This window comes from Heliomicrobium gestii, from assembly GCF_009877435.1.
Classification (GTDB): domain Bacteria; phylum Bacillota; class Desulfitobacteriia; order Heliobacteriales; family Heliobacteriaceae; genus Heliomicrobium; species Heliomicrobium gestii.
Map to the genome: position 1 here is coordinate 1 of NZ_WXEX01000016.1, position 57,671 is coordinate 57,671.

47 protein-coding genes and 1 pseudogene (1 of these 48 running past the window's edge) are annotated in these 57,671 nt (G+C 59.4%); 20 read left to right on the forward strand and 28 right to left on the reverse strand.

Annotation, left to right across the window (positions count from 1 at the left end; genetic code table 11):
* The first annotated feature begins 167 nt into the window (after positions 1–167).
* The 4 genes from GTO89_RS15385 (at position 168) to GTO89_RS15400 (ending at position 3,558) form a co-directional block, all read left to right on the forward strand.
* Positions 168–449, forward strand: a complete 282-nt coding sequence (locus tag GTO89_RS15385; protein ID WP_161262987.1) for a spore coat associated protein CotJA — start codon at positions 168–170, stop codon at positions 447–449.
* 20 nt (positions 450–469) lie between these two features.
* A complete protein-coding gene (locus tag GTO89_RS15390; protein WP_161262988.1) occupies positions 470–727 on the forward strand; it encodes a spore coat protein CotJB in 258 nt (85 codons plus the stop codon).
* 29 nt (positions 728–756) lie between these two features.
* Positions 757–1,329 carry a manganese catalase family protein gene (locus GTO89_RS15395; protein ID WP_161262989.1) on the forward strand — a complete coding sequence of 191 codons (573 nt, stop codon included), beginning with the start codon at positions 757–759 and terminating at the stop codon, positions 1,327–1,329.
* A 291-nt stretch (positions 1,330–1,620) separates the two neighbouring features.
* The gene (locus GTO89_RS15400) at positions 1,621–3,558 is read left to right on the forward strand and encodes a CHASE2 domain-containing protein (RefSeq protein ID WP_161262990.1); all 1,938 of its coding nucleotides are present in this window, start codon (positions 1,621–1,623) and stop codon (positions 3,556–3,558) included.
* A gap of 73 nt (positions 3,559–3,631) precedes the next feature.
* Here GTO89_RS15400 and GTO89_RS15405 read toward each other — a convergent pair whose 3' ends face one another.
* The 21 genes from GTO89_RS15405 to uvrC all read right to left on the reverse strand — a co-directional run bounded on the left by GTO89_RS15405 (position 3,632) and on the right by uvrC (position 27,779).
* The gene (locus tag GTO89_RS15405; RefSeq protein WP_161262991.1) at positions 3,632–5,155 is read right to left on the reverse strand and encodes an HD domain-containing phosphohydrolase; all 1,524 of its coding nucleotides are present in this window, start codon (positions 5,153–5,155) and stop codon (positions 3,632–3,634) included.
* 264 nt (positions 5,156–5,419) lie between these two features.
* Entirely contained in the window at positions 5,420–5,887 is a 468-nt protein-coding gene (gene smpB / locus GTO89_RS15410) for an SsrA-binding protein SmpB (RefSeq protein ID WP_161262992.1), read from the reverse strand.
* Positions 5,888–6,081: 194 nt separating this feature from the next.
* Entirely contained in the window at positions 6,082–6,501 is a 420-nt protein-coding gene (locus tag GTO89_RS15415; protein WP_161262993.1) for a PaaI family thioesterase, read from the reverse strand.
* Positions 6,498–6,908 carry a Sec-independent protein translocase protein TatB gene (gene tatB, locus GTO89_RS17710; RefSeq protein ID WP_161262994.1) on the reverse strand — a complete coding sequence of 137 codons (411 nt, stop codon included), beginning with the start codon at positions 6,906–6,908 and terminating at the stop codon, positions 6,498–6,500. The genes GTO89_RS15415 and tatB overlap by 4 nt, the downstream gene beginning before the upstream one ends.
* A gap of 113 nt (positions 6,909–7,021) precedes the next feature.
* The gene (locus GTO89_RS15425) at positions 7,022–9,082 is read right to left on the reverse strand and encodes a sodium-translocating pyrophosphatase (RefSeq protein WP_161262995.1); all 2,061 of its coding nucleotides are present in this window, start codon (positions 9,080–9,082) and stop codon (positions 7,022–7,024) included.
* Positions 9,083–9,163: 81 nt separating this feature from the next.
* Entirely contained in the window at positions 9,164–9,388 is a 225-nt protein-coding gene (gene secG / locus GTO89_RS15430; RefSeq protein ID WP_161262996.1) for a preprotein translocase subunit SecG, read from the reverse strand.
* A 252-nt stretch (positions 9,389–9,640) separates the two neighbouring features.
* Entirely contained in the window at positions 9,641–10,930 is a 1,290-nt protein-coding gene (gene eno / locus GTO89_RS15435; protein WP_161262997.1) for a phosphopyruvate hydratase, read from the reverse strand.
* Positions 10,931–11,070: 140 nt separating this feature from the next.
* Positions 11,071–12,594: a 2,3-bisphosphoglycerate-independent phosphoglycerate mutase gene (gene gpmI, locus GTO89_RS15440; protein WP_211200752.1), complete on the reverse strand. Its 1,524-nt coding sequence runs from the start codon at positions 12,592–12,594 to the stop codon at positions 11,071–11,073.
* A 97-nt stretch (positions 12,595–12,691) separates the two neighbouring features.
* Positions 12,692–13,447 (reverse strand): triose-phosphate isomerase, encoded by a 756-nt coding sequence (gene tpiA / locus GTO89_RS15445; RefSeq protein ID WP_161262999.1) that lies wholly within the window; start codon positions 13,445–13,447, stop codon positions 12,692–12,694.
* A 95-nt stretch (positions 13,448–13,542) separates the two neighbouring features.
* Complete coding sequence (locus GTO89_RS15450; RefSeq protein ID WP_161263000.1) at positions 13,543–14,730, reverse strand: phosphoglycerate kinase; 1,188 nt, start codon at positions 14,728–14,730, stop codon at positions 13,543–13,545.
* A gap of 165 nt (positions 14,731–14,895) precedes the next feature.
* Positions 14,896–15,903: a type I glyceraldehyde-3-phosphate dehydrogenase gene (gene gap, locus GTO89_RS15455; RefSeq protein WP_161263001.1), complete on the reverse strand. Its 1,008-nt coding sequence runs from the start codon at positions 15,901–15,903 to the stop codon at positions 14,896–14,898.
* A gap of 243 nt (positions 15,904–16,146) precedes the next feature.
* Entirely contained in the window at positions 16,147–17,550 is a 1,404-nt protein-coding gene (gene rpoN, locus GTO89_RS15460) for an RNA polymerase factor sigma-54 (protein WP_161263002.1), read from the reverse strand.
* A 42-nt stretch (positions 17,551–17,592) separates the two neighbouring features.
* Entirely contained in the window at positions 17,593–18,096 is a 504-nt protein-coding gene (locus tag GTO89_RS15465) for an acyltransferase (protein WP_161263003.1), read from the reverse strand.
* Positions 18,097–18,099: 3 nt separating this feature from the next.
* Positions 18,100–19,056, reverse strand: a complete 957-nt coding sequence (whiA, locus tag GTO89_RS15470; protein WP_161263004.1) for a DNA-binding protein WhiA — start codon at positions 19,054–19,056, stop codon at positions 18,100–18,102.
* A gap of 19 nt (positions 19,057–19,075) precedes the next feature.
* Entirely contained in the window at positions 19,076–20,449 is a 1,374-nt protein-coding gene (locus GTO89_RS15475; protein WP_161263005.1) for a gluconeogenesis factor YvcK family protein, read from the reverse strand.
* On the reverse strand, positions 20,446–21,351 hold the full coding sequence (gene rapZ, locus GTO89_RS15480; RefSeq protein ID WP_161263006.1) for an RNase adapter RapZ: 906 nt from the start codon (positions 21,349–21,351) through the stop codon (positions 20,446–20,448). Before rapZ ends, GTO89_RS15475 begins: the two co-directional genes overlap by 4 nt.
* 96 nt (positions 21,352–21,447) lie before the next feature.
* Complete coding sequence (gene malQ, locus GTO89_RS15485) at positions 21,448–22,944, reverse strand: 4-alpha-glucanotransferase (protein WP_204758277.1); 1,497 nt, start codon at positions 22,942–22,944, stop codon at positions 21,448–21,450.
* On the reverse strand, positions 22,941–24,422 hold the full coding sequence (locus tag GTO89_RS15490) for an alpha-amylase family glycosyl hydrolase (RefSeq protein WP_235920525.1): 1,482 nt from the start codon (positions 24,420–24,422) through the stop codon (positions 22,941–22,943). The genes malQ and GTO89_RS15490 overlap by 4 nt, the downstream gene beginning before the upstream one ends.
* A 135-nt stretch (positions 24,423–24,557) precedes the next feature.
* Complete coding sequence (locus tag GTO89_RS15495) at positions 24,558–25,391, reverse strand: Cof-type HAD-IIB family hydrolase (RefSeq protein WP_161263008.1); 834 nt, start codon at positions 25,389–25,391, stop codon at positions 24,558–24,560.
* 112 nt (positions 25,392–25,503) lie between these two features.
* A complete protein-coding gene (locus tag GTO89_RS15500; protein WP_161263009.1) occupies positions 25,504–25,851 on the reverse strand; it encodes a phage holin family protein in 348 nt (115 codons plus the stop codon).
* Positions 25,848–27,779, reverse strand: coding sequence for an excinuclease ABC subunit UvrC (gene uvrC / locus GTO89_RS15505; protein WP_328793932.1), 1,932 nt, complete (start codon positions 27,777–27,779; stop codon positions 25,848–25,850). Before uvrC ends, GTO89_RS15500 begins: the two co-directional genes overlap by 4 nt.
* 130 nt (positions 27,780–27,909) lie before the next feature.
* On the opposite strand from uvrC, the gene GTO89_RS15510 reads away from it, so the two are divergent.
* From GTO89_RS15510 to GTO89_RS15520, 3 genes are all read left to right on the forward strand, one after another.
* Positions 27,910–29,253 (forward strand): glucose-6-phosphate isomerase, encoded by a 1,344-nt coding sequence (locus GTO89_RS15510; RefSeq protein WP_161263011.1) that lies wholly within the window; start codon positions 27,910–27,912, stop codon positions 29,251–29,253.
* A gap of 42 nt (positions 29,254–29,295) precedes the next feature.
* A complete protein-coding gene (locus tag GTO89_RS15515; protein WP_161263012.1) occupies positions 29,296–29,718 on the forward strand; it encodes a divergent PAP2 family protein in 423 nt (140 codons plus the stop codon).
* Between the two features lie 95 nt (positions 29,719–29,813).
* Complete coding sequence (locus GTO89_RS15520) at positions 29,814–30,143, forward strand: large conductance mechanosensitive channel protein MscL (RefSeq protein ID WP_161263013.1); 330 nt, start codon at positions 29,814–29,816, stop codon at positions 30,141–30,143.
* Between the two features lie 114 nt (positions 30,144–30,257).
* Here the strand turns inward: GTO89_RS15520 and uvrA are convergent, their stop codons facing one another.
* Complete coding sequence (gene uvrA, locus GTO89_RS15525) at positions 30,258–33,119, reverse strand: excinuclease ABC subunit UvrA (protein ID WP_161263014.1); 2,862 nt, start codon at positions 33,117–33,119, stop codon at positions 30,258–30,260.
* Between the two features lie 258 nt (positions 33,120–33,377).
* Here uvrA and GTO89_RS15530 point away from each other — a divergent pair, with 258 nt between their 5' ends.
* Complete coding sequence (locus tag GTO89_RS15530; protein WP_161263015.1) at positions 33,378–33,707, forward strand: YmaF family protein; 330 nt, start codon at positions 33,378–33,380, stop codon at positions 33,705–33,707.
* Between the two features lie 177 nt (positions 33,708–33,884).
* Here GTO89_RS15530 and GTO89_RS15535 read toward each other — a convergent pair whose 3' ends face one another.
* The gene (locus tag GTO89_RS15535; protein WP_161263016.1) at positions 33,885–34,217 is read right to left on the reverse strand and encodes a hypothetical protein; all 333 of its coding nucleotides are present in this window, start codon (positions 34,215–34,217) and stop codon (positions 33,885–33,887) included.
* Positions 34,218–34,626: 409 nt separating this feature from the next.
* Positions 34,627–36,861, reverse strand: a pseudogene (gene uvrB, locus GTO89_RS15540) (excinuclease ABC subunit UvrB); the annotation flags it as partial.
* On the opposite strand from uvrB, the gene GTO89_RS15545 reads away from it, so the two are divergent.
* A complete protein-coding gene (locus tag GTO89_RS15545) occupies positions 36,841–37,110 on the forward strand; it encodes a hypothetical protein (RefSeq protein ID WP_161263018.1) in 270 nt (89 codons plus the stop codon). The pseudogene uvrB and the gene GTO89_RS15545 sit on opposite strands and share 21 nt — an antisense overlap.
* An 86-nt stretch (positions 37,111–37,196) precedes the next feature.
* Entirely contained in the window at positions 37,197–37,499 is a 303-nt protein-coding gene (locus GTO89_RS15550) for a hypothetical protein (RefSeq protein ID WP_161263019.1), read from the forward strand.
* Positions 37,500–37,713: 214 nt separating this feature from the next.
* Here GTO89_RS15550 and GTO89_RS15555 read toward each other — a convergent pair whose 3' ends face one another.
* The gene (locus tag GTO89_RS15555; RefSeq protein WP_161263020.1) at positions 37,714–38,673 is read right to left on the reverse strand and encodes a DUF6612 family protein; all 960 of its coding nucleotides are present in this window, start codon (positions 38,671–38,673) and stop codon (positions 37,714–37,716) included.
* Between the two features lie 177 nt (positions 38,674–38,850).
* Between GTO89_RS15555 and GTO89_RS15560 the strand changes: the two genes are divergently transcribed.
* The 8 genes from GTO89_RS15560 (at position 38,851) to GTO89_RS15595 (ending at position 49,272) form a co-directional block, all read left to right on the forward strand.
* Positions 38,851–40,248 (forward strand): sensor histidine kinase, encoded by a 1,398-nt coding sequence (locus GTO89_RS15560; RefSeq protein ID WP_161263021.1) that lies wholly within the window; start codon positions 38,851–38,853, stop codon positions 40,246–40,248.
* Positions 40,248–41,714, forward strand: a complete 1,467-nt coding sequence (locus tag GTO89_RS15565) for a sigma-54-dependent transcriptional regulator (RefSeq protein WP_161263022.1) — start codon at positions 40,248–40,250, stop codon at positions 41,712–41,714. Before GTO89_RS15560 ends, GTO89_RS15565 begins: the two co-directional genes overlap by 1 nt.
* A 185-nt stretch (positions 41,715–41,899) precedes the next feature.
* Positions 41,900–42,748 (forward strand): 4Fe-4S binding protein, encoded by an 849-nt coding sequence (locus GTO89_RS15570; RefSeq protein ID WP_161263023.1) that lies wholly within the window; start codon positions 41,900–41,902, stop codon positions 42,746–42,748.
* Between the two features lie 42 nt (positions 42,749–42,790).
* On the forward strand, positions 42,791–43,108 hold the full coding sequence (locus GTO89_RS15575) for a hypothetical protein (protein WP_161263024.1): 318 nt from the start codon (positions 42,791–42,793) through the stop codon (positions 43,106–43,108).
* 45 nt (positions 43,109–43,153) lie between these two features.
* Entirely contained in the window at positions 43,154–43,366 is a 213-nt protein-coding gene (locus tag GTO89_RS15580; RefSeq protein WP_161263025.1) for a hypothetical protein, read from the forward strand.
* A 545-nt stretch (positions 43,367–43,911) separates the two neighbouring features.
* A complete protein-coding gene (locus tag GTO89_RS15585; protein WP_161263026.1) occupies positions 43,912–44,904 on the forward strand; it encodes an arsenic resistance protein in 993 nt (330 codons plus the stop codon).
* 245 nt (positions 44,905–45,149) lie between these two features.
* Entirely contained in the window at positions 45,150–47,783 is a 2,634-nt protein-coding gene (locus tag GTO89_RS15590) for an S-layer homology domain-containing protein (protein WP_161263027.1), read from the forward strand.
* Between the two features lie 181 nt (positions 47,784–47,964).
* Positions 47,965–49,272 (forward strand): UDP-glucose dehydrogenase family protein, encoded by a 1,308-nt coding sequence (locus tag GTO89_RS15595; protein ID WP_161263028.1) that lies wholly within the window; start codon positions 47,965–47,967, stop codon positions 49,270–49,272.
* Positions 49,273–49,374: 102 nt separating this feature from the next.
* Here GTO89_RS15595 and GTO89_RS15600 read toward each other — a convergent pair whose 3' ends face one another.
* A complete protein-coding gene (locus GTO89_RS15600) occupies positions 49,375–50,856 on the reverse strand; it encodes a radical SAM protein (RefSeq protein ID WP_161263029.1) in 1,482 nt (493 codons plus the stop codon).
* Between the two features lie 335 nt (positions 50,857–51,191).
* Between GTO89_RS15600 and GTO89_RS15605 the strand changes: the two genes are divergently transcribed.
* Both GTO89_RS15605 and GTO89_RS15610 read left to right on the forward strand, forming a co-directional pair.
* Positions 51,192–55,121, forward strand: coding sequence for a dynamin family protein (locus tag GTO89_RS15605; protein ID WP_161263030.1), 3,930 nt, complete (start codon positions 51,192–51,194; stop codon positions 55,119–55,121).
* Between the two features lie 188 nt (positions 55,122–55,309).
* Complete coding sequence (locus GTO89_RS15610) at positions 55,310–55,531, forward strand: hypothetical protein (RefSeq protein WP_161263031.1); 222 nt, start codon at positions 55,310–55,312, stop codon at positions 55,529–55,531.
* A 32-nt stretch (positions 55,532–55,563) separates the two neighbouring features.
* On the opposite strand, the gene GTO89_RS15615 is transcribed toward GTO89_RS15610, so the two are convergent.
* Positions 55,564–56,796, reverse strand: coding sequence for a methyltransferase domain-containing protein (locus GTO89_RS15615; protein ID WP_161263032.1), 1,233 nt, complete (start codon positions 56,794–56,796; stop codon positions 55,564–55,566).
* Positions 56,797–56,840: 44 nt separating this feature from the next.
* On the reverse strand, positions 56,841–57,671 hold the 3' portion of the coding sequence (locus tag GTO89_RS15620) for a globin-coupled sensor protein (RefSeq protein ID WP_161263033.1). It continues 477 nt past the right edge of the window; only the last 831 of its 1,308 coding nucleotides appear in the window; the start codon falls outside the window, past its right edge; it ends in the stop codon at positions 56,841–56,843.

Consider the following 57,671-nt stretch of genomic DNA (forward strand, 5'->3'; position numbering starts at 1 on the left):
CGCCGCCATGTCCCCCCTGTCGCCCGAAGCCTTGCCCCCCGAAGCCCGAATGCCGGATGCCTGAGCCCAGACCACGAGTCGAACCGGTTGAATACGAACCCATGCCACCCTGTGGTCCGATGCCGATGCCCATGCCGGTCGAACCTATCGCCCTAGAGCCTATGCCAATGCCCATGCCTTGTGAACCGATGCCCGTGCCTATGCCTGTGGAGCCCATTGCCCGTGAACCGATGGACCACCGGCCTGCGCCCTGCGCCCCCTGTGAGTCCTATGATCCAGCCACCACCGTCCCGCCGGAGATGATGAAACCAGGCTGGAAGCTCGCCCGCGCCTATGTGCCCTACCAGCAGTACTGCCCACCCTTCTACCCTCCGGCCGAAGCCCTCTGCAAGGGCACGATTTTCCCCGGTCTCTACCGCCCCTACTGTCACGATCGGCGTCGTCGATGAGAGGGGAGGGAGGCTGACGCATGGACCGGCACCAGTTAGAACTGCTCCGGCGCATCCAGGAGTTGGAGTTTGTCGCCGTCGACCTGAACCTATTTCTGGACACCCACCCCAACGATAAAGCCGCTTTGCGGGACTTCACTCGTGTTACCGATGAGTTGAAAAAGCTAAAGCACGCTTACGAGCATCGCTATGCGCTGTTGACAGCGGGCGGGCATAATCCCGGACGGTACCCCTGGAACTGGATCGAAGAGCCCTGGCCTTGGGAAATCGAGTACTGATGATGCAGTCGGGAGGGTAGGAACGAGCGATGTGGATTTATGAGAAAAAGCTCCAATACCCGGTCCGGGTGGAACGGTGTGACATCGGCATGGCCAGATACCTTTTCGCCCAATACGGGGGGCCCGATTCCGAACTGGCTGCGGCTCTGCGGTATTTGACGCAGCGGTATTCGATGCCTACGAAAAAGGCTACAGGTCTTCTCACCGATATCGGGACTGAGGAATTGGCACACTTGGAAGTAATCGCCACACTCATTTACAAACTGACCAAGGATGTCCCTGCGGAAAAATTGCGTGAAGTTGGTCTCGGAGGTTTTTACGCGCAGCACGACAATGCGCTCTACTATGCGGACGCCAACGGTGTCCCTTGGACTGCCGCATACATTCAGGCAACCGGTGACCCTGTGGCGGACCTCCATGAGGACCTGGCAGCCGAGGAGAAAGCCCGGGCCACCTATGAACACCTCATCAATCTGACCGACGATCCCGGCGTCAAGGACGCCCTCCGATTCCTGCGGGAGCGAGAAGTGGTTCACTTCCAGCGCTTTGGCGAGGCGCTTGTTGACGTGCAGTTCTTTATGGATCGGAAACAGTGCTACTAGAGAAAAAAGGGTCGGACAGAGTGTCATAAAGAAGTCAGGAATTCCGTTCACTTTCTCCTCAACATTTCCACATTTCTCAAGGCGCAAATAAATCGTTACACAACAAACAAAGCACCGCTTCAGATCCCATGGTCTGAAAGCGGTGCTTTGTCGTTCCTGCCGAAGCGCTTGTCGTTGCATCACCGGTGTGCCGGGTTTTTCGGCAGTGTCTTTCCGATTTTCCTATGGTATGATTATCCTGTGTGACTTGTTTTTCCTGTGATAGACGCGCAAAGAAAGGAGCACGAAGCATTGAAAGCCGCCAAAGGCGCCGGTAGCCATCTTATCGCCCTCGGTCTTACCGTGCTCATGGCCTTTACCGCTGTCATCGGTCTCTGGGAACCCCTAGAGTCAATGGCCTATGACATGTGGCTGCGGGTGCGCGGTGTGCAGGCCACCAGCGGAGAGGTGGTCATCGTCGGGATCGATGACGCCTCCATCGCCAAGATCGGACGCTGGCCCTGGAACCGGGAAGTGCATGCCCAACTGCTGGACCGGTTGCGCGAGGCGAAGGTGGTCTCCTTCGATTTTACCCTTGCCAACGAAGCCGACCCGCAGGGTGACACCCGTTTGGCAGAGGCGATCGGACACCATGGTCATGTCGTCCTGCCCGTCTTTTTTACCTTTGAAAAGGAGGGCAATGACACCTATCAGGTGATGCGCCTCCCCCTCCCCGCCTTGCGCAAGAACGCCTTCAGCATGGGCTTTGTCAACTACCCCACAGAAGCAGACAACATCGTGCGGCGGACCATGCCGGTGACCGTCGATAAAAACCGGACCATTCCATCACTGGCCTTGGCCTCTGCCATGGCCGCCCAGGGTCTCGGACCGACCAAAGCGACCCTTGCCCCTGACGGAACCGTGCAGGCCGGAGACTTCGTCATTCCAACGGAGAACAACAAGACGCCGCTCCTCAACTTCGCCGGTCCGGCCCAATCCTTCCCCACCTACTCCTACCATCAAGTGTTGGACGGAACGGCGCCACCGGAGGCCTTTGCCGGCAAGATCGTCTTTGTCGGCACCACATCGCCGCTGCTCGGCGACATCTACAACACACCCTTCACGCGCAGCAACCTGGTGCTCGGCGGCAATCTGCCCACTCCCGGTGTGGAGCTGCACGCCACCGCCGTCGAAACCTTTTTGAACCGTTCTTACTACTACCGGGCGCCGGAAGCGCTCAACCTGTTCCTGCTCGCCCTCTTCAGCGCCGCTTCCTACACCGTGGCGTTAGGCTTAAAAGGGAAGCCCTGGCACAGCCTGGCAGCCCAACTCGCCCTCACGGCCGGCTGGATCGCCCTCAACGGACTCGTCCTGATTCGCGGCCACTACTGGCTGAATCTCGTGGCGCCCTTGATCGCCGGCTCCGTTACCTACCTGGCAGCCACTGTCTACAATTTCATTCTCGAACAACAGGAGCGCCAGAAAGTGAAGGGGCTCTTCGGCCGCTATGTCTCGCCAGCGGTCGTGAACGAACTGCTGGCCCATCCGGATTCGATCCAACTGGGCGGCCAACGCATCGACACGACGATCCTCTTTTCCGATATTCGTGGATTTACCGCTTACAGTGAAGGCCGCTCGCCGGAAGAGGTCGTTTCCCGGTTGAACGAATACTTCACCCGCATGACCGGCATCATTTTCAAACATGGCGGCACCCTCGACAAGTACATGGGCGACGGGATCATGGCCGTCTTTGGCGCCCCCATCGCCGATCCGAAACATGCCCGCCACGCCCTGGAGGCCTCCAAAGAGATGTGTGACGCCCTGGTCGAGATGAATGTGGTGTGGAAAGAACGGGGCGAGCCGCTCTTTGACCTGGGCGTGGGTCTCAATAGCGGTCCCGTCCTGGCCGGCAACATCGGCAGTGAGGAGCGCATGGACTACACCGTCATCGGCGAGGACGTCAACCTGGCTTCTCGGTTGGAGAGCATGAACAAGCAGTTCAAATCTCGCATCATCGTTAGCGAACGAACCGTGCGCTATTTATTGACCGGAGATGCAACCTCGCAGGCCAGCCAGACATCGGCTCCCCCTTTGCCCCAAAATGACACTGTTTTTACGGAGCCAGCGTCTATGCGTGAGCAATTGGCCCCACTTGGTCTGGAGGAGATTGGCGAGGTGGCCGTTCGCGGTCTCGTTCATCCCGTGAAAATCTACACCCTTCCCGCTTACAACGGCGATCGAACTGTATAGGAAGAAGTTGGCCATAGGAAAACCCTCCGAGCTCCGCTTCGGAGGGTTTTTGCGTGCTTTTTCGTTTCTTATCTTATTCAATCATTTCCCATACCCTTTGGTCACAGAAAATGCGGAAGAGCCCTTCGTCCAGCTTGCCATCTTTGACCATGAAACCCAAGATGCGCAGGGCATCTTCGACGGGCATGGCTTTTTTGTAGGGCCGATCCGACGCCGTTAGGGCATCGTAGACATCGACAAGGCTCAGGATGCGCGCTTCAACGGGAATGGCGTCGCCGGACAATCGCTGGGGATAGCCTTTTCCATCCAAGTGTTCATGGTGCATGGCCGCCCAGCGGGGGACGTTGGCCATTTTCGGTGGAAAAGGGACCTTGGCCAGGAGGCGCTCGGTCACCTCCACGTGGCCCTCCATCTGCCGCCGCTCCTCCTCGGTCAAGGTGCCGCGGAACACACTGAGAGCCTCCACCTCGGCCGCTGTCAGCCAGGTTTGGCGTTTTCCTTCCGCATCCACGTAAGTCCGTTCAGACAGCGATTGCAGCACCTGCACGATTTCTGGCGTGATTCGCCCGGCAGGATCGTCAGCCGCCACAATCATCTCGCGGATCCGCTGCCATTCCGCCCAGGCATCGTTCCATTCCGCCTCCACCCGTTCCTGTTCGGCCGGGACACCCTTCTCCAAAGCGACCAGCTTCGCCTCCAGGTAATCGCGCCGGAGAGCCGAAGCAATGGAATCCAGACGCAGCAAAACGATTTCTCGCCGGTCCCCGAGACGGGTCGCTTTGTTCATCACCGCCAGGGGCGTCGTGATCTTGCCGATGTCATGAAGCCAGGCCGACATGATCAATTGCTTTAGCCGCTGCTCATCAAAGAGTTCCGTCGCCCAAGGGCCTTCCTTCGTTTCGTTGATGGCCCGAGCCAGCGCTCCCGCCAGTTGGGCCACCCGACGCGTGTGGTTGGCGTTATAGGGGGTTTGGGCGTCAATGGCGGTCGCCATGACCTCCACGAAGGAGTTGAACAGTTGCTCGATGTCCTCTAGGAGACGGCGGTTGGTCATAGAGATGGCCGCCTGGGAGGCCAGGCTGGTGACCACCTTCTCCAAGTAGGGGGCGAAAGGGATCACCTTTCCTTCGCTGTCCTTGGCGTTGATCAACTGCAGCACGCCGATGATGTCCGACTCGTGGTTCTCCAGCGGCAACACCAGCATGGAACCGGTCCGGTAGCCGGTCATCTGGTCATACCGTTTCGGCCCCGAGAAGTCAAAGCCCTCCGCCTGGTAAACATCGGCGATGTTCACCACTTCCCGTTTGAGCGCTGTATAGGCCGACACGTTTTCCGGTCGCATCGGAACCGGTGGCAGTGTCACCGGCTCCCCCTTGCCGCCGGCGAAAACGTTCATGGTTTCATTATGGATGATCTTAAAGACGAGTTGGTCCCCTTCACAGAGGTAGAGGGTCCCTGCATCGGCGGAGGTGATCCGGCGCGCTTCTGTCACAATTCGATCGAGCAGACAGTCATGATCTTTTTCCGCCGACAGCGCGATGCCGATATCCAACAACGCGCCGACTTCTTCTAACGTATGGATCAATCGGGTGCTCATGTTCGATAACCCTTTCTTTGCGTGGCTGGTTGCTCACCGGATCTCCTAGTGCCTCGGTTCGTGTTCTCCCGTGGCAGGTACGACACTACTTAGTCACTACGCACGATGTACCTATCTAAGTATCTATTTGCCATCGTCCGTCGTCTTCCTGCTGGGCTTCCTGCTGGAATATTCCATTTTTTCTTCCATTCCAGCACAGTTTGCTTCGATTTGCGATACAAAAAAAAGCGCCACCGGCCTGCGGCAACGCTTTTTCGTTTCCCCTTATTCCCCTTTTTCCCGCTGCCGCATGGCGCGGGCCATCTCTCGTTCGGCGTCGCGGCGAGCGATATCGTCGCGTTTGTCGTAGAGTTTTTTCCCGCGAGCGATGGCCAACTCCAACTTGGCGTACCCCCGTTTTAAATAGATGCGCAACGGCACAAGGGTCAGGCCTTTTTGATGGGTAGCCGCGCTGAGTTTGCGGATCTCGCTCCGATTGAGGAGCAGCTTGCGCGTGCGCGTCGGCTCGTGGTTATAAATATTGCCTTGTTCGAAGGGGCTGATGTGCATGTTGTAGAGGAGAACTTCCCCGTTCTCGACACGGGCGAAGGAATCCTTCAGATTGCCTTTCCCTTGCCGGAGCGATTTGATCTCCGTCCCTTTTAATGCCATACCCGCTTCATAGGTTTCATCGATATGGAAATCGTGGCGAGCGCGCCGGTTCTCGCAGAGGACTTTATGGCCTTCGCCCATTCCAGCCCCTCCTTTCCGCGTCTCTCATGACTGTTCGTTGCCATTGCTTCGTGTTCAATTCATGTTCGGTCGAGCAAGGCCAACGCCGCTTCGCGCGTCGGCAGTGTTGACCGAGAATTCATGATTGATCGGTTCTTTTCTCTTCACTTGGCGTCAACTCTCTGTTTTGATAAACGTTTTGATCATACAGTTCTCTATTTCGCTGCTGGCAGGGAACCTTCCACAATGAGAAAGCGTCCGGTGGCCTCTGCCGCAACGCGCCCGTCGCAAAGGGTCGCTGTGGCCGCTGCGTCAATCACCTTTCCCCGTTCGCGAACGATGCGGGCAGCGACGCGGACCCGATCGCCTAACGGTACGGAGTGGCGAAAACGGACCTCCATCCGAGCCGTCACGGCGGGTATCCCCCGCGAAGACATCTGCCTTCCCATCACTTCATCCAACACCGTGGAGACCAAACCGCCATGGGTGATGCCGGCGTAACTCTGATGCTGCGGTTGAGGCGTGAAATAGGTCACATACTCTTCTCTCTCCCAGGCAAAGGAGAGGTGTAAGCCGATCGGGTTGTTTCGGCCGCAACAAAAACACATGCCCTCATCGGTCACATTGAGCGTCATCGGTTCTCTCCGTCCTTTTGCCCCACAGGCTTATCCACATGGGCCGGTGCGTCGGCTGGTGCAGTTACTGGAGCAGTAGCCTTTACAGGGGCATGTTGTTCGGCCCTTTTATCCGCTGGTTCACCCAACAGGGTTTCTTTCGCCTTTTCTGCGACGTACCCTTGGGGGTCGGTCATCACTGAGCGGGCTTCCCGGACAGGAGCAGACGCTTCCTGGATCGTGTTTTTTACGTCTTTGACCGGTTCCATGGCTTCATTCATTTGTGATTTCAGCCCTTCGGTGGCGCGGCGAAATTCGCCGAGCGCCTTGCCCACGCTCCGTCCGACCTCCGGCAATTTGCTGGGACCGAGGACGATGAGGGCGACGATGAAGATCAGCACAAGTTCGGGAAAGCCGATGTTAAACACGGCAAGGGCTCCTTTCGAGAATAGGATAGGCCCATTATACCACACTTTGTCCGAGGAATTGAAAGACACCGGAACCGTCGCCGGTCCCGGTGTCGATAGGGGTCATCAATACCTTACAGGTTCAAGAAGGGGGCGATGATCAGGGAGATGGTGCCGGTCACCTTGATTAACGCGTTCAATGACGGGCCGGCCGTATCCTTGAAGGGGTCGCCAACGGTGTCGCCGATGACGGCGGCGGCGTGGGCTTCTGTCCGTTTGCCGCCGTGTTTGCCGCTCTCGATGTACTTCTTGGCGTTGTCCCAGGCGCCGCCAGCGTTGGCCATGAAAATGGCCAGGAGGACGCCTGCCACGGTCACGCCGGCCAGCATGCCGCCCAACGCCTGGGCGCCGAAGCCGAAGCCGACGATGAGCGGGGTGATGACAGCCAGCAGACCGGGGGCGATCATCTGGCGGATGGCCGCCTGGGTGGAGATGTCAACGCATCGGGCGTAGTCGGGTTTGGCTTTGCCTTCCATCAGGCCGGGGATCTCCCGGAACTGGCGGCGAACCTCACCGATCATCTCAAAGGCAGCCTTGCCGACGGCTTCCATGGCAAAGGCGCAGAAGAGGAAAGGCACTGTGCCGCCGATGAAGAGGCCGATGATGATCTTCGGTTCCAGCAGGTTGAGGATGAAGTGGCTGCCGGCGAGCGCCTTCGATACGCCGGGCGACTTGATCACTTCTTCGGCAAAAGCGGTGAACAGCGCCAGCGCGGTCAACGCCGCCGATCCGATAGCGAAACCTTTGGCCACGGCAGCCGTTGTGTTGCCGACTGCGTCCAGCTTATCCGTCTTTTTGCGAACTTCCGGTCCCAGTTCGGCCATCTCGGCGATGCCGCCAGCGTTGTCAGCGACCGGTCCGAAAGAGTCGATGGCGACGACCATGCCGGCGGTGCAGAGCATGCCCATGGCAGCCATGGCGATGCCGTAGATGCCGGCGAAATGGTAGGAGACAGCAATCGCAATGACAATCACAATGATGGGTAACGCAGTCGACTTGAGACCGACGCCGATGCCAGCGATGATGTTGGTTGCCGGTCCAGTCAGGGACGACGACGCGATATGTTGGGCCGGCTTATAATTGTAGGAGGTGTAGTATTCGGTGACCCAACCGACGGCCACGTTCACGAGCAGGCCGCTGACGACAGAGATCGTCAGGCCCAGGGGCACACCAGAGGGAAAGGCGCTCGGATTGGCGACGCCCACACCCTCGAAGAGAGAAGCGGCGATGAAGTAGGTGGCGACGGCCGTGAGGAGGTTGGTGCCCCAGAGGCCTTTGTTCAACGCCATCTGCGGATCGCCGTCCTCGGTGGTGCGGACGAAAAAGGAGGCGATGATGGCGGCGACGATCCCGGCCGCGCCGATCAGCAGCGGGTAAAAGAGCCCCTCCAACCGGTTCGGGAAGACGGTGACGCCGATCAGCATGGCGGCGATGGTCGTGGCCGCATAGGATTCGTAAAGGTCGGCGCCCATACCAGCCGTGTCACCCACGTTGTCACCGACGTTGTCAGCGATGACGGCGGGGTTGCGCGGATCATCTTCAGGGATGCCGGCCTCGACCTTGCCCACCAGGTCGGCGCCCACATCAGCCGCCTTGGTGTAGATGCCGCCGCCGACACGGGCGAAGAGGGCGATGACAGAGGCGCCGAAGGCGAAGGAGTTGATGATCACGGCATCCTGGAAGACGATGTAAAGCACAGAGACGCCGAGCAGACCGAGACCGGCGACTGACATGCCCATGACGGCGCCGCCCCGAAAGGCGACCGAGAGGGCTTCATTGAGGCCGCGCATGGCCGCAGCCGTCGTCCGGGCGTTGGACTTGGTGGCGATGGTCATGCCGACATAGCCGGCGACGGCGGAAAAGCCGGCGCCGACCAGGAAGGAGATGGCCTGCCCCCAGGCGAGCTTCTGGTTGCCCCAGTTGCCGACCAGCAGGGCGCCGAAAATGATCAGGGCAAAGGGGATGAGGGTCTTGTACTGGCGGTTCAGAAAGGCCATGGCCCCTTCAAAAATGGCCTGAGAGATCTCTTTCATGCGCTGAGTCCCTTGGTCCTCTTTTAACACGCTCATGGCCAGATAGGCGGCAAACAGCAGGCTGACGACGCCGGTGGCCGCCGCAATCAACGGGTAATTCACGGAGTGTTCACGCTCCTTATGTTATTCCCGTATTCTTTGACACTCTACCAAGTAACCCCAGAATATGCTAACCCCAGATGATTACCCCACCATGGACAGCCCCAAGGCGCTAAGCAAGAAAAGAGCGGCAAATACCATCGTCATCTTGCTGAGTAGGTCATCGAGCCCTTTCTTCTTGCCAAAAAAGCTTTCAGCACCGCCTGCGATCGCGCCGGACAGTCCCGCGCTTTTTCCGGACTGCATGACAACAGAGGCCATTAAGCCGAGGCTGGCGATGACATGAATAATAATGATAAATGTCTGCAAAATTACACCTCCCCTACTTTACTCCTGGCATTTTTAACATAAGAATTTTAGCACGTCCACCAGATAAAGACAAGGCAGCGGGCTTGATCGTGAGATTGTTTGCAATGCAGCAACCTCACCTTCATGAATCGTCTTGTAAGAAAGAGAAGGGGATCCGGGTCGGTAACCCGGATCCCGTAGCCCTATTTTACCCCAGTCAAATGCAATACATACCATGGACGGATGTTGATGGCAACCGTTCCGCGTCGATTCTTACCGGCGCTCCAGGTTGAAAAAGGTCTTCTTGCCGCGATAGAGAGCGCGTTCGTCCAGTTCCTCTTCGATCCGCAGCAGTTGGTTGTACTTGGCGACCCGGTCCGTGCGGGAAGGAGCGCCCGTCTTGATCTGGCCGGCGTTGACGGCGACAGCCAGATCGGCGATGGTGGCGTCTTCCGTCTCACCGGAGCGGTGGGAGATGACCGTCGTGTAGCCGGCCCGGCGCGCCATTTCGATCGCCGCCAGCGTTTCCGTGATCGAGCCGATTTGGTTGACCTTGATCAGAATGGAGTTGCCGACGCCGGTTTCAATGCCCTTTTCCAGCTTCTCCGTATTGGTGACAAAGAGGTCGTCGCCGACCAGTTGCACCCGCTTGCCGAGGCGATCGGTGAGCAGCTTCCAGCCTTCCCAATCATCCTCGTTCAGGCCGTCCTCAATCGAAACGATGGGGTAGCGGTTAACCAAGTCTTCCCAGTAGTCGACCATCTCGGCGGAAGACTTAACCTTGCCCTCCCCTTCCAGGTGGTACTTGCCGTCCTTGAACATCTCGGAAGCGGCAGCGTCAACGGCCAGCAGGATCTCTGTCCCCGGGTTGTAACCGGCCGCTTTGATCGCCTCGATGATCACCTGCAGCGCTTCTTCATTGGAGGACAGGTTGGGGGCAAAACCGCCTTCATCACCAACAGCCGTGTTCATCCCCTTGCCCTTGAGCACTTTTTTGAGGGCATGGAAGACTTCGACGCCCATGCGCAGGCCCTCGGAGAAACTCGCCGCGCCGATGGGCATGACCATGAATTCCTGGATATCCACGTTGTTGTCGGCATGTTTGCCGCCGTTGAGGATGTTCATCATCGGAACAGGCAGTTCCCGGGCGAAGACACCGCCGAGGTACTGGTAGAGGGGGAGGCCGACATACTGCGCAGCCGCTTTGGCGCAAGCCATGGAGACGCCCAGGATGGCGTTCGCCCCGAGGCGGCCCTTATTCGGCGTGCCGTCCAGTTCGATCATCCGCTGGTCGATGTCCATCTGCCGGGTCACGTCCCAGCCGATCAGTTCCGGCGCGATCTCCAGGTTCACATTGTCGACAGCGTTCTGTACGCCCTTGCCCAAGTACCGCCCTTTGTCGTCGTCGCGCAGTTCCACCGCTTCATAAGCGCCTGTGGACGCGCCCGACGGCACGGCTGCCCGACCCAGCGTCCCGTCTTCCAAGACCACATCAACCTCAACGGTCGGGTTCCCACGGGAATCCAGAATCTCACGAGCATAAATTTCAGCGATAACAGACATGAATCGATTCCTCCAATACGTATTGATTCTTTGGTTATTGTGTACATTTTTGTCTTGCAATTATAGACTCGTTTCCGGTTGGGCAAGCCATCAAGCGAGCAGCTGCGAAGCTCGTAGCGAACAGGCCAATGGACCCAACCCTACGAGATCAGGGACTTCCCTGTCATCTCCGGCGGCGGCTGCACGCCAAGCAGGCCCAGCAGCGTCGGCGCGATATCCTCAAGGGCGCCTGCAGCGCGCAGTCGCCGGTCTTTATGGCGGTCACTGACGAGCATGACCGGCACCAGATCGGTCGTATGGGCCGTATGGGGCCCGCCGTCGTTGGGGTCGATCATCATCTCCACATTGCCGTGATCCGCCGTGATCACTAACGCGCCGCCTTTGGCCAGCACCGCCGGCACAACGCGGCCCAGGCACTGATCGACCGCCTCGACCGCTTGGATCGCCGCCGGCATCATCCCGGTGTGCCCCACCATATCGGGATTGGCGAAGTTGAGGATGATCACGTCGTATTTCTCCGCCTCGATCTCGGCCAGCACCTTTTCGGTCACCTGCCCGGCGCTCATCTCCGGCTGGAGGTTGTACGTCGCCACTTTCGGCGACGGCACAAGGATGCGCTCCTCGCCTGGATTCGGCTCCTCTACGCCGCCGTTGAAGAAGAAGGTCACATGGGCGTACTTCTCTGTCTCGGCGATGCGCAACTGCCGCAGCCCGGCTTTGGCGATCACCTGGCCGAAGGTGTTCTCCAGGTTTTGGGGCAAAAAAGCGACCGGCGCGTCAATGGTAACGTCATACTGGGTCAGGCAACAGAAGTGCACCTGCGGCGCCTGGGGACCGCGGTCAAAACCGGCGAAATCGGCATCCACAAAGGCCCGTGTCAACTGACGGGCCCGGTCGGCCCGGAAGTTGAAAAACAGCACCGAGTCGCCGTCGCCGACGGTGCCCCTGGGCTCGCCCTGGCCGTCGACGATCACCGTCGGCGGCACGAACTCATCGGTCACGCGGGCATGGTAGGCAGCCTCCACAGCGGCGGCGCCCAAGGTCGCCTTCTCTCCGCAACCATGAACCATAGCGTCCCAAGCCTTTTGCAGGCGATCCCACCGTTGATCCCGATCCATCGCGTAGTACCGGCCGCTCACGGTGGCCAACTGCCCGCGGCCGAGCTGTTCCAGTTTCTTTTCCAGGGCGTCGATATACTCTTTGGCGTTGGCCGGCGGCACATCACGGCCATCCAAAAAGGCGTGAACAAAGATCCGCTCGACGCCTCGCGCCACAGCCATATCTAAAAGAGCAAAGAGGTGGTCGATGTGGCTGTGCACGCCGCCGTCGGAGAGGAGCCCCATCAGGTGCAGGGCCTTGTCCGTCCCCTTCAGTCGATCCATCGTATCCCCAATGACCCGGTTCTTGGCCAAATCGCCCGTCTCCACCGCCTTGGAGATGCGCGTCAATTCCTGGTAGACGACGCGACCAGCGCCGATATTCAGGTGCCCCACTTCGGAATTGCCGATCTGCCCTTTCGGCAGGCCCACATACTCGCCGGAGGCTTGGATGGCCGTATGGGGATAGGTCTCCCATAGGCGTTGATAGTTGGGCAGGTTGGCGACCTTCAGGGTGTTCCCTTCCACCTCTTCCCGCAGGCCCCATCCGTCAAGGACGATGAGCATGACTGGCTTCTGTTGCGTCGATGCTGGCAATGGTGTCACTTCCTTATCCTTGAATGCCGTCGCTTGCGCGTTTTCTTCGTTTACGGTTCTTCTTCGCTTACTGTTCCTCGAAGCGGGCGATGCGGGCGAAGGATTCGGCTTTGAGGCTGGCGCCGCCAACGAGGGCGCCGTCAATGTCCGGCCGGTTCATCAATTCCTTGATGTTCTCCGGCTTCACACTGCCCCCGTAGAGAATGCGCGTCTCCTGCGCCTTGTCGCCAGCCAGTCCGGCCAGCACGGAACGGATGAAGGCGCAGACCTGCTGCGCATCATCGGGCGATGCAGTGCGTCCCGTCCCGATCGCCCAGATCGGTTCATAGGCGATGATGACGCCGGCCAGTTCCTCCGGCGACAGGCCGGCCAATCCCTGGCGGACCTGAATCTCCACGACGGGATCGGTGACTCCCTTTTCCCGCTGCTCCAGCGTTTCGCCGACACAGACGATGGGAATCAGCCCCTCAGCCAAAGCCGACCGGACCTTTTCGGCCACCGTCGCGTCCGTCTCGCCGAAATACTGGCGCCGTTCCGAATGGCCGATGATGACATAACGGCAACCGAGGGCTATTAACATGGGCGGCGCGATTTCGCCGGTAAAGGCGCCTTCCCGCGCCGGGTGCATGTTCTGGCCGCCGACGAAAACATTCGTTCCCTCAAGCGCTTCCGACACCGCCGAGAGGGCGGTGTAGGGCGGGCAAAGGACAATCTCCCTACCCGCGCATTCTGCGACCAGGGAACGCAAGGTTTCTGCCATCTTCCGGCCCTCAGCCGGTGTCAGGTACATCTTCCAGTTGCCTGCCAACACAGGTGTCCGCATACGTTCACACCCTTATCTGGATTCAGTCTCCGCTCGGTTCTCTTTCTCGTGTGCGTTGAAGGCGTCTTACTCGACCGCCTTAACGGCGTCTCTTGTCACGCTCGATCGGCCAGCGCCGCCACACCGGGAAGTTCGCGTCCTTCCAAAAACTCCAGGGAGGCGCCGCCGCCGGTGGACACATGGGTCATCTTATCGGCCAGGCCGGCTTTTTCCACTGCCGCCACGGAATCGCCGCCACCGATGATGGACACGCCTTTCACCTTGGCCATGGCTTCCGCCACACCGAGGGTGCCTTGATCAAAAGGCGCCGTCTCAAAAGCGCCCATCGGCCCGTTCCAGACGACTGTCCGCGCTTCCGCCAGGGCCTGTTCGAAGAGGGTGACGCTCTCGGGACCGATGTCCAGAGCGGCCTTGTCCGCCGGAATGGCGTCAACTGGAACGACAGCGGTCGGAACGCCGGCGGCCAGGGTTTCAGCGACGACCACATCGACAGGCAGGAGGAAGCGGACACCCGATGTCTTGGCCTTGTCGAGCAATTGCCGGGCCGTATCGGCCTTGTCTTTTTCGCAGAGGGACTTGCCCACTTCCCGCCCGAGGGCATAGAAGAAGGTGTTGGCCATCCCGCCGCCGATGATCAGCGTGTCGACCTTGTCCAGAAGATTATCGATCACAGCAATCTTATCGGCCACCTTGGCGCCGCCCATGACGGCCACGAAGGGCCGTTCCGGCGCAGCCAGCGCCTTGCCCATGATCGAGATCTCCTTGTCCATCAGGAACCCGGCGACAGCAGGCAGGTAAGCGGCGACGCCGGCCGTCGAGGCGTGGGCGCGGTGGGCCGTGCCAAAGGCGTCGTTTACATAGACGTCCGCCAGCACAGCCAGCTTGCGGGCAAAGTCAGGATCGTTCTTCTCCTCTTCCGGGTAGAAGCGGACATTCTCCAGCAGCGCCACATCGCCGGCCTGCATCGCCCCCACGACAGCCTCCACCTCGGGGCCGATGCAGTCATCCAGTTTTTTCACTGGATGGCCGAGCAGTTCCGCCAACCGTTCCCCCACCGTTGTCAGGCGGTACTTGTCGTTGACCTTGCCCTTGGGACGGCCAAAATGGGAGGCCAAGATCACCTTGGCCCCTTCTTGAATCAGATATTGAATGGTCGGAAGGGCGGCGCGAATGCGGGTGTCATCGGTGATCACACCGGCCTCGTTGACAGGAACATTAAAATCGACGCGCACAAGGACGCCTTTTCCCCGGACATCAATATCGCGTACAGTCTGTTTGTTCAACGCCCAAACCTCCAACGTCAATTTCCCGGCGGGGCGAGGCCCCGCCGGTTCAATGGTCAATCCATGGAGTTTGTCCTCTTTCGAAAAACACCGGAGCACGCCGTTGGGGACGTTGCTTGCGCCACACTTCCCGCCGGCCCACGCTGACAAGACCCTCGGCAGCGATTAGAGCCCTTTGGCGGCCACATAGGCGGCCAGGTCGATCAGGCGGCAGGAGTAGCCGTATTCGTTGTCATACCAGGACACGATCTTGACCATATCGCCGTCGATGACCATCGTGGAAAGGGCGTCGACGATGGAGGAGAAGGTGGTGCCGTTGAAATCGCGGGAGACCAGCGGCAATTCGGAAAAGCCCAGGAAGCCTTTCATCGCGCTTTCAGAAGCCGTTTTCAGGGCCGCGTTGACCTCCTCGGCCGTTGTCTTCTTCCGCACATCAAGAACCAGGTCGACGACAGAGACGTTCGGCGTCGGCACGCGCATGGCAAAACCGTTCAGCTTGCCCGCCAGTTCAGGGATTACTTTGCCGATCGCCTTGGCGGCGCCCGTCGAGGTGGGCACGATGGACATGGCCGCCGCGCGGGCCCGGCGCAGATCCTTGTGGGTCTGGTCAAGGATCTTCTGGTCGTTCGTATAGGCATGGACGGTCGTCATCAAACCTTTGACGATCCCGAACTGGTCGTTGATCACTTTGGCCACCGGGGCCAGGCAGTTGGTTGTGCAGGAAGCGTTCGACAGGATCCGGTGGGCCGCCGGATCATAGGTGTCCTCGTTGACGCCCATGACGACGGTGACATCCTCGTTCTTGGCGGGAGCGGAGATGATCACCTTTTTCGCGCCGCCGCGCAAGTGGGCCGAAGCCTTTTCGCCGTCAACAAAGAAGCCTGTCGACTCGATGACGATATCGACTCCGGCGTCACCCCAGGGAATAAGAGCCGGATCCTTTTGCGCAAAGACCTTGATCGCTTTTCCGTCAATCTCTATGCTGTCACTGCTCACTGCGACCTGTCCCTGGAAGGTGCCGTGAACGGAATCATACTTGAAGAGGTGGGCATTTGTCTTCGCATCCGTCAAATCGTTGATGGCGACAATCTCCACTTCCGGGTTAGCAATGGCCACGCGCGCCGCCAGCCGGCCGATGCGGCCAAAACCGTTGATACCGATACGGACTGCCATTCAAAAAATCCTCCTTATCCCAAACCAATGTTCTCACTGTACTACGTTTTAGTCTATTCCACATTCGCTACTTAATTCCTTCCAGCACAAACCGACAACTGTCAACTTTAACCTTCGCGCAATATCCTTTTTTCGGTTGCCGCTCGGTCGAAGGAACTGTTTTTGGTGCATTTGCTTTGACCGTCCCTCCTTCAGGCAGCCCCTTCTGTTCAGCTCGCCTTCGCGATGAAGCTCAGAACCTGTTCAGTTGTAGCGCCGGCGCTGGGTCGTCGCCGGGATGCCCAACTCGTCACGGTATTTGGCCACCGTCCGCCGCGACAAGGAAATCCCTCGTTCACACAGGGCTTCGGCGATTTTTTGATCGCTTAAGGGATGACGTTTGTCTTCAGCTTCGACGAGTTGGCGAATCAGGGGCTTGATCGCCCCGGACGCCGGATTTTCCTGACCAACCGCCGTCCGGACGCCGTGGTCGAAGAAAAACTTGAGTTCGAAAAGACCCCGCGGCGTCTGGGCGTATTTCCTGGCCACGGAACGACTTACCGTCGATTCATGGACGCCTGCCTGCTGAGCCACATCGCGCAGGGTCAATGGCTTCAACGCCGTCAAGCCCTGCTCAAAAAAAGGCCGTTGCCATTCGAGAATAACGCTGACCACTTTATACAAGGTCAGCCGGCGCTGTTCGATGGCCCGGATCAGCGACAGGGCCGAGTTTAACCGGTCTTCCACATACTGCTTGGCCTCCCTGGCTGACCCCTCTTCCTGGAGAATCCGGCGGTAGGTCCGGTTGACTGTCAACCGGGGGAGGGCGCCGTCATTGACCAGGATCACATAGTCCCCGTCCACCTTCTCGATGATCACATCCGGCAGAAGGGGCCGGTTTTCCCGCTCGCCGCCGAAGCCAACGCCCGGTTTCGGGTCCAGTTCGCGGATCCGGTCGACCATCGCCTGGACCTCCCCGACGGTTAGCTTCAAGCGTTGGGCGATCCGGTGGAGGCGTCCGGCGGCCACATCGGGCAGATGCTCCGCCAGGATCCGCTCCAGATGAGGCGTCAACCGCCCCTGCTGGCTCAGTTGAATGCGCAGGCACTCGGCGAGATCGCCAGCGCCCACCCCCGGCGGGTCAAAAGATTGAATCGTCTCGATCATCTCCCGGACGATTTTCTCTCCGACCGATGCGGCGGCGGCAATCTCGGTCGCCGTGATGCGCAGGTAGCCCTTCTCGTCGATGTTCCCGATGATATACTCGCCAACGCGGCGCCGCAGCCCATCGGAAATCGCCAAGCGCAGCTGCAATTCCAGGTGTTCCTGCAAGCTCGGTCCCAGGGCCGGCGTCTCCCGCTCGAAGCGCGAAGGCTCAACATCGTCCCGCCGGCGTGATTCTCCGCCGTCATAGGACCGGTCTGCCAGCTCCGCACGCTCGGGAACAGGGTCCCGCAACAGCGCCGGATCGAAACTCTCCCGGGTTTCCGTCTCCCCTTCTGAAGGCACTTCAAGGGTCTCCAACAGGGGATTCTGCGCCAGTTCCCCCTCAACAAAAATCGACAGTTCCAGGGTATTCATCTGCAAAATGGCGATGGCCTGGCGCAATTCGGGGGTCATGACCAGCCTTTGCGCCTGCTCGATCTGTTGTCCCAACCCGACTCGCACCAGCCATCCCCCCTTGTGCCGTCTCTTGATGATGTCTTACCCTCACTCCGGAATCGCGGGATAGGCAGGTTGGCGGATCACCCGGGCGGGAACACCCGCCACGAAGGTGTTCGGCGGCACATCGGCTGTCACGACAGCGCCGGCGGCCACGATGGCGTAGTCACCGATGGAGACGCCGGCCAGGATGGTGCTGTTCGCGCCGATGACCACGCCGTCGCCGATGCGCACCTCGCCCAAGCGGTACTCCCGCAACAGGTACTCATGGGCCAGGATGGTCGTGTTGTAGCCGATCACACAATCCTTGCCGATGGTGATCAGTTCAGGATGCAGGATATCCATCATCACCATAAAAGCGATGGAGGCGTCCTGGCCGACGCCCATGCCCAGCAGGCGGTAGAGCTTGTTTTTCAGTTCCAAAAAGGGGACGAAGCGGGCCAGCAGGATGATCAGCACATTGCGAAAGACGCGCCAAAACGGGACATGGCCGTAGACATGGCGGAGAGAATTCTTCCCTGCCACCGGATAGGCGACGGTGCGGCGGGCCATGGGTCACTCCTCCGCTAGGCCGCCCTGCCGGGAAAACTCCTCGGCCAGGCTTTCGAGCCTGCGCAGGCGGTGGTTGACGCCCGATTTGCCCACCGGCGGGTTGAGCATCTGTCCCAGTTCCTTGAGACTGGCGTCGGGAAACTGCAATCGCAGTTCGGCGATCTCCCGCAGTTGGGGCGGCAGATTCCCGAGACCGACGCGACTTTGCACGAACTGGATCATCTCCGTTTGCCGCAGGGCGGCGTCGACGGTTTTGTTCAGGTTGGCCGTCTCACAGTTGACCAGCCGGTTGACCTGGTTGCGCATCCCCTTGACGATGCGCACATTCTCGAAGTTCAGCAGCGCCGTATGGGCGCCGATGATGCTCAACATCTCCACAATCTGTTCGCTTTCCTTTAAGTAGACGATAAACCATCCCTTGCGCTGGCTCACCTTCGCCGAGAGGCCGAAGCGATGCAGCAGATCGGAGAGGGTCTTGGCGTGGGTCTCATCATTGGTGATGATCTCCAGATGATAGGTTCCCTCCGGGCTGTTGACAGACCCGCCGCCAAGGAAGGCGCCCCGCAGGTAGGCCCGCCGGCAGCACTGCCGTTTCAGCAGTTCGGAGGGAGGTTCAAAGGAGAAGACCCCCTGGCTGTCGGTGATCCCCAGTTCCTGCAGGACATCCCTGCCGCCGACGCGGGCCGGCAGGGAGATGACATAGACGTTGCTCTTTTTCAGCCGCCGTTTCCGGCGAACGAGGATCTGCGTCTGCAAGCCGAAGACGGCTTTGATCAGACGGAAGATCTTGCGCGCCGAGCTGGCGCTCTCCGTGGAGACGGTCAGGGAGACGCCCTGTTCGCCGCTGATCTGCAGGGATCCATCCATACGAAAAAGCGCCGCCAGTTCCGCCAGTTGGCAGCAGCGGCGGCGAGGTTGAATGCGAGCCAGTTCTTCCTTCGTTTCTACGGAAAAAGACAATTTATTTCACTCCTGCGCCCTAGCCTTCCACACGGTTCTGCCAGGGGTGGTGTTGGGGCGACCGGGCCAGTTTGCGCCGGTACAGCAATCGATCAACCAGCCCCACCCGGCTCTGCCGCTCCTTTTCCCCGATCACCGCGGCCATGATCGCCTGAGCCAGACGGGCCGGGTCATGGCGGACGAAGTTCTCCTTGTTGATCAGGCGGGCGCGAACGACCTTGCAGCCCTGCTTTTCCAGGTATTTGCTATCGATGACAACAGGCTTTTGGCCTTTTTCTTCGTATTTGCGCAGCAGCGCCTTCGACGCCGGCTCGGTGTTGACGATGATGGCGTCGACCAGATTGGCGCCGCAGTGGCGGTGAATGGCCGCCACATGGCGGGACGCCGTGTAACCGTCCGTCTCCCCCGGCTGGGTCATCACGTTGCAGACATAGATCTTCGGCGCCGTCGTCTTGCGCAGCGCTTGGACGATGCCGTCCACCAGCAGGTTCGGGATGACGCTGGTGAAAAGGCTCCCCGGACCGAGGATGATGGCGTCGGCCTCCTCGATGGCCTGCATGGCCTGGGGCAGGGGCTCACAATCGGGGGGATCCAGGTAGACCCGGCGGATCCCTTGCCCGTCAGCGGTGATGGCCGTCTCCCCGCGCACATGGGCGCCGTCCAACCGTTCGGCGCAAAGGGTCACATTGTGCAGCGTCGACGGCAGCACCCGGCCGCGGACAGCCAGGATGCGGCTCATCAGGTCGACAGCCTTCTCAAAGCCGCCCGCCGTCTGGGTCGCCCCGGCGAGCAGCAGGTTACCCAGGTTGTGACCGGTCAGCCCATCTCCCTGGACGAAACGGTAATTGAGCACCCGGTCCATATCTGATTCCGTGTCCGCCAGGGCAACCAGGCAGTTGCGGATGTCGCCGGGGGCGACCATCCCCAATTCATCGCGCAAGCGTCCCGAACTGCCGCCGTCATCGGAAACAGTGACGATGGCCGTCAAGTTGGAAGTATACTCCTTCAAGCCGCGCAACAACACCGACAGCCCTGTTCCGCCGCCGATGACGACGATCTTGGGGCCCCGCTCCAGCGAACGCCGCCGGTAGAGCACCTCCACCAGCCGGGCGTCCATCTCCGGCGCCAACACCTGGAAGATGGAACGAACCATGGCCATAAAGCCGTAAATATGCAAAAAGAGCCCGATCGCGAAAATGAAGGCCCCCAGACTGGTCATCGCCCCGTGATCATAGGCGCGCGACAACTGACGCAGGCTGTTTTCCAGGTATCCGAAAAACTCACCGTCAAAAAACAGCGAGATGCTCGTCCCTGTCAGGATCAACCCGAGAAAGGAAAGGGCCATCCAGCGCTTCACCTTTAACCCGGGATAAAACCACATGAGCCATTTCACGTACCCTCGCCGCCTCCCCGATCTTTATCGATATCCCGATGCTTGACGGTGATGGCGTAGTCCTCATCGGCCAGCGCCGCCGCCAAACGGTTGGCCAGGGTGACGGACCGGTGTTTTCCACCGGTGCAGCCGATACCGACAACCAGGTGGCTTTTGCCTTCTTTCGTATAGTGGGGAAGCAAAAAACGCAACAACGAGTAGTACTTCCGCATGAACACCTTCGTCGTCGGCGACGAGAGCACATACTCCTGAACCGGTTCGTCATTGCCGGTCAGGTTGCGGAGCGCCGGCTCATAGAAGGGGTTGGGCAAAAAGCGGACATCCATCAACAGATCGGCGTCGCGGGGCGTGCCGTACTTGTAGCCGAAAGAGATGATGGTGATCCGGAGTTGGGAATTGCGGGCGTCCTTGCCGAAGAGTTCAAAGATCTGCGTCTTCAACTGCTGGGCCGATAGGTCCGATGTGTCGACGACCTTGTCGGCCCGTCCCCGCAGGTCGGCCAGCATCTGCCGCTCGAGCTTGATGCTGTCATAGATGCGGGCGTCGCCGGAAAGGGGATGGCGGCGTCGCGACTCCTTGTACCGGCGGATGAGCGCCTCGTCGGAAGCCTCCAAAAAGAGGATTTCGCACTGGATCCCCTGGGCGCCCAGTTGGTGGAGTCCGTCGCTCAGGGAGTCAAAAAACTCGCCGCCCCGGATGTCGATGACGAGGGCGATTTTGGTGATCTTGCCCTTCGAGTGAACGATCAACTCGCCGAATTTGGGCAGCAGATTCGGCGGCAGGTTATCGACGCAAAAAAAGCCGAGATCCTCCAGAGCGCGGATCGCCTGCGACTTGCCGGCGCCGGAGAGGCCGGTGATGATCACCATCTGAATAGCGGCTTTGTCGGATCCTTTCTCCATGGCGTCCCCCTACATTTCGCGCGGAACTGGCCGAGCCGTCCGTGATTGCTTACAGGATATTGTACCATATGTTGTCCTGCAAGGATCAGCGCCCTTTTATCTCCCGTACAACTTAGTCAGACAAGCGAGTCTGGACACGGTGGATTCGGGCAACCGGTCCCACTGAAAGCGCCAGAGCCAGTTTCCTTCCAGACTTCCGGGATAGTTCATGCGGTCCGCTGTCCCCAACCCCAGCAGATCCTGCATCGGGACGATGAAGGCGTCCGCCACCGAGGCCAGGCCGAGGCGGATGAAATCCCAGACGATGTCGCTGCCGTCGGAATTCATATACTCCAGCGCCTTTTTTCGGTCCTCCGGCGAGGCCTGCTGAAACCACCCGAGGGTCGTGTCATTGTCATGAGTGCCCGTAAAGACGACGCAGTTCTGGGTATAGCGAAAGGGGATGAAGGCGTTGCCATTCGCGTCGCCCGAATCAAAGGCAAACTGCAACAGCTTGATCCCCGGAAATCCGAACTGTTCGCGCAATTCGATCACCTCCGGGGTGATCACGCCCAGATCCTCGACGATGATGGGCAGATCGCCAAGAGCCCCCTCCAGCGCCGAAAAGAGGGCGGCGCCGGGCCCTTTGCGCCAGCGGCCATTTCGGGCCGTCTCTTCCCCATAGGGGATCGCGTAGTAGGCCTCAAAACCGCGGAAATGATCGATGCGGACGATATCGACCAGGCGAAAAGCATGGCGCAGGCGGCGAATCCACCAGGCGTAGCCCGTCTGATCGAGCCGCTCCCAATCATAGACGGGGTTGCCCCAGAGTTGGCCGTTCTCATTGAAATAATCGGGCGGCACACCGCCCACCTCCCGGGGTTGGGAACGCTCATCCAACTCGAAGATGTCCCGCTTTCCCCACGTGTCGGCGCTGTCCATGGCCACATAGATGGGCAGGTCGCCGATGATGCGGATGCCCCGGCTGTTGGCGTACTGGCGGATCTCTTGCCACTGGCGGAAAAAGAGGTACTGGACGAAACGGTGATAATCGATCTCCTTCGCCTGCTCCCGGCCGAATCGCTCCAGCTCCTGCCCGTCGGGACGAGCGTATTCAGCGGGCCAATCGAGCCAGGAGCGCTCCCCGAAATGCCGCTTCAGCGCCCGGTAACAGGCATACTCGTCAAGCCAATCGGCCTGTTCGTCACAGAACTGACGAAACGCCTCTTGATCACCGGAGCGTTGGAGAAAGCGCTCAAAGGCGTTGCGAAGAAACCCTTCACTTTCCCGTTCGGCTCGCTCAAAATCCGCCTTCTGGGGCGGCGATTGCGGTTCCGGCGGCAATTCTTCCTCCTTCAGCAGCCCTTCTTCAAACAACTGTTCCGGGCTGATCAGGAGGGGGTTGCCGGCGAAGGCGGAAAGGGCGGAATAGGGGGAATGACCGAAACCGGTCGGTCCCAGGGGCAACACCTGCCAGAGGGTCTGGCCCGAGGCCTGCAAGAAGTCGACAAATCGCCTCGCTTCCAGGCCGACTGTGCCCGAGCCATGGCGGCCCGGCAGAGAGGTGGGATGCAAGAGCACCCCGCTGGATCGTCGGGGAAACAGCGTGCTCATCTCTCTTCCCTCACTTCCAAGATCGACGATTGGAGCGGTTGCAGAAAGATCGCGATTCTCCGGCTTTGCTTCGGATAAGCTTCGATGGTGATCGGCGAACCGTCCGTCAAGAGGTCGACCAGCTGTCCGCCGGCGGCGGCGCAGGCGGCCAGCGCCTCCGGCGGCAGCTCAACCTCCAGCCGCTCTCCCGGCGATTCGCTGTTGAAGTTGATGATCACGACAGCCATCGACTCGCCGTTGCGCCGGAGGAAAGCCGTCGCTTTCCGGCTGTTGATGGGGAGAAAACGGATCTCGTCGCCCTGCAAATAGGGTTTCGCGCTTCGGATGGCCAGGACATGGCGATACCAGGACGCCAAGGGGCTGTTGGCCCCGAAGTCAATGGGGAGAAAGGTCGCCTCATAGTTGCCTTCAAAGAGGGGCGGCCGGACGGCGGCGCCGTTTTCCTGCCCGGCATACAGCATGGGCACGCCCGGCAGTGTCAGCGCCAGGAGCACCGGCGGCTTGGAGCGCTCGATCCCGCCGTAGGTCACGACGGTGCGCGGCTCGTCATGGTTTTCCGTATAGCGGACCATCCGGTGGCCCGGCAGGTACAGGCTGCGCTCCCACTCGATTTTGTTGCGAATATATTGCACCTCATAGTAGGGATCGTCGCGCCGGATCTCCTCATGGAGGCTCTTCAACTGGTTGTAGAGTTCAAAGGCGTAGATGCCGTCAAAGCCGGCGGAAAGCAGGTCGGCCATCCGATCATAAGCCTCGGCGATAAACACCGTGTCCGTCTTGATCGCTTTGACCTGGGCGATGGCCTCCCGCCAGAAATCGAGGGGGACCCAATGGGCAAAATCACAGCGATAGCCGTCGATGTCGAACTCGCGGACCCAGTATTGGAGGACGCCTGTCATGAACGACCACATGGCCCGCCGATCCGCTTCACGGTCATAGACAAGCCGGTGGGCATTCGGTTTGCCCTCCACAGGGATCCCATAATTCAGATCGGCCGTGTCCCACCAGTCGGCCGACGGCGCGATGGGGCGGGACTCGTCATCCCACAAAAACCATTCCCGGTGATAACCGCCCTTTTCCGGCGGGTTGGCGGGATCGAGAAGCACATTGTCGGGGGCGCAGTGGTTGCCCACGAAATCGAGGAGCACCCGCAACCCATGGGCATGGGCTTCCTGCACCAGCTCCCGGAACTGCGCGGCGGCGGCTTCCGTCGACGCAGCCTCTTCCCCCTCCGCTTCCGCCAGTTCCGGCGCGACGGCCAGATAATCGCGGATCGCGTAGGGAGAACCGGAGAGGCCCTTGCGGTACTTCTGGGTGATCGGGTGGATGGGGAGCAGGTACAGGGTGTTGACGCCGAGCGATTTGATCCGGGGCAAGTCGCGCTGGATGTCGCGCAGCGTCCCGAATCGCTGAGCGGTCATGCCATACACCCTGGGGTAGATCTGATAGATGATGGCGGATGTGAACCACTTGGGCATTCCCACGGAATCACACTCCTTGTCTGTTCTCTTCGACCCGATTCCAATAATATCCTTCTCCATCCGGTGAATCGGGCCGGCGAGAGAAAAAGAAAACGGGGCGTCTCCCGCAAGGATAACCCCATTTTCCGGCAATCATGTGTCTGTTTTTGCCGTAAGGACCCAACGGCGCAACGCGGCGGCCACACCATCGGCGTCATTCGAAGGCGCCACCCAGTCGGCATGGGCCTTCACCTCGTCCGGCGCGTTGCCCATGGCCACGCCGACGCCGGCATAGGCGAGCATATCCAGATCATTGTATGAATCGCCGATGGCGACGACAGACTCTCGGGAAATCCCCAGTCGCTCGGCCAAAAAGGCCAGAGCCGTTCCCTTGCCGCTCTGGCGATTCATGAACTCCAAGTAGTAGGGCTTCGAACGGGTCACATAGAGCCGGTCGCCCCAGCGCCGCCGGCACGGTTCCACCAGCGCCGCCATCCGCTCGGGATCGCCGATGGCGAGGATCTTCGTCGGGCACGCCTGCTCCAGGAGGCGCCGCTGGTCCCGGACGAGTGTCGCCGGCACCCGGGCCATGTCCATGTAATCGAGGACCTCCGGACCGATCCGCTCCACGTGCAGGTGATCATCCATGTAAAGGTTCACATGGAGACCTTCACCTCGCAAAAAATCCAGGACCTCCAGGGCCAGTTCTTGATCTACGGGCCGGTGCAGAAGGATTTCCCCGGTCGCGCCGTCCTTGATCATGGCGCCCTGGTAGACGATCAGCGGCAGGTCCAGGTCCAACAGGCGGGCAAAGGGATGGGCGGCGCGAAACATCCGTCCCGTCGACAGCGTCACCGCCACGCCCTGTCGCCGCGCCTGCGCGATGGCCTGCTGCACCGGCAGAGAGACATGCAGCTCCGGCGTCAACAGGGTGTCATCGACATCGATGGCGACGAGTTGAATCGTTGGTTCCGTCGATTCCGGCAAAAAGGCTCCTCCTTCCGCGCGTGGCTTTTACCGGCCAAGGCGCGACGAATTTTTAAATCCAACAACACCTGACGCAAACAACGCGATTCCTCTATCCGGCTGCGGCGCAGCGTCATCCTTCGTCGCGAACGAACCAGCTGAAGAGGGTGCTGAACAGCGAAAGCAACAAAGCGCCAAGAAAGGCAGCGCCAAAACCAGACACCTCAAAACCGCGAACCAATCCGCTGACCATCCAGAGCATGAGCCCGTTGATGACCAAGGTGAAGAGTCCCAGGGTCAGCAGGTTGATCGGCAGCGTCAACACAAAGATGATCGGGCGAATGACGGCGTTGATGATGCCAAGGACGAGGGCGGCTAAGAGCGCCGGAACGATGCCGGCGATCGTGATCCCCGGGATAAACAGCGCCGCCAGCGCCAAGGCCAGTGTGTTGAGGAGCCACCGCAGGATCAGCGAATTCATCTCTTACCTCCCGTTCTTCCCATGGACGGAGCGGCGTGCCCCGTTTTTCCATCGCCTGCGCTTTCCGCGGAACCCTGTAGAACCGCCAGCACCCGTTCCGCCAGTTCCTCTGTCATGCCTTCCACAGCGGCCAACTGGGCCACCGTTGCGGCGGCGATCGCCTTCACCGAACCGAAGTGCCGCAGGAGCGCCGTTCGCCGCTTCGGCCCGATCCCGGCGATGCCGTCGAGGGCTGACGCCGTCTGCGCCTGGCCGCGCAACTGCCGGTGGTAGGTGATGGCGAAGCGGTGCGCCTCGTCGCGAATGCGCTGGATGAGATAAAGGGCCCGCGAACCCCGGGGGAGGATGATCGGGTTCGGGTTGTGTTCATGAAAGAGCCACTCATTTTCTTTGGCGAGACCGTAGGTGGTGATGTAGTCGTACCCGACACCGGCCATGGCCTCGCGAGCCGAACTGAGCTGGCCCTTGCCCCCGTCGACGATGACCAGATCCGGCAAGGTGGCAAATTTGGCGCTCATCGGGTCGAGGTTGCCGGCGTCGACCTCCAGCGCCTCCTCGCGAGCGCGGTTGAAGCGCCGGGTGAGCACCTCGGCCATGGAGGCAAAGTCGTTGGGCCCCTCCACCGTTTTGATGCGAAAGCGCCGGTAGTCGCTCTTTTTCGGCGCCCCACCCTCGAAGACCACCATCGAGGCCACCGATTCCTTGCCCATCGTGTTGGAGATGTCGAAGCACTCGATCCGCCAGGGCGGCTCGTCGAGGCCGAGAAAACGCTGCAGGTCAAGGACGGCCTCTTCGGTCATCGATTTCTTCCGCTGTTGCTCATTTTGCAGCTGCTCCAGCGTGAGCAGGGCGTTTTTGGCGACCATTTCGATCAGTTTGAGCTTGTCGCCCCGCTTGGGCACCCGGATCTCCACACGGCCCTGCCGTTTTTCCCGCAAAAACCGGGTGATCAATTCCTCTTCCTCGGCCGACTCGATCGGCTCCTGGAGCAGGATCTCCCGGGGCACGAAGTCGCACCGGCTATAGTACTGTTTGACAAAGGCGGTGATCACCTCGGAGCGATCCATCTCGTCGGTGCCTTCGAGGATATAGTGTTCCCGGCCGATCAGTTTGCCGCCGCGGATGAAGAAGATCTGCACACAGACCTGATTGAAGCCGCGGGCCATGGCGATGACGTCCTGGTCGGCCATGTCGACAGAGACGATCTTCTGCTTTTCCATTACCTGCTCCAGCGCCCGGATGCGGTTGCGCAGCGTCGCCGCCCGCTCGAACTCCAGGCTCTCGGCGGCCTCCTCCATCTCCTGTTGGAGGCGTTTTCGCAACTCATCCTCCTTCCCTTCCAGGAAGGCGATGATGCTGCCGATCATGGTCATGTACTCCTGCCGGGGAACGCGCCCGGCGCAGGGGGCCAGGCAGCGGCCGATGTGGTGGTTGAGGCAGGGCCGCTGCCGCCGGTCCAGTTCGCGGCGGGAACAAGTCCGCAAGGGAAAGAGGGTGCGCAACAGTTCCACCGTCTCCCGCACCGCCCCCGACGAGGTGTAGGGGCCGAAATACTTGGCGCCGTCCTTCTCCAGCCGCCGCGTGATCAAGAGCCGGGGGTAGGTTTCCTGCAAGGTCACCATCAGATAGGGGTAGGTTTTATCATCGCGCAGCATGATATTGTAGCGCGGTTTATGTTCCTTGATCAGGTTGCACTCCAGGATCAAGGCTTCCAACTCCGAATCGGTGACGATCGTCTCCAGATCGCAGATGCGGGCCACCAGCGCCTGGGTCTTCGCCGTCAGGTTGCGGGCCGACTGGAAGTAGGAGCGCACCCGGTTTTTCAGATTGATCGCCTTGCCCACGTAGATGACCTGTCCGGCCTCATCCTTGTAGAGGTAGACGCCGGGCTTGTCGGGCAGGCTTTTTAGCTTTTCCTGCAAAGCGATATGCAAGTAGAGTTCACCTCATGCTTATGATAGCACAATCATTAAAAAATGGTTATCCACAAGGATCTCGACATACCGTTCACGAACATGGCAAATACTTCAATTATTCACCGACGAAGGGGGTTTTTCCTTGTCCTCTCTCCGCCTCGACCTCGCCTACTCCACCGTGGAGTCGGCCATCGGCGCTCTGGAGGCGCCGATCCGCCACGCCCATGACCTGTTGCATCACGGGAGCGGCGTCGGCCATGAATTCACCGGCTGGCTGCAACTGCCCGAAACCTATGATCGCGCTGAGTTTGACCGCATCGCCGACGCCGCCGCCCGCATCCGCGCCTCCTCCGATGTGCTGCTCGTCATCGGCATCGGCGGTTCCTACCTGGGCGCTCGGGCGGCCATCGACATGCTTTCCCATAGCTTCCACAACCAGCTTCCCCGCTCCCGCCGGCCCGGCTGCGCCATCCACTTCGCCGGCCACAACATCAGTTCCAGCTACCTGAGCGACCTCTTCGACATCCTCGAAGACAAGGATGTCTCTGTCAACGTCATCTCCAAATCAGGCACGACGACCGAACCGGCCATCGCCTTCCGCCTGATCCGCCAGTGGATGGAGAAAAAGTACAGCCCCGACGAAGCGCGCCGGCGGATCTTCGCCACCACCGACCGGGCCAAAGGCGCCCTCAAGCGCCTCGCTGACGAGCAGGGCTATGAGACCTTCGTCGTTCCCGACGATGTGGGCGGTCGCTACTCTGTTCTCACCGCCGTCGGTCTGCTGCCCATCGCCGCCGCCGGCGTCGACATCACCGCCCTGATGGCCGGCGCCCGCGACGCCATGGCCGCGTACGCCAATCCCTCCCTGGCCGCCAACGCCTGTTACCAATACGCCGCCGCCCGCAACGTCCTCTACGGTCAGGGCAAACAGGTGGAACTCTTTGTCGCCTACGAACCGTCGCTGCAGCACCTGGCCGAGTGGTGGAAACAACTCTACGGTGAGAGCGAAGGCAAAGAGGGTAAGGGCATCTTTCCGGCGTCGGTCCTCTTTTCGACGGATCTGCATTCCATGGGGCAATACATTCAGGACGGCTTGCGCATGCTAATGGAGACCGTCGTCCGCTTCGACAAGCCCCGGCGGGAGTTGGCGGTGCCACAAGCCGCCGATGACCGCGACGGCCTCAACTTCCTGGCCGGAAAAACGATCGATTTCGTCAACCAAAAGGCCTTCACGGGCACCCTCCTCGCCCACGTCGACGGCCAGGTTCCCAACATGGTCATTTCCGTTCCGGAACCGAACGCCTACCATCTCGGCCAACTCTTTTACTTCTTTGAGAAAGCCTGCGGCGTCAGCGGCTACCTGCTCGGCGTCAACCCCTTCGATCAGCCCGGCGTCGAGGCCTACAAGCGCAACATGTTCGCCTTGCTCGGCAAGCCTGGTTTCGAGGCGGAAAAAGCGGCCCTCGAGGCGCGCCTGCCCCGGTAAGCAACGGCACGCTCCCTAGACCAATCACTGCGGGGGAGACCTATGACAACACCGCTCATCTACTCGACACTCTTCGCTGTGCTCCTGGCCCAGGCCATCAAATTCGTCCGGGAGTCCATCCAGCACCGCCAGATCGTCGGGGCTCGCTTTTTGGAACCCGGCGGCATGCCCAGTTCCCACACGGCCCTCGTCGTCTCCCTTTTCACCGGCGTCGCCCTGCGGCAGGGCATCGAATCGGATCTGTTCGCCGCCACGGCCGCCATCGGCGCCGTCGTCATCTTTGACGCCATGGGTATCCGCCGCTCTGCTGGCGAACAAGCCCGGACGATCAACTGGATCCTCGTCTTCCTGCGCATCCGGCGCGGCAAGGACGTCCCGTTGAAAGAGCGGCTCGGCCATTCGCCGCCAGAGGTCCTGGCCGGCGCCGCGCTCGGTTTTCTGGTGGCTTGGGCGGCGGCCATGTAAAGGCTTCCCCGTTATGTTGTGAAAAAACTACCAACCTCTGCCTGTTCGCTCTATAATAATAGATAAGGAGGAGCGACAGGAGTGAGGTGAACGCCATGGAACGTTTGAGTGAAATCTTTCAGGCTCTCCGGTTTGCCTTCACAGAACCCCTGGCCGATCAGATCCATGTCGAATGGATGTCTTTTCATCTGACCCTGCGAGATTTTTTTTACATCAGTCTGGCCCTGTATTTTTTGGCCGGCGCTGTTGTCGGGTTTCTCTTTGCCCGGTACCGTTACAAATCCCGGAGCAAAACCTCCTCCGATCCTCAAAAGGCCTCGGTCCAGCCGAGACCGGCGCCAGCGCGGGAAGAGGCGGTAAAGAACAAAGGGGAACTGAAACATATGCTCGACGAGGTTTCCGCATCAGAGGACCGCGATGAATGACGGAACGATCGCCCATCCCCAACCGGATGGGGTTTTTTTGCAAAAATCGCATTGAAGTCCTAGAAAAAAGGGCCGCCCCGCATCGCTGTGGGACGGCCGTTCTCTTCTTCGGGTTCAGCCTTCGCTCGCCATGGCCGCATCGACCGGCATTCCCGGTTTTCGCCGCAACACCTTGTCCAAAAAGCGCCCCGTATGGGAGGCGACCACCTGGACGATCTCCTCGGGCGTGCCGGTGGCCACAATCGTGCCGCCGCCGTCGCCGCCTTCGGGACCCAGATCGACGATGTAGTCGGCCGTCTTGATCACGTCCAGGTTGTGCTCGATGACGAGCACCGTGTCGCCGGCGTCGACGAGGCGCTGCAACACGCCGAGCAGGCGGTCGATGTCGGCGATGTGCAGGCCTGTCGTCGGTTCGTCGAGGATGTAGAAGGTCTTGCCGTTGGAGCGGCGGGACAGTTCTGTCGCCAGCTTGACCCGCTGGGCCTCGCCGCCGGAGAGGGTCGTCGCCGGCTGGCCGAGGCGGATATAGCCAAGCCCCACATCCTGAAGGGTCTGCAGCTTGCGGGCGATCTTGGGGATGTTCCGGAAAAACTCGACAGACTCATCGACGGTCATATCGAGCACATCGGCGATGGAACGGCCCTTGTAGCGCACCTCCAGCGTCTCCCGGTTGTAGCGCTTGCCCTTGCAGACCTCGCAGGGGACGTAGACATCGGGCAGAAAGTGCATCTCGATCTTGATGATGCCGTCGCCTTTGCAGGCCTCGCAGCGGCCGCCGCGGACGTTGAAGGAAAACCGGCCCGGCCGGTAGCCGCGCATCTTCGATTCCGTCGTCTGGGAGAAGAGGTCTCGGATGGCGTCGAAGACGCCCGTGTAGGTGGCCGGGTTGGAACGGGGCGTCCGGCCGATGGGCGACTGATCGATGTCGATCACCTTGTCCAGGTGTTCCAGACCGCGAATCGCTCCATGCGCCCCCGGCTTGCACCGGGCGCCGTTCAGTTCCGACGCCAGGGCCTTGTGGAGGATCTCATTGACCAGCGTCGACTTGCCTGAACCGGACACGCCGGTGACACAGGTAAAGACACCCATGGGGAAGCGGACATCGATCTCCTTCAGGTTGTTCTCCCGGGCGCCGAGCACCTCGACCCACTTGCCGTTGGGCTCGCGGCGCTTTTCCGGCACAGGGATGAACTTGCGGCCCGACAGGTACTGGCCGGTCAGGGAGCGCGGTTCCTCCATGATCACCGGCAGCGGTCCCTCGGCAATGACCTGGCCGCCATGGGCGCCGGCGCCGGGGCCGATGTCGATGATGTGATCAGCCGCCAGCATGGTGTCCTCGTCATGCTCGACGACGATCAGCGTGTTGCCCAAATCGCGCAGCCGCTGCAACGTGGCGAGCAGCCGCTCGTTGTCGCGCTGGTGTAGGCCAATGGAGGGCTCGTCCAAAATGTAAAGAACGCCCATCAGGCCCGAGCCGATCTGGGTGGCCAGGCGGATGCGCTGGGCCTCGCCACCGGAGAGGCTGCCGGCGGAGCGGGCCAGCGTCAGGTAGGTGAGCCCGACATTGACGAGGAAACCGAGGCGTTCACGGATCTCTTTCAAAATCTGGCGGGCGATGATCGTCTCCCGCTCAGACAGGTTGATATCGGTGAAGAAGCGCAGCGCCGCCGCCACCGACATCACTGTCACCTGGTGGATGTTCTTGCCGTCCACGAGCACAGCCAGGCTCTCCGGCTTCAGGCGGGCGCCCTTGCAAGCCGGACAGGGCTTCTGGGCCATGTACTCTTCGATCTCTTCGCGGGACCAGTCAGACTGGGTCTCCTTGTAGCGCCGTTCCAGGTTGGTGACGACGCCTTCATAGGTCGTCTCAAAGCTGCGTCGCTCGCCGTCATAGTTGGTGAACTGGACGCGGATCTTCTCCTTGCTCCCGCCGTAGAGGATCAGCTTTTGAATCTCCGGCGGAAGGTCTTTGAAGGGGGTTTCGGTGGAGAAGTCGTGCAGGTCAGCCAGGGCTTTCAGCATCTGCGGGATATAGGCCGAGTTCATGCGCGCCCAGGGGACGAGGGCCCCATCGTCGATGCTCTTTGACGGGTCGGGAACGACGAGTTCGGGATCGACCTCCATCTGCACCCCCAGGCCGGTGCAGTGCGGGCAAGCGCCATAGGGGGCGTTGAAGGAAAAAATGCGCGGTTCGATCTCGCCGACAGAGATGCCGCAGTCGGCGCAGGCGAAGTTCTGGGAGAAGGTGAACTCCTTTTCGCCCATGAAGTCGACAACGGCCAGACCCTCGGAGAGGTTGAGGGCCGTCTCCAATGAATCGGCCAATCGCGTGGCGATGTCGGCCTTGAGGATGATGCGGTCAACGACCACCTCGATGGTGTGCTTCTTGTTCTTCTCCAGCTTGATCTCTTCTGTCGCGTCCATCACCTGACCGTCGACACGCATGCGCACATAGCCGTTTTTGCGGATATCTTCGATCACCTTGACATGCTCGCCCTTTTTGCCGCGCACTAGCGGCGCCAGGATCTGCAAGCGCGTCCCTTCGGGATGGGCCAGGATCTGATCGACCATCTGTTCCACTGTCTGCTGGCGAATCGGCTGGCCGCACTTGGGGCAGTGAGGCCGGCCCACCCGAGCGTAGAGCAGGCGCAGGTAATCATAGATCTCCGTCACCGTCCCCACGGTGGAACGGGGGTTTTTCGACGTCGTCTTCTGGTCGATGGAGATGGCCGGCGACAGCCCTTCGATGTAGTCCACATCCGGCTTGTCCATCTGCCCTAAAAACTGGCGCGCATAGGCCGAAAGGGATTCCACATAGCGGCGCTGCCCCTCGGCATAGATCGTATCAAAGGCGAGGGAAGACTTCCCCGAGCCCGAGAGGCCAGTGACGACGACCAACCGGTCCCGTGGGATGTCCACATCGATGTTCTTCAGGTTATGGGCGCGGGCCCCGCGGACCCGGATCTGATCCATCATAATACCTCCGGCTTCCCCCTTCATCCGTCAAAAAATGCGATAGCGGGCGTCGGCCCGCTTTTTTACTATCATTGAATTATACCATAGAAGCGGCTGTCTTGCCGATGGATCTTGCCGTTCCCTCTGCTACCGCCTTTTCCTGTAACGCCTTTTTCCCGCTCCCCACAGCGTTCATCGACCCTTATTTTTTCCTCCCGTCGTTACCTTCCATTTCCTTCCTGAATATGTATAAGTAAACGCAGAGAAGGGGAGAACATCATGCGCTGTAAGCCCAAACCCCACTACGAGGATTGGGACTGCGGTTTCCACACCCATGATTATCACTTCGAATCGGGCCTCAGCGAAGGCCACCGGCACATCCTGAGCGGCCAGACGGAACCCTCCGTCAACAAGCGCGACCATGCCCACCGGTACGCCGGCGTCACCTCCTTCAATGACAACCATGTTCACTATTACTGCGGGTGCACCGGTCCCGCCGTCTACCGTCCCGGTTGCGGCCATTACCACTGCATGGAAGGGACCACCACCTGTGACGACGGCCATGTGCACCGCTATGAGGGCAAAACCTGCAACACGATCAAGCTCTAGAACAGCGTCGCCCAATGGAAAAGCCCCATCCGTCCCTGATCGCAGGGGAGGATGGGGCGTCTTTATGTCATCGCCCGGTTGTCACGATCAAAGGGTCTGGCAGCAAACGGGGCAGTGAAATCGTGCAGAAACAGGATGACAGTGTTCGCATGATTGCGCGGGAGCATTCCCCAGTCTCTACGAGCGCCGGCTTTCAGCGAACACCTTATCCAGGATCTCCTCGTGGAAGAGAATCTCCGCTTCGATCTTAAAAATCTCCGCGTCCAGGTCGTAGTAGTGCTTGATATAGTCGTTTTTCAGCATCAGGCAGTTTTCCAGGTTCCAGTTATCGAAGCATTCGATCTTCAAGGCCAGGTAATCCCTTTGGTTGAGCAGTTCCGTCCGGCGTTCCCGGAGTGTGGCGATCTGCGCCTCCAGTTCCTGCTTCCAGGCCAGGAGCATCTTTTCCCGTTTGCCCAAGCTCCAGTGCGCCTCGGCTTGTTTCCTTGCCACTTCGCCTCGGGAAATCACGTATTTACCACCTTCCCAAAATGTACTATCCAACACATTTCGACAACGTGCTTGTGATCCCTTTAGCAAAATTGGGAAAACGGAAAAAAGCCCGCCGACGGCAGGGCTTTTTTGGTGCTTCTTTTGCTGCTCAGGTTTCCATTCGGTTCTTCTCTGGTTAGCTCCCTTTTTTCCGGTTGCGCGGGCGAGGCGGTTCCACGGTGGGATTGAAAAAGGCCAATCCGGGATCCTCGGCAGGCCCTTGGCCCTTCCCCCGACCGCGACCCTTCGCGCCGGCGGAACCGTTCCCGGCGGCATCGCCGGACTTGCGACCAGACCGGGGCGCTTTGGCTCCCCGAGCGCCCGTTGCCGCGCCAGAGCCGGCTCGCGCCGCCGGAGCGCTTCCCTTCCCTTTGGCCGGCGAGGCGCCCCGCAGTTCGATGATCACGTCCCGCAAGAGGGCGGCCCGTTCGAATTCCAACTCCTTCGCCGCCTGGCGCATCTCCCCTTCCAGGTCGGCGATCAGGGCGGCCAGTTGTTCCGGGGCCATCGCGTCGGGCGAAGCCGTCGCTTCCGGTGCGGCGGTTTGATAAGCATCCTCCGGCGGCAGGCTTTCGGCCACTCGATCGGAAACAACTGTGGGCGAGCTGGCGCCGTTGTAGCCTTCACGGACGCTCCCCGCCCCATCGCCCGCAACGCCGGCGAGGTATGGGCTTTCCTCGGCGAAGGCAGGTGGCATTCCCGCTGCCTCCGTCCCGGTGTCGGGCCCTTTTTTCCCCGTCCGTTTTTTCAGGAAGGCCGCCGCCCGGGCCAGGACGCCGCCGCCCGGCGTGGCAGCGCTTTCCTTGCGGTCGCCGCCGGAGATGGTCATCTCGATGACATTGCGCACCGCTTTTTTCACCGTCTGCGGCGTGATGCCATGGCGCTCGTTGTGGGCGATCTGAATGGCGCGGCGGCGGTTCGTCTCGTCGATGGCCTTTTTCATCGACTTGGTGATGGTGTCGCCATACATGATCACCGTGCCCTCCACATTGCGGGCCGCCCGGCCCACAGTCTGGATCAGGGAGCGGTCGGACCGGAGGAAGCCTTCCTTGTCGGCGTCGAGGATGGCCACCAGCCCCACTTCAGGCAGGTCAAGGCCCTCCCGCAGCAGGTTGATGCCGACGAGGACGTCGAACTCGCCCAGGCGCAGGTCCCGGATGATCTGCATGCGCTCAATGGCGTCCACGTCAGAGTGCATCCAGCGGACGCGAACGCCCACGTTGCGCAGGTAACTGGTCAGGTCTTCGGCCATCTTCTTCGTCAGCGTCGTCACCAGGACGCGCTGGTCCTTCTTGACGCGCTGCCGGATCTCGTCAAGGAGGTCGTCGATCTGCCCCTTCACCGGGCGCACGTCGATGACCGGATCGAGGAGGCCCGTCGGCCGGATGATCTGCTCGACCACCCGTTGACTCCGTTGCATCTCATAATCGGCCGGCGTGGCCGATACATAGACGACCTGGTTGACCATCTGTTCGAACTCGTCAAACTTGAGAGGGCGGTTGTCCGCCGCCGAAGGCAGGCGGAAGCCGTGTTCAACAAGAGTCGTTTTGCGGGAGCGGTCCCCCTGGTACATGGCGCCCACCTGGGGGATGGTCACATGGGACTCGTCGATCATGAGCAGGAAGTCCTTCGGAAAGAAGTGCATCAGCGTGTAGGGCGGCTCGCCGGGCTCGCGGAAGGTCAAGTGCCGCGAGTAGTTTTCGATGCCGGTGCAAAAGCCCATCTCGCGCAGCATCTCGATGTCATAGCGGGTTCGCTGGGCCAGGCGTTGCGCCTCGACGAGCTTGTCCCGCTCCTTGAACCAGGCGAGGCGCTCCTCCAGTTCAGCTTCAATGTTGGCGATGGTCAGCTCCAGCTTGTCCCGGTTGGTGACGTAGTGGGTGTTCGGAAAGATGGAGATGTGGTAGCGCTCGCCGTAGATCTCGCCGGTGAGGGTGTCGATCTCGCTGATGCGCTCCAACTCATCGCCGAAAAACTCCAACCGCACCGCCCGGTCCGAGTAAGAGGCGGGAAAGACCTCGACCACATCGCCGCGCACCCGGAAGGTGCCGCGGGTGAAGTTGATGTTGTTGCGGCTGTACTGGATGTCGACGAGACGGCGCAAGATGGCGTCGCGGTCGTACAGTTGGCCCTTGCGCAGGGAGATCATCTGATCGAGGTACTCCTCCGGCGAACCGAGGCCGTAGATGCAGGAGACTGAGGCGACGATGATCACGTCGCGCCGCTCGATCAAGGCGGCCGTGGCGGCGTGGCGCAGCTTGTCGATCTCGTCGTTGATCGATGCATCCTTTTCAATATAGGTATCGGAATGAGGCACATAGGCCTCTGGCTGGTAGTAGTCATAGTAGCTGACGAAATACTCGACAGCGTTGTCCGGGAAAAACTCCTTGAACTCGGCGCAGAGTTGGGCAGCCAGCGTCTTGTTGTGGGCCAACACCAGGGTGGGCCGCTGCACCTTTTCGATGACCGAGGCCATGGTGAAGGTCTTGCCCGTCCCCGTCGCACCCAGCAGCGTCTGGTGTTTCATGCCTTTTTCAATGCCCTCGCACAGGCGGGCGATGGCCTGGGGCTGGTCGCCCTTGGGGGCGAATTCGCTTTTCAGTTGAAACAACCGTTCTTCCATGATTCAACCAACCTCCAGTTTCAAAAAGCAGGCATGGCAAAAAGCGATGCCGATATCACAAACGATATCCAATTTATTATTATATCAGACACCGGCCGCCAGCGACCAACCTTATCCTCCCAGGGAAGGCGCCTGCGCCTTGGGGAATCGGCGACGGCGAATCTTCTCCCGGCGGGACAGGGGCGGGGCAGGCATCCCTTGAACATGTCGATGGAATATGCAGGATTTGAGGAAAGAAAGGTGGAATAGGTCTAGCAAGAGCGAGAGCGGCAAGCGCACACCGGATCGCCGCATCAGCCCCATCATATATTCGCTTCCATCAAGGGAGGATTTTCGTGAGCAAAGGCAAACCGAACAACCAAGCAGCAACATCACGAGAGATCGCCGCGACCACGCCCACAACGCCGGCAGAAGCCAAAAAATCGTATGGTCCCGACAACCCGAACGAGGATCTGCTCAAGTCGCCTGCCGTGAAACTGGTGGCCATCATCTTCGGCACCGTCGTCTGTTACATTGTCGGGCGCATGGTCCAGGGGGGCGGTCCCCAGGAAGTCCCCTTGGGCGCCTACGCCGCCGCCACGTTCCTGTCCACGTCCCTCTTTCTCCTCGTCCGTTCGCAGTTGAAGAAAAAGAAGTGATCCTTTCACCATCATTCGCCGTACGATCGGCTGGGACAAAAAGCGGCAGTTCACGTACCGGCCAGCCGCCCATGGAGCCGGAGGAACACAGGCGGGAAATGCCCCCAGTTGAAGGCGAAAACAAAGCGCCGGGGCGCGCGAAAAGGTAAAGGCAGAAAGCATCACGCTTCCTGCCTTTTTCGTTGCCGGCAAAACCGTTACGTATCGTAGCGATTTATTTCGACGTTTTTATGCCTTTGGCCGTTTTCTCCGCCTGTTTTTCCAATTCCTTCATATCGATCGCATTGGACACGTCGGGGAACTTGACCGGCATATTCACGTCGTGGGTGCGGACCGTTCCCGTGATGTCGATCGACAGGGTTTTACCCTCTGCGGCGATCCGTTCGCTGCCGTTGAGTTCCGTCTTGTCTGTCACGTATGTATCGGCGTTGATATAGTAGGTGTACCGGAAGTCCATATCGATCTTCTTCAAGGCCTCATTCATTTCAGCGGGACTGACGCCCTCCTTGGGTTGAGACAGGGCCATCATTTCCTGCATGTAGCTCTTAAAGCGGGCGTTGTCGATCTGCACAGTCACCACATAGTACCGCTGACCGTCGATCCATGTCTCTTCCATGTTCGTCGGCATAAGGCCCATTTTATCCATCATTTCCAGCGCTTTCGCCGGGTTTTGGCTTTGGGTGAGCAGGTTCTCATAGCCTGCCGGCAGGTTCAACTCCTGCTTGACCCATTGGTTTGACGCAGGATTCTTCGGGGAAGGGAACTGCATGTACATCTGTTTCCCGTCAAAGTAGAACCGGAAATCCAGGGAACCGGGGGCATTCGGGACGGCCGGCTGACCGGCCAGCTTGGGCATTTCCATGGTCATGTTCATGGCGAACCGGCTGGGCTCGGTGGCGACGGCGCCTTGCAGCTTCAGATTGGCCGTCAATGGCGCAGGCGCTTCGGGGATATTGATGGTGGCTTGCAGATCGCCGGACATGAGATAGCTGGTCAGTCGGGCCGACACCTCTGTCGCCTTTCGGAAGACATCCATGGCGGGGTTGCTGGCAGGCGCTTCGGCGGAAATCGCCGGCGCTTCTTCCGCCGCCTCTCCCATGTCATCGGCCATGGCCGCGCCGGGAGCGATGAGCAGGCTGAGTCCCAGGATGCCGTTGAGAAGCCATCGTTTCATTGGCAACACTCCTTTATTATTCAGAAAAACCATGCGCTGGTTTCAGTTTGCATTCACAAGTGTCAAATGTCAAGGCCGAGCACGGCAGGATTTTGCTTGCTCACGGTGTAACGTCTTCAACACGACGATTCTCGTTGCTGATTGCCTGTTGTTACGTGAGTGTGAAGGAGAAACATCATGGCCGCCTCCCTTCCCCTTCCGGTGCGCCTGCTCTTGTCCCTCCTGGCGATCACCGCCGCTATCCTCCTGGCTGCCTCTTTTTTCAACTATCAGCGCTCCACCGAACTGAAAACAGTGCTGTTGCAAAACAAGGCCGGCGACATCGCCCAGACCGTAGAGGCGGTGGCGCGCAAGAGTCCGAGTCGCACCCCTGAGGAACTGCAATCGATCATCGCCAATTGGCCCGAAGAGGCCCATCTCTTCGACCTGACCATATATGACCGCAGTGGCCGGATCATCGCCCATCGTGATCCAGCGCGATTGGGTAAAAAAGCCGATGTGCCAGCGCTGCGCATCATTCAACAGGTGCTCGAGGAACAGCAGCCTCACTTCCACTACGGGAAGGAAGAAAAAACGCCCTCTCATTTTTCACCTGAGCCGACTGGTTCAACGGAACCCTCCATCCTGCCCCAACCTTTGCCGTTTACGGCCTTTCTTCCCTTGCACCTAGGGGGCTTTGACGGCGAGGGTGCACGCGCTCCCGGCGAATTCCAGCCGCGGTTTAAGGTGCTTCAGGTACGACTGCTGGAAAGCGCAGCCGGAGACATCACCAGCGCCGCCTTGGGGCAACTTCTGTTGATCGGTCTCGTTCTGCTGGGCACACTGGTCGTCGCTTCCTATCTGGTGCAAACGTTGCGCCGTTACTTCGCCCTCGAGGCGCAGGCCATTGAACAGGCCCGTATGGCTTCCCTCGGCCAGGTGGCAACCTGGGTGGCCCACGAGGTGCGCAATCCCCTGGGCGCCATCAAAGGGCTTCTGCAACTGATCGCGGAAACGATGCAGGAAGGCAAGCCCCATGATCAGACACGGCGCTACTGTGAAACAGCCATTCAGGAATCGGAACGACTGGAACGGTTTGTGGGCGACCTTTTGGTTTACAGCCGCTTGCCCCAGCCAACCGTGACGGAGTGGCCGCTGGCCCTTCTGATCCAAGAGCTCTCCAGCCTGTTGGAACCAGAACTGCGCAGACAGGATGTGTCCATCATTACCCGGATTGATCCAGCTGACTTGATCGTCCGAGCCGATCGGGATCAGATGCATCGCCTCTTTCTCAACCTCTTTCAAAACGCCCTGGCAGCAATGCCCGCTGGCGGTGACATCCATGTGCGCGCGGTTTCGAGCCGCACCGAACAAGGGCTTACGATACAGGTGGAGGATGATGGCAGCGGTCTTCCGCCTGGTGATTGTGAGCGACTCTTTGCGCCTTTCTTTACGACACGCGAAAAGGGCAGCGGTTTGGGGCTGGCGCTCTGTCGAGATATCATGAACCGGCACGGCGGAACCATTCACGCCGAAAACGCACCAGGCGGCGGCGCTCGCCTGGTATTGAACCTGCCGAAAAAGGGAGGATCGTAATGGAACAGCCAGCCAAGTTGCTTGTTGTCGACGATGAGGAAGCCATGGCTCTCTTTCTCTCGGCAGCGCTGGAACGGGCCGGTCACCAGGTGGACAGGGCCGAAGACGGACAGGCGGCATTGGAAAAGATGGAAGCGGCTGAGCGACACAAGCGCCCCTACGCCCTGGCTCTTGTCGATCTGCAAATGCCCCGTCTCCCCGGCATGGACCTGCTACACCACATCCGTCAACGGTGGCCCCATCTGCCGGTGATCATTCTAACGGCCCACGGGTCCATCCCCACCGCCGTAGAAGCCATGAAGCTCGGCGCCGTTGATTTTCTGGTCAAACCGCTGCCCAGTCCTGGCCACCTGAGAGATGCCGTCAACCGGCACCTGACCCAGTTCACAGCGAGAGACGCGGCAGGCGATACCACGGCAAAAGCCGGATCGGCCTCGCCGACGCAACGACCAGCGCCTGGAGCCGGCGCCGAAACGCTAGCCCCGGGCCGTTCGATACCTATCAGACCCGAAGATGACCTAATCGCTTGCGACCCCGCCATCTGCGCCGTTTTGGATCAGGCCCGTCTCGTGGCCGAGACGGACACCACCGTTCTGCTCCTTGGCGAGAGCGGTGTCGGCAAAGAGGTCTTTGCCCGCTTTATCCATCGCCATAGCCGCCGCAGCGGCCCCTTCGTGGCCATCAATTGCGCTGCCTTGCCGGCGGCCTTGATCGAAAGTGAACTCTTCGGCCATGAGCGAGGCGCTTTCACCGGCGCTGCCGGGCAAAAGCTGGGCCGCTTTGAACAGGCCGACGGCGGCACCCTCTTCCTCGACGAGATTGGCGAGTTGGAAAGGCCAATGCAAGCCAAACTGCTGCGGGTGCTTCAGGAAAAGCGCTTTGAGCGAGTCGGAGGAACCCGTCCCGTCGTCGCTGACTGCCGCGTGATCACGGCGACCAACCGAGATCTGAGCGCTGCTGTGCGGGAGCGACAGTTCCGGGCCGATCTCTACTACCGGCTGGCCGTCTTTCCGATCGTGATTCCTCCCCTTCGCCGGCGTCCCGCCGATATCTTGCCGCTGGCCTCCCACTTTCTCACCCGTTTCGCCAGCAAAAACGGACGGGACCTCCCATGCCTGACGACAGATGCCGAGGCGGCGCTGAGGGCACATCCCTGGCCGGGAAATGTTCGAGAACTGGTCAACGCCATCGAACGAGCACTGATTCTTTGCGCCGGTCATCCGATCAGGCCCGATCACCTGGGGCTCGGTCATCTTGAAATGGATGGGCCCGCTGCGATTGAACATGCCCAAAAGGGACTTTTTCCATCGGACGACGGAATCCTCAAGCAACAGGAACGGAACACCATTCTCCGCGTCCTCGCAGCGAACAATAACAACCGCCAAATGACAGCCCAGCAGTTGGGCATCAGCGTCCGCACCCTCCGGAACAAACTCAAAGAATACCGACTCCAGCCGGAGGACTGATCCCGAGCAGCCGGACCGTGTCTTTCGCAGCGGCATATTTTTCTCCCATCGTCGGCAAAAATTTCCCCCGACGCAACGTCTTTTCCGGAAAAACAACGCCCACACCGCCCTTAGGGCGGTTTTTTTTGTTGGCACGCTTTTTGCATGAGATAAAGGGCAAAGGCGATACAAAGGAGGCATGTCCCATGAAACACCAATCTCTTCTACACCCATCACGCCGATTGACCCTGGTCCGGTGGCTCTCGTTGCTCTTTTTCGTTGGACTCACATCCTACCTCGGCATCCGCCATCAGATCGTCGGCGGCGGTCCCCAAGGGGCGGCGCCTCTGGACACCTTTTGCGTCTTCGGCGGTGTCGAAACCCTCTGGACCTACGTCACGACAGGCAAGTTTCTCGCCAAAACAAACATGGCAAACCTTGTCCTACTCGCTGCGTCTCTTGTCCTTGTCATCGTCGCCGGAGCCGGTTTTTGCGGCTGGATCTGCCCCCTCGGCGCCCTCCAGGAATGGCTCGGCAAACTTGGCAAAAGGCTCTTCGGAAACAGCCTGACCGTCCCTCCCGCCATCGATCGCTCGTTGCGCTCCCTTCGCTTTCTCTTTCTCGCCCTTATCCTCTACAGGACCGTCCTGGACAACAAACTCTGGTTTGAAACCTATGACCCCTTCAAGGTGATCTTCCACTTTAATTTTGAAACGACCACATCTGTCGTCATACTGGCGCTTTTCATCGCCCTTTCCCTGCCCATCGAGCGCAGCTGGTGCCGCTACCTCTGCCCCCTCTCGGCTGTCTACAGCCTGCTCAGCCCCTTGAGTCTCTTCAAACTCAAGCGGCGACCCTCAGCCTGTATCGACTGCGGCATCTGCACCCGCGCCTGCCCGGTAGGCATCGATGTGCAACATTGCGGAACCATCCCTGACGGACAATGTATCAAGTGCCTGCAATGCATGGAAGCCTGCCCGAAACCGGACGCCCTGGTACTGGAAACAGGAAAGCCCCCTTCGGCCCCTGCCGTTCCCCCGGCATTGCCCCGCTGAACCTCACGTCCAGTGACGCTTATTCATCAGGGAGGGATAATGGTGCGAATCAAACCTCTTCACTACGGATTTTTGGTGCTCCTCCTCTTCTGGGCCGTCATCGGCGGCGCCATGGCCAGCAACCACTGGATCACCAAACAGGCGCTGCCCCCAGTCGGAACAGTGACCTCCCTCGAAGAGATCAAAGGTTGGATGACATTGGAGCAGATTGGCGAAACCCTTTCGCTGCCAACACAAGAGGTAATCCGTCGCTTCGGTCTGGACCCGGAAACTGATCCGAAAAGGAAACTGAAGGACCTCGCGGCCGAACAGGGCAAGACGCCGGATCAACTGAAAGAAGGCCTGATTGACCACAAATAAACCCGTGGTTTCGCGCATACTACCTCCTGCAAAGGAGTGGTGCCCATGACGCACAGCGATGTAACGGACAGCTTTCCGTCGCCGACCCATCCCCTGCGTTTTTCCCAACCCGGACGAGAGGGCGCCAGTCAAGCGCTGCCTCCCGACGAAGAAGGCCAGATCACCCAGGTGAGCGGCGGCGGGGAGATGCAGTCCTGGGGCGACTTTGCCCTGCAGAAGGAACTGCACCGGCACGGCGACGACGATCCGTTGGCATGATCCCCTCTACGAACGGAAAAAGAGCCGGCAGGCCTCAACAGCCTGCCGGCTCTTTTTGCTCTTACCAAGAACCCCTGCGATAACCTGCCCCAAAACCAGCCCAAAAGGGAAGCGTCAATGCCAACACGGAAATTGCAAAAAAGGGGTAGAAGAACAGCCCGGGGTTATTGGAATGAAACCAGACGCCGTTCGGCGTGACCCGGTGGATATGCCCGTTCACGACCTTTCCACATTGAAGGCGCATCCGAGCCGGTTTGCCGCAATGGGGGGATACGGTGCGGTAACATACAGGCCGCAAGATCATAACGCGCGTTCCCTCCTTGTCAATTCCATTTTATGGATGTTTTATTCTATGCCTCTTCTCGTATCAGCGAGCGAGTTTTTCTTCTTCATCAACACGTTCTTGAGCCAAAGGTCCCATAATGTCCCCCTCCTGCGCTTTCGCCAATCGCAAAAATAAAGTTGCCCCCTATACGATGCGAGCGAAAGGGCTTCTGCCTATAATCATAGTATCTAAATACCATATAGGGGTAAGGAGGATTCTCATGGGAAAAACCGCATTATTCTGGCCTTCCAAGAACCCTGTGATCAGCATCCCGATCACACTGGCCCTGGGGTTTACGGCCGGTCTGTTCGTAGACACCAGCGGCCTCGGCAATTTTATTCTCATCTGCACCTTTTTGATGATCTATCCCACCATGATCGGCGTGAAACTGAAAGAGGCCTTCGACTTCAGCCATGCCAAGGTTGTCGGCATCTCCCTGGTCATCAACTTCCTGCTCATCCCCCTGCTGGCCTGGGGCCTCGGCACATCCTTCCTATCAGGCGATCCCTCCATGATGGCCGGATTGGCCATCGCCGGCCTGTTGCCCACCAGCGGCATGACCATCTCCTGGACCATGATGTTTAAAGGCAATGTGCCCGCCGCCATCAAGATGACGGCCCTCAGCCTGATCACCGGCTCCCTCCTGGCCCCCTTCTACCTCCTGGTTATGGTCGGCAAATACGTGCCCATCGACCTGATGAAGACCTTCATCACCATCGCCACCGTCGTCTTCCTGCCCCTCATCCTCGGCCACCTGACATTTTTGCAATTGAAAAAGAAGTACGGCCAAGAGCACTTCCAGAAGGGGATCAAGCCCTACCTTCCGGCGGTCAGCTTCTGGGCCATGCTGGCCATCATCTTCGCTTCCATCTCGATGAAATCGAAAATGGTGATGACCCGCCCTGACCTGCTGGGCGGCATCCTGCTCGCCCTGGTCATCTTCTATCTGATCAACTTCACCTTGAGCACCGTCGTCGCCCGCCTCTTTCTCAACCGCACCGATGGTGTGGCCCTGATCTACGGGACGGTGATGCGCAACCTCTCCATCGCCCTCGGCCTCGCCATCACCGCCTTCGGTCCCCAGGCCGCCCTCGTCGTCACCCTCGCCTTCATCCTGCAGGTCCAGGCGGCCGCCTGGTACGGGAAAATGGCTGACCGTTTCGGGTTCTTCGGCAAAGCGTCCGACAATGTTCCCGTTGTCCAAAACGCCTAAAAAGGATGGAGGACGGTCCAGAAGCGCAACTTTTGGACCGTCTTTTTCTGTGTCCGCTCACATCCCCAAATCATAGGCCCCTATCCAGACGCTTTTCGAGCGTTTTTTTTCACGAAAATGCAACTTATTGCGCCCTAAATGCGTCAATATATTGCATTTTAAAAGGCAGTTGCCATCGTACACAGGATTTTCTTCTTACTATGTCGAAAAAACCATGGAGTAAAACCACCAAAGGAGGGTATCCCTTGCGCAAAGGAATTGTCTGCGCATGTCTCGCCCTCTCCATCGTCACGTCACCAGCGGTCAGTCTGGCCGCTGTGACACAGTTTGGAGATGTGAGCGCGGCCATGCCTGAGTACCGGCCGATCATGAAACTTTCCGCCCAGGGTACCATCAAGGGACGCGGCGACGGCAATTTTGGTCCTTCTGATCCGGTGAAACAACTGGAAGCCCTCGTCATGGTCCAGCGCTTTTTCGGGTTGGAAGCGACGGCAAACGCCTCGGCTTCCCAACTGACCCCGGACATCGAAAAAAAATTCGGCGGCAATGTGCCCGCCTGGGGAAAAGGGTATTTGGTCACCGCCGTCAATCAGGGCCTGCTCGATGCCAATGAGACATTCCCCTGGGATCAAGGCGCCTCCCGCGCCTGGGTGTCCCGGTTGCTGGTGCGGCTGCTCGGCAAGGAGCAGGAAGCTCAAAGCCGGATGAGCAGCAGCCTGACTTTTAGCGATGCCAGCCAGATCCCGGCTTGGGCGCGCGGACATATCAGCATCGCCACCGACCTGGGTTTGATCCGGGGCCGCGATGGCGGCTACTTTGACCCAAATACGGTCGTAACCCGTGGGGAGATGGCCATTTTCTTGGACCGGGTGGAAGGCCGGATGGACCGGCTGCCGCCGGGAATCTATGAGGCCTCCTTCATCAGCGCCCAAGACTCGACGCTGTCCGTGTTGGGCGACGGAAACCTGCTCTCCTCGCTGACATTGGATACGGGCGCCCGCCTCTTTAACAAGGATCGGGCCGTGGCTGCCACCGATCTGAGCCCCCAAGCGAAGATCCGTTACATCAAAGACGGCGACAAGGTGACCTATCTGGAAGTCAGCCAGGACAGCGGCCTGTCGGCCAATGTGGCCAAGGGAGAGATCATCGCCAGCCTTCCTGACCAAGGCCTTGTCACGGTCAAAGACGACAGCGGCAAACCCCATACCTATCCGCTCGCCGCAGGCGTCAAGGTGTTGACGCTGACGGGACAACAAATGACCGCCAACGCGCTCAGCCCCGGCTGCAAGGTGCAGCTTCGCCTGAACAATGAAGGCAAAGTGTCGGAAGCCCTCCTCGAAAGCGCCGCCCAACAGAGTCTCCAGGGCGCCATCGTCGACCTGAACAAGACGAACAACATCCTCGTCCTTTCCAATAGCGCCAATCAGTATTCCACTTATTATCTCGACGCGAACGTGGCCGTCGAATACAAAGGCCGCCGCTTCACCTCCCTCGACGACCTGCACAAGGGGGATTCGGTCAGCGTCGATGTCGACGGCAGCTATGTCGTCACCAAGATCACCGTGCTCCAGGCCCAAAGCAACGTCACCGTCAAAGGCGTCGTCAGTCTGATCAACAAAGACAGCCGCCTCTTCACCGTCAAGGGAGACGACGGCCAGTTATACGCCTATGAACTCCCCGACTCGGCGTCCATCCAGCTTGCCAACGGCACATCGGCCCGTTTCGATGAGGTTTTTCAGCAGGATCCGGTGACTGTCTATCTGACAGACGGCAAGATCGCCAAACTGGTCATCGAGCGCTCCGGCAGCACCCGCGGCATCTGGGGAAAAATCGCCTCGGTCGACACGTCGCGACGGTTGATGATCGTCAAGGATCAGCAGGACCGGCTGTCCTCTTATGAGATCAAAGATCCCGTCATCCTGGACATCGAAGATGATGACAACCCCGCTCTTGGCGACCTGAAGGTCGACGACATCATCCAGTTCGAACTCGACCGCGATGAGAAGGTCACCTACATCAAGAAAAACGACACCCTGGAGGGAACGGTGACGCGCAATGACGCCGACCGTCATCTCTTGACCCTGCGGGACGATCTGGGGACAGAAAAGGTCTACACCGTTGCCAACAATGTGGATGTCGAAATCTACAACCGTTCCAGTGAGGACTTGGAAGATGTCGACGACGATGATCTCGTCAAGATCAAGGTGGAGAACGACAAGGTCACCCAAATCAAGGTCCATCGCATCGCGAACGGTGAAGTAACGGAGATCAGCAATTCCAGCGATCGCTTTGACATGGAGGATTCCGACGGGGATGAGCACTCCTACCATATCGGCAGCGACGTGAAGCTGGTCATCCCCGGCATCACCAAACCGAAAGTGTCCGATCTGAGCATCGGCCAATGGGTGCAAATCGCCTATTGGGGCGATGAGCCCTATGAAGTGACCCTGCAGACACCGGTCATGGGTGAAATCACCGATCTGGATCGGAGCCATGAAACCTTGACCGTCCGCCAGTACGACGGAACCACGAATTCCTATAAACTGGCCAGCGGCTTCAAGGCGGATAAAGGAGGAGAAACCTCCTCGAGCATCAGCACATTCAGCATCGGTGACCGGATCCAGTCGACCCTTGACGTAAAAGGCAACATCTTCCGCGCCACAGTGGCCAAGAAGGTATCGGGCGCTGTAGACGGAATCAACCGCTCCACCAAGGAAATCTACATCGGCACCACGGTCGGCTACCTGATCACACCGAATACCTATATCCTCCAAAACGGTGTGCGGAAACAATTTGACGACATTGACCACAAACAGAACGTCTCCATCTACTATCTACCGGGATACAAAGCACTGGAAGTGACGCTTCCGAGCAAGTAACCATGAAAAGCAAAGGCTGCCTTGAAAAAAGAATCAGAAGGCAGCCTTTGCCTTTTCATTATCCGAATGCGCTTGCCTGTCACTGCCCTTTTGACAATTTTCGTTGTTCTATTTTTCATGGGAATGAGCGACTTCGAATATATATATTCTGGGGAAATATGTTCGATGAGGTATAGCAGTCATGTTCAAAATCAGCGTTATCGGTACAGGCTATGTCGGTCTCACAACCGGAATTGGTCTGGCCAACTTCGGTTCATCGGTCCTCTGTCTTGACATTGACGAAGCGAAGATTCATCAACTGAATCAGGGGCTGTCGCCCATCTACGAGCCGGGCATGGACGGCCTTCTGAAAGAGAATGTCACGGCAGGTCGGCTGCGCTTCTCCACCGATCTGACGCAGGGTGTGCAATGGGCCGACATCATCTTTATCGCGGTGGGAACCCCCCAGGCCGAAGACGGGCAGGCGGACCTGTCGGCGGTGGAAGCGACGGCCGCCCTGATCGGCGCCCATCTGAACGGCTACAAGATCATCATCACCAAAAGCACCGTTCCCGTCGGTTCCAACGAAAAGATCCGCGCCATCATCGACGATTGCAACGAAAGGGGTCACCCCTTCGATGTCGTCTCCAACCCGGAGTTTTTACGGGAAGGGCGAGCCGTCTATGATTTCCTTCATCCCGACCGTGTGGTGATCGGCGTGGACAACCACCGGCCCGTCGATACACTGAAACAAATCTACCGCCCACTGTACCTGAATGAGGTGCCCTTCATCGTCACTGACCTGCGCACAGCAGAACTGATCAAGTATGCCTCGAACAGCTTCCTGGCGATGAAGGTCGCCTTCATCAACGAGATGTCCCGTCTTTGCGACGTGATCGGCGCCGATGTGCAGCAGTTGGCCATCGCTGTTGGCAAAGATGGGCGCATTGGCGGCAAATTTTTGCACCCGGGGCCTGGTTTTGGCGGTTCCTGCTTTCCCAAAGATACAGCAGCCCTGATGGCCTTTGCCCGCGAAAAGGGCATGCCCTTGGGGCTGGTCGAAGAAACGATCGCCAGCAACCGCCGCCAGAAGGAGTTTATCGTAACCAAAATCAAGCAGCGCATGGGCGCTGTCACTGGCCTTCGCTTCGCCGTTCTGGGGCTGGCGTTTAAATCGGAAACCGACGATATGCGCGAGTCGGCCGCCATTACGATCATCGACCAGCTCTTGGACGAGGGCGCGATCATCCGCGCCTACGATCCCCAAGCCATGAAAAATGCGAAAAAGCTCTGGGACACCGATCAGGTCTATTTTGGCCGGGACGAATACGATACGATCGAACAGGCCGACGCCGTCGTCATCCTGACCGAGTGGAACCAGTTCCGCAACCTCGATATCCCGCGCATCAAGAGCGCCATGCGACAACCCTTCTTTTTCGATTTCCGAAACATCTACCAACGCAAGCAAATGGAAGACTACGGATTGGTTTACGAGTGCATCGGCAGGTAGCCCCCCAAGCCCGCCCCATGAGAATCGCCCCGCTGCGACCGGTTCCGGTTCGCGGCGGGGCGATGTTTTTTTCTATCCATTCGATAATAAATCGCTCAAACCTTAACTGATCATTCGGTCATCGGCGATCTCCACGGCGGGATCCTTGCAGAATCCCAGCGGCCCCCGTTTCTCCGCCTCCTGGGCAAGGGCCTGCCAGATCTCTACAAAAGGCCGTTGATGAACATTGCCGACACTGACGTAGGCGAAGGAGCACACCCGCAGATCGCCCACATCGTCGACGACACAACTGGTGCGCCCGCAGGAACAACCGAGGGCCGCCGTCATGGCCACGGTCAACTCGGGATGGCTGCGCTCCCATCCCTGTATATAGCGAATGAGCCGCTGCGTCTCCTCATCGGAAATCGGCTCATAGGGCGCCTCGCTTCCCTGAAGGCCCGTCTTTTTAAAGAGGCTCACATAGCATTCTGTGACACCGATCTCTTGCATGAATTGGGGCAGACGGTGGAACTCATGAACATTGCCGCTATGTACGGTCCAGACCATGCCTTGACGGGGGATTTCCGCATCGCGAAGGCACTGCAGCGCTTGAATGGCCTGATCAAAAGTCCCCGATCCTCGTGACCCTTCATGGACGGCCCGGCTTAACCCGTCAAAACTGATCTCCACCTGATTGATCCCTGCATCAGCCAACCGCCGCGCCCGCTCGGTCGTCATCTGCTGTCCATTGCTGATGATCTTGACAAAGACATCGGCCTCCCGCAAGGTTTGGATCACCTGTTCAAGCCCTTCCTGAAGCAGCGGTTCGCCGCCGAAGATCCCCACGTAGAAGATGCCGGCGTCGATGATCTGCTTGGCGATCGCCATGGCTTGATCGATTTGACAGCCCCTTTCTTTAAATGCAGAAAGGTAGCAGGTTTTACAGCGCAGGTCACAGACCTTGCAGATCTCCCAGAGAAAATACCAGGGGATCTTGGAGTGGTTCAACTGAAACTGGACCACAGGAGCCGGAAACTCTTTTTTCAGTTCTTCATGGCGATGGCTTAATGGATGAATCTCCGGGATCGGTTGGATGAATTGCAAGTCCATCAAACGCGCAAGGAAGGGCAGAACCTCATCGCGGCCGAAGATCCGCACCGCCTCACGGCGAATATCGACAATGGGAAGACCGGCCAAAATTCCCCGCCAGCACAGGCTGCCATAGGGACCCAAAGCCAGCAATGGGTTATTGGCGTTCATCGGCTTTGACTGAAAGAGGATGACCAGATCAGACGTCTCTTCATACCACTTCACATGTCGTTCAGCGATCTGACAGACAAGGTCGTTCCCTTCGACAACCATCTCTTTCTCCGGCAGCGTTTGCGGGCGCTTCAGAACAAAGGCCTGGTCGACGAGTGTTTCCCATCCGTCCCACTCATCGGTCCAGGACAACCATTTTTCTGAGGCCTCTTCCGATAGGTCGATGCTGACGCGACTCTCTTGATGAATCAGTCGCAGTCCCGGCGCCACCTTGCGAGAAACCACCAGCACATCCGGTGATTTCACCCACTCGTCGAAACCCATGTCGGCTCTCCTCCCCCACATGTTCGAGATCTCCCCATGAAACTGAAACGGTGTACCCATCGTCAACAGGATGTTCAGGCAGAACCAAAATACTCAATATCGTCCTGTTAAGTGTAATTTTTCCATTCGACATTCACAATCATTTGTCCCCAAAATATGAATTATTTCTCTAAAAAGCCGATCGCCATCCTTGTAATAGAAAACAGAGAGCTTTCCAAAAAAATACAGGATTCATTTTAACATCGCAGAAAAATCTGACTTCCGGGGATTCCGTTGATCTCCGATAAAATGATAGAATCGGATCGTGTAAGATCTTTCGTTTATTTCTATATTACATTTCAAGTAGGTGCGTGAAGTTGACCAACAATCCCCTCTCGGCATCGGCCATCATCCCGGTGCTGATCGAACGGCTGGAGAGCCTGGCCGGCCGCTTTCGCCAAGGCCATGATGAGCACGGCGCCTACGCTGCCGAGACCCTGATCGGCAAACTGCGCCGGCGGCAGATGCGCATCGCCTTCTGCGGTCATGTATCGGGTGGCAAATCGGCGCTGATCAACGCCTTGATCGGCGACGACATCCTCCCCACCAGCCCCATCCCGTCAAGCGCCAATATCGTCACGGTCCGTTCCGGACCGGCTGCGGCAAAAGCAAAGCTGAGGAGCGGCGAAACGGTCGAACTGGATCTCTTTGCTAACCTCTCGGGGGTGCAGGAACACTGCCTGGACGGCGCCGGCACCCACTCCGTCGATATCGCAGTACCCGTTGATCTCTTCGGGAACTCAGTCGACCTGGTGGACACGCCGGGCGTCGATTCAGCGGAAATGGCTCGCCGTCTCGCCGAAGACCCGGCCATCATCGCCGCCGACGTGATCTTCTACGTCATGGATTACAACCATGTCCAGTCAGAGATCAACTTCTCCTTCACGAAGCGCCTGAAAGAGCGCGGGAAACCGGTCTTCCTCGTCGTCAACCAGATCGACAAGCACTGCGATTTCGAATTGGACTTTGGCTACTTCCGGCGCAGTTCGGCTGCCGGCTTCGCCGCCTGGGACATCCGGCCAGAAGGCCTCTTTTTCACCAGCCTGGCCGACACTGCCCATCCGGAAAACGAACTCCCCCGCCTAAAAGCGCGCCTCCAGGATCTCTTCCGCCATGAAGAGGACCTGCTGGTCGCTTCCGTCCTGCCGGCGGCCCGGCAGTTGATCGAGGATCATGGCCAGCGCCTTGCCGTCGCAAACAAAGCGGAACGCCAGCGCCTTCAACGCCTCCTCGACGAAACGGAGGATCTGGAAGAGGCGCTCCGAACCTACGGTCAGGTCAGCCGTCAGATGGACGAACTCCAGCGGGCGCCCCAGCTTTTGCAGGACGAACTGGACCAGGAAATCCGCCGGGTCGTCGAAAACGCCCGCATCACGCCCCATACCACATCAGAACTGGCCCGGCGCTACCTGGAGAGCCGCAGCCCTGGCTTCAAAGTGGGTTTCCTTTTCTCCGGTGAGAAGACCAAGAAAGAGATCGCCGCCCGCCTGGAGGCGGTCTATGCCGATTTTCGCCAGCATGTTTCGACACAATTGGAATGGCACCTGCGCGACGTCCTCTCCCGTGTGGCCGAACGCCACGGGGTGACCGCCGGCGACTACCTGCAGCGCGCCAACAGCCTTGCGGCCCATTGGGGCGCCGACCTGCTGGCCCGGGTCGTCCGCGACGGCGCTGTGGCCGGCAACGAGTATGTGCACAACTACACCCGCGACATCGCCGCCGAGGTGAAGTCCCTCTACCGCCGGGAAGCGCTGGCGCTGGCCGAGGAGGCCATCCAACGCGCGGAAAGCGCGACGGCACAGCAGCGGGAACAGTTGTCACGTCAATTGGCGCCGCTGCAATCCCTGGCCGACGCCGTCAAAACGTTGGAACGGATGGATCAGGAAGAACGGAAAATCCGCGATGACCTGTTGGCCTTGCTCCGCCGCGGTCTGCCCGAACCCACTCCGGTCGAAGCGCTGTTCGCTCCTTCGCCGCTCTCCCCTGCTGCCCTTGCCGGTGACAGCGACAACCCTTCTCCTGAAGCCACAGCCGCCGCCGACGGCGCTGCCAATGCCGCCCGGTGCGCTGCCGCTCCGGATCCCCTGGCCGGTTTAGGCCAGGCGCTCCGCGAACAGTCGGCGCGGGCGGTTGTCCCCGCTGCGTCGATCCTGGATCCGGCGTTGGGAACATCGCCGGCGCTCATCGGCGCATCCAGCGAATCCGATATGGCGGCCAAAGGCGCCCTGCCGGCCCTGCAGCAAACGGCGCAGCGATTGCGCCAGTGCGCCGAAGCCGTCGCGCCCCTGCCCGGTTTTGGCCATATCGCCGAAGGGCTTGCGACGCGGGCCGATCGGCTGGAGAAAAACATCTTCACGGTAGCTCTGTTCGGCGCCTTCAGCGCCGGCAAATCCTCTGTAGCCAACGCTTTGCTCGGCCGCCCTGTGTTGCCCGTTTCGCCCAACCCGACGACAGCGGCCATCAACAAGATCCTCCCGCCCAACGGGGACAACCCCCATGGCACGGTTCGGGTCCGTCTGAAAAACGCCGGCGACATCGAAAGCGATGTCCTTCACTCCCTGAACGCCTGTGACCTGACCGCCTTGAACATGGCCGACGCGCTGCTGCGGCTCAATGATCTCTCCCCTGGCGACATCCACCCCACGGCCAAGCCCCACTATGCCTTCCTCCGGGCCGTCGCCCGCGGGATCGGCGCTGTCGAAGATCGCCTCGGCGAGGAATTGGTCATCGACTTGGACGCCTTCCACGATTACGTGGCCAGCGAAGAAAAGGCCTGTTTCGTCGAGTGGATCGAACTGTACTACCAGTGCCCCCTCACGGCGCGCGGCGTCATGCTCGTCGACACGCCTGGCGCCGATTCGATCAACGCCCGTCATACCGGTGTCGCCTTCGACTACATCAAAAACGCTGACGCGATCCTCTTTGTCACCTATTTCAACAGCGCCTTCTCCCATGCCGACCGGGACTTCCTCTTCCAACTGGGGCGTGTGAAAGACAGCTTCGGTCTGGACAAGATGTTCTTCCTGATCAACGCCGCCGACTTGGCCCGCAACGCCGGTGATCTGGCCGAGGTGCGACGCCATGTGACCGAGCGGATCGCCGCCTGCGGCATCGCCAATCCCCGCCTCTACACCGTCTCCAGCCAGACAGCGCTGCTCGCCCGCCTGGGCGAGTCGGGCCTGTTGACCGCCTCCCAGGAAAAGACCTACCGGCAACGGACCGACTCCCTCGCCGCCGTCGGGGAGACGGCGGATGGATCGGGCGCGCCGGGAGAAAGGGAGCCCGCTCCGGCATACGATGGCCCCCTCGCCTGGTCAGAAGGATTTTCCCTCTCCGGCTATGACCGCTTTGAAGCCGATTTTTACGGCTTTACCCTCCATGAACTGACCCAGATCGCCGTCTCCGCCGCCGAGGGCGACATGGGCCGCTGTCTCGCCAGCCTGGACGATGTGATCGAAGCGGCCCACCTCGACGCCTCGGCGCGCCGGCGTAAACGGGCCGCCTGTGAAACCTCCCGCCTTGATGCGGAACGGGCCGTCAGCGCCGTCAGTGTCGACGCCGATCGCGATCTTCTGGACAAGGAAGCCGATGAACTGATCTACTATGTCCAACAGCGAATCTTCTACCGCTTCGGCGATCTCTTCGACCGCTACTTCAACCCCTCGGTGCTCCAGGATGGGCGCGGCAACATCACGAAGAAGGGCATGCAGCACTGCCTGGAAGAACTGCTGCAAACCCTGGAAAAAGAGTTGGCCCAGGAGATCCGGGCCACGTCGCTGCGCCTCGAACAGTTTGTCCACAAACGCGCCAGCCTGTACCGGAACAAACTGGTTCAGTCCGTCGGCGCCGTCGACTCCCGCTGCGCCTTGCCGACCTACGAACCGGCGATCCTGCCGGCGCTGGAAATCCCGGAACGGCTTTCCCTCTCTCGCGCGGAAGCTATTCGCGTCCTGCCCAATGGGATCAGCAACCCGAAGGAGTTCTTTGAAGGCTCTGGCCGCCACCGGCTCCGGCTGCATCTGGAGGAAAACCTGCGCCCCCCCGTCCAAGCTTATCTGGACGAGGCGGCAACGGTGGTCAAAGCCGCCTATATCCCCCTGCTGGCGCGAACGCTGGAGAAAGGGCGCCAGCAAGCTCAAGAGGCATTGAGCGACCATTATGCCGGCCTGTTGGCCGCGTTGGATGTTGATTTTGATGTGACTTCGGCGGAGCGAATCCGGACCGCCTTGGCTTCGTTAGAGCAGTAGGGCATCAGAAGCGTCTCTCCTCTTCCCTGCCCCGGCGCACCTATGGCGCATCCCTTTTCAGCGGTGTCCCGCCGCCGTATTTTGCCATCATCGCGCCGATTAAAGTCCACCCCAAGGAGAAAGGCTAAGGTCAGTGATCGCCTGTGAGAGGGATTGAAGAAACAGCACGCCCGGGGAGATGGTCACCCATGTTCCAGGACGCGGAAATCTGGCGCTTCTACCTCTTCCTCCTGAAGGAACTGACCGCCTTCGTTTTATCGCTGATTCTTGACGCAGCCCTTTACCTGGCCGCCCAGATCGGGTTCTGGCTCGTCCTGTTCCTCTGCCTGCTCGGCGCTGGTTTGCGCAGCCTGAAACAGCGGCGTTTGCGGCAGCGCCTGGAGATGAAAAAAGCCCCGGATGACGCCTGAACAAGGGCGTATCCGGGGCTTTTTTTCGGCGCTTACTCCCACAACTGGCAAAGCGTAAAGGCGTCTTCTTCAAAACCCAGGTTGATCAACTGGTCGCGAATCGCCTCCCCCCAACTGGAGGCGATAAAGATGTAATCACCGGGTTCGAGGGCAGCCGGTTGCTCAATGGGAATCCCCATCAGCCGCTCTCCTCGCTTCGCAGGATTGTTATCGATAAAGGCCTGCACAGGAATATTGAGTATCTTCAACACGCGGAAGATATGCTTCCCAAAGGAGCCCGCGCCAAAGATGAAGACCCGCTTTCCCGTCACTTTCGGAAGAGCCTCAGTGATGCGGAGCAGTGGACTCTGGGGCAGCCTTTTCACCTGATACCCCTGGGTCGTCAATTCCTGCATCCTTTTATCATCAGGGGCTTCCTTAAAAATGACCATGGATACCATCTGGTAGTTGAGCAGTCCGTAGGCGCTAAGGATGTCCCGGAGAAAGTTTTTACCCCTTATTTTCCGCAGGAGTTTCGATGAATCATCTTTTTTCTCGTATTCAATCCCGCTCACATAACAACTGTTAAAGGGCTTCGCCGCCATCGCCGGCAATCCCATCCCGATCGCCGCTTTTTCCATCTCCCGCGCCGAGAGGGTGTAGACATAGTTGCCGATGATTTCAAAGGTGTTGCTTTGTCTCCGTTCCTGCTTCGTGATCTGATTGGCCCGCTTCAACAGCTTTTTAAACCGGCTGTCGTTTTCGTTCAGTTTCCTGGAACCGGAGAGGGATTCACCGGGAATGGACGGGTCCAACGGTTCAATCAGGATGACAGCTTTGCGCGCCACCCGGAGCATCTCGTACAAGGCCAACATGGGCCTGGGAAAATGGTGGTACGATTCCTTGCACAAGACATAGTCAAAGCTATCATCGGCAAAGGTCATCTTTTCGGCATTTTCCACTTGATACTCAGCGATCAGGCCCAACTGGCATCCGACTTGCAGCAGATCGCCGGAAATGTCGGTTGCCACCGCTTTGGCGCCGCGGCCGATGAGGTAGTGGGCATCCAGCCCATATCGACCGTCTCCAACGGTTAGCCAACGGGCCCCCGGATCGGCCTGGAGAAGCGGTTCTACACACTGGAACTGGCGCCAGTGGTACCAAGAGCCTACCGTATCGAACTCGAGCCAGCTTTGGGCATGCTCCTGTAACTCACCGGAAACATGCTCTTGGTAATGGGCCCCATGAACATGGTAACTCCAGCGACGCAGATCGTCCTTACTCAAGATACCACCCCTAAAGTGCTTTTTGAAGGGCCGTCTTTTCAATGTTACGAGATATCCTGGGCCATCATGGCCAGGTCCTCTGCCGAATGAGCCACCGACTCTGAGGCGTTTTCAATCTCGTGGGCCGTCGTGCTGAGGGTGACCACTTCATCGGAGATTTGCCGCATCTGCTCCTGATTGAGGGCGATCGACTCCAGGATCCGGGTGAAGCCGTGGACCACCTTGTCCACCAGTTCGTTGACGCGCTCCATCGAGTTGGCGTTCTGTTCCATCGACCCGCTCACGTCTGCCGTATGGTTGCGCGACAACTGGATCATCTCGGCGATCTCCTGGACCGACTGTTCCGAACTGCTGGCCAGCTTCTTCACTTCCTGAGCGACTACGTTGAAGCCGCGGCCGTGTTCCCCGGCGCGAGCCGATTCGATGGCCGCGTTCAGGGCCAACAGGTTGGTTTGAGAGGCGATGCCCTGGATGACCTCGGCGATGGAGGAGATCTTCTCGGAACTCGCGTCCAGGGCGGCGATCTTTTGCTTCATCTCCAACATCAGGCGGGACAACTCCTGAATCGCCTGCACAGCTTCCTTCAGTTGGCCTTCGCCGCCCTTCGCCTGGGAGACCACCTCGGAGGAGTGCTTGGCCGCCTCGCTCACATTGCGGGTGATCCGTTCGGCCGATGTGGACATGTGGGCCGCCGACGCCGCCGTCTCCTCCGCCGTAGCGGCCAGGCTCTGGCTGGCGTCGTTGACCTGCTGTTGCAGCGATGTCAGGTTGTTAAGGATTTTCTCCAGTTCCTCTTTTTTCGACAGGCCGGAGGTGTAGCTCTCGATATAGCTGCTCATGGCCAACTGCTGGTCCAGGTTGGTGATCGTCAACAG

Excerpts from the sequence above, each read along its gene's own strand:
- GTO89_RS15565 (WP_161263022.1), top strand. The coding sequence starts at position 40,248 with ATGGAACAGCCAGCCAAGTTGCTTGTTGTCGACGATGAGGAAGCCATG.
- GTO89_RS15580 (WP_161263025.1), top strand. The coding sequence starts at position 43,154 with ATGACGCACAGCGATGTAACGGACAGCTTTCCGTCGCCGACCCATCCC.
- GTO89_RS15390 (WP_161262988.1), top strand. The coding sequence starts at position 470 with ATGGACCGGCACCAGTTAGAACTGCTCCGGCGCATCCAGGAGTTGGAG.
- GTO89_RS15415 (WP_161262993.1), bottom strand. The coding sequence starts at position 6,501 with ATGACGCTCAATGTGACCGATGAGGGCATGTGTTTTTGTTGCGGCCGA.
- malQ (WP_204758277.1), bottom strand. The coding sequence starts at position 22,944 with ATGAGCACGCTGTTTCCCCGACGATCCAGCGGGGTGCTCTTGCATCCC.
- GTO89_RS15560 (WP_161263021.1), top strand. The coding sequence starts at position 38,851 with ATGGCCGCCTCCCTTCCCCTTCCGGTGCGCCTGCTCTTGTCCCTCCTG.
- gap (WP_161263001.1), bottom strand. The coding sequence starts at position 15,903 with ATGGCAGTCCGTATCGGTATCAACGGTTTTGGCCGCATCGGCCGGCTG.
- GTO89_RS15585 (WP_161263026.1), top strand. The coding sequence starts at position 43,912 with ATGGGAAAAACCGCATTATTCTGGCCTTCCAAGAACCCTGTGATCAGC.
- smpB (WP_161262992.1), bottom strand. The coding sequence starts at position 5,887 with ATGGGCGAAGGCCATAAAGTCCTCTGCGAGAACCGGCGCGCTCGCCAC.
- GTO89_RS15530 (WP_161263015.1), top strand. The coding sequence starts at position 33,378 with ATGCGCTGTAAGCCCAAACCCCACTACGAGGATTGGGACTGCGGTTTC.
- GTO89_RS15385 (WP_161262987.1), top strand. The coding sequence starts at position 168 with ATGCCCATGCCTTGTGAACCGATGCCCGTGCCTATGCCTGTGGAGCCC.
- GTO89_RS15465 (WP_161263003.1), bottom strand. The coding sequence starts at position 18,096 with ATGGCCCGCCGCACCGTCGCCTATCCGGTGGCAGGGAAGAATTCTCTC.
- GTO89_RS15555 (WP_161263020.1), bottom strand. The coding sequence starts at position 38,673 with ATGAAACGATGGCTTCTCAACGGCATCCTGGGACTCAGCCTGCTCATC.
- GTO89_RS15600 (WP_161263029.1), bottom strand. The coding sequence starts at position 50,856 with ATGTGGGGGAGGAGAGCCGACATGGGTTTCGACGAGTGGGTGAAATCA.
- tpiA (WP_161262999.1), bottom strand. The coding sequence starts at position 13,447 with ATGCGGACACCTGTGTTGGCAGGCAACTGGAAGATGTACCTGACACCG.
- rapZ (WP_161263006.1), bottom strand. The coding sequence starts at position 21,351 with ATGGAGAAAGGATCCGACAAAGCCGCTATTCAGATGGTGATCATCACC.
- GTO89_RS15490 (WP_235920525.1), bottom strand. The coding sequence starts at position 24,422 with ATGCCCAAGTGGTTCACATCCGCCATCATCTATCAGATCTACCCCAGG.
- GTO89_RS15595 (WP_161263028.1), top strand. The coding sequence starts at position 47,965 with ATGTTCAAAATCAGCGTTATCGGTACAGGCTATGTCGGTCTCACAACC.
- eno (WP_161262997.1), bottom strand. The coding sequence starts at position 10,930 with ATGTCTGTTATCGCTGAAATTTATGCTCGTGAGATTCTGGATTCCCGT.
- GTO89_RS15500 (WP_161263009.1), bottom strand. The coding sequence starts at position 25,851 with ATGAATTCGCTGATCCTGCGGTGGCTCCTCAACACACTGGCCTTGGCG.
- uvrA (WP_161263014.1), bottom strand. The coding sequence starts at position 33,119 with ATGATGGATCAGATCCGGGTCCGCGGGGCCCGCGCCCATAACCTGAAG.
- GTO89_RS15570 (WP_161263023.1), top strand. The coding sequence starts at position 41,900 with ATGAAACACCAATCTCTTCTACACCCATCACGCCGATTGACCCTGGTC.
- GTO89_RS15395 (WP_161262989.1), top strand. The coding sequence starts at position 757 with ATGTGGATTTATGAGAAAAAGCTCCAATACCCGGTCCGGGTGGAACGG.
- gpmI (WP_211200752.1), bottom strand. The coding sequence starts at position 12,594 with ATGCTCATCGTCCTTGACGGATGGGGCCTGCGGGAAGAGGTGGAAGGG.
- GTO89_RS15520 (WP_161263013.1), top strand. The coding sequence starts at position 29,814 with ATGGAACGTTTGAGTGAAATCTTTCAGGCTCTCCGGTTTGCCTTCACA.
- GTO89_RS15405 (WP_161262991.1), bottom strand. The coding sequence starts at position 5,155 with ATGAGCACCCGATTGATCCATACGTTAGAAGAAGTCGGCGCGTTGTTG.
- GTO89_RS15515 (WP_161263012.1), top strand. The coding sequence starts at position 29,296 with ATGACAACACCGCTCATCTACTCGACACTCTTCGCTGTGCTCCTGGCC.
- GTO89_RS15610 (WP_161263031.1), top strand. The coding sequence starts at position 55,310 with ATGTTCCAGGACGCGGAAATCTGGCGCTTCTACCTCTTCCTCCTGAAG.